Below are 57,671 nucleotides of genomic sequence, written 5' to 3' on the forward strand. Positions count from 1 at the left end.
ACTGCCGCCGCACTGCATGCCCAGGATCAACTCGGAGGCCGGCACGGTTTCGCGGCGACGCTGGTTGAGTTTTTTCAAGCGCACGTCGGCCAGGGCCATGATCTGCTCGATCATTTCGGTAAAGCCATGGCTGGAATCCTGCAAGCGATACAGCCACGGCTCGCTCAGGTCCACGGAGCTGTCGTTGTCGTGCATCACCTGGCCGGCCTGGAGCTTTTCACAGCCCAGGCTGATCACCAAGGCTTCGCCGCCCAGGTTGGGGTTGCGCGCCAGGTTGCGCACGGTGCGGATGGGGATGTAGGCATCCGTCGCCGTAATCGCCACGCCGCAGCCGTAGCTGTGGGTCAGCGCCACCACGTCATCGACATGCGGGTACTGGGGCAGCAACTCGTCCTTGATGCGCTTGACCGCATGGTCCAGCACGCCGGTAACGCATTGCACGGTGGTGGTAATGCCGAGGATGTTGCGCGTGCCCACGGTGCCGTCCGCATTGCGATAGCCCTCGAAGGTAAACCCCTCCAGGGGCACCTGGGTTTCAGGCACCTCGGTGGACAGCGGCAAGCTGTCCAGCGGCGGTGCGGTGGGCATGCGCAACTGGTCCTCCTGCACCCAACTGCCACGCGGAATCGGCGCCAGGGCATAACCGATGGTCTGGCCGTAGCGAATAATCTGGCCGCCCTCGGGGATGTCTTCCAGCGTCACCTTGTGGCTCTGCGGGATGAAATCCACGGTGACCAGGCCGTCGGGAAACTCGGTACCGGCGGGTACCCCTTGATCGTTCACCACGATCACCACATTGTCGCGCTCGTGCAAACGGATCGAGCGCGGCGAGTCGGCATGTTCAATCAACTGCATCACACGAACCTCAGGAATGCGCTTGAGAAAGGTTGGTCAACTCTGGGCCCTGGGTAGGCGGCTCCTTGAGCACCACGCGCTTGATCGGGCCGACAATCACCAAGTAACTGAACACCGCCACCAGCGCGTTGGCGCCCACGAACACCAGCGCCCATTTGAACGAGCCGGTGGTGCTGATGATGTAGCCAATCACAATCGGCGTGGTGATCGAGGCCAGGTTACCGAAGGTGTTGAACAAGCCGCCACTGAGGCCGGCGATTTGTTTAGGCGAAGTGTCGGATACCACCGCCCAACCCAATGCGCCCACGCCTTTGCCGAAGAAGGCCAAGGCCATGAAGCCCACCACCATCCATTCGATGTCTACGTAATTGCACGCCACGATGCTGCTGGAAATCAGCAGTCCACCGATGATCGGCGCCTTGCGTGCGAAGGTCAGCGAATGGCCTTTGCGCAGCAGGTAGTCGGAAATCACCCCGCCGAGCACTCCGCCGATAAAGCCGCAGATCGCCGGTAACGAGGCAATGAAGCCGGCCTTGAGGATGGTCATGCCACGCTCCTGCACCAGGTACACCGGAAACCAGGTCAGGAAGAAGTAGGTGATGCCGTTGATGCAGTACTGGCCCAGGTAGACGCCGAGCATCATGCGGTTGGTCAGGAGCTGGCGGATGTAATCCCACTTCGGCCCGTCGGTTTTTTTACCCTTGTCCTTGTCCTGATCCATATCGACCATCGCGCCATTGGCAGCGATGTGATTGAACTCGGCCTCGTTGATCATCGGGTGCTGGCGCGGGCTGTGGATAACTTTCAGCCAGATCAGCGAGAAAACAATGCCGATCACGCCCATCACGATAAACACGTGCTGCCAGCCGAAGCGATAGACGATCCAGCCCATCAACGGCGCGAACAGCACCGTGGCGAAGTACTGGGCCGAGTTGAAGATCGCCGACGCAGTGCCGCGTTCAGCCGTAGGAAACCACGCCGCAACAATACGGGCATTTCCAGGAAACGACGGCGCCTCGGCCAAGCCCACCATGAAGCGCAGCATAAACAGCGCGACCACCGCAGTGGAGACGCCAAACTCACCGACATAGCCTTGCAGCACGGTGAACAGCGACCAGGTGAAAATGCTCAGGGCATAGACTTTTTTCGAGCCGAAACGGTCGAGCAGCCAGCCACCGGGAATTTGCCCGGCCACGTAGGCCCAACCGAATGCAGAGAAGATATAACCGAGGGTGACCGCGTCGATACCGAGGTCTTTTTGCAGGCTGGAGCCGGCGATAGCGATGGTGGCCCGGTCGGCGTAGTTGATCGTGGTCACCAGGAACAGCATGAGCAGGATCAAATAGCGGACGTGGGTCGGCTTGGTCGCTTGCATGTAGAAGTACTCCCACTAATTATTTTTTTTGCGGGTAATGATTTTGTATTGCCTGGTTGCGCCTCCCTGTAGGAGCGAGCTTGCTCGCGAAGAACTTCAACGATTACGCGGGCATTCAGGATGCACGCGGTGAATTTGAGTTTTTCGCGAGCAAGCTCGCTCCTACAGAGAGGGTGCTGCGTGTTACGAACCGATGTAGCTGGTTTTCACCACGGTGTAGAACTCTTGCGCATAGCGACCCTGCTCACGCGAACCGTAGGATGAACCCTTACGGCCACCAAATGGAACGTGGTAATCCACCCCCGCCGTCGGCAGGTTGACCATCACCATCCCAGCCTGGGAGTAGCGCTTGAAGTGGTTGGCATATTTGAGCGAGGTGGTGGCAATACCGGCCGACAAGCCGAACTCGGTGTCATTGGCCATGGCCAGCGCCGCCTCGTAGTCCGCCACGCGCACCACGTTGGCCACCGGGCCGAAGATCTCTTCACGGCTGATGCGCATCGCCGCTTCACTGTCGGCAAACAGTGTGGGCGCCAGGTAATAGCCTTCGGTGTCGCAGGTCACCAGGCCGCCCCCACTCACCAGCCGGGCACCTTCGCTCTGGCCGATGTCGATGTATTTCAGGTCCTGATCCAACTGGGCCTGGGATACCACCGGGCCAATGTCGGTGCCGCTATTCAAAGCGTGGCCCACCTTGATCGACTTGATGCGCTCGGCCATGGCGGCGACAAACTGGTCGTGGATCCCCGCGGTGACAATCAAGCGGCTCGACGCGGTGCAACGCTGGCCGGTGGAGTAGAACGCACTCTGTACCGACAGCTCGACGGCCTGCTTGAGGTCGGCATCGTCGAGAATGATTTGCGGGTTCTTGCCACCCATCTCCAACTGCACCTTGGCCTGGCGCGATACACAACTGACCGCGATCTGACGCCCAACGCCCACCGACCCGGTGAAACTGATGCCATCGACTTTCGGGCTGTTGACCAACACGTCGCCGACCACACGGCCACTGCCCATCACCAGGTTGAACACACCGGCGGGGAAACCGGCGCGGGAGATGATTTCGGCCAAGGCCCAGGCGCAGCCCGGCACCAGCTCGGCAGGCTTGATCACCACGCAGTTGCCGTAGGCCAGGGCCGGGGCGATTTTCCACGCGGGGATGGCGATCGGGAAATTCCACGGGGTGATCAGGCCCACCACACCGAGGGCTTCGCGGGTCACTTCAACGTTGACGCCCGGGCGCACCGACGGCAAGTAATCGCCCGAGAGGCGCAAGCACTCACCGGCGAAGAATTTGAAGATATTGCCGGCGCGGGTCACCTCGCCAATGGCTTCGGGCAGGGTCTTGCCCTCTTCGCGGGCCAGCAGGGTGCCGAGTTCTTCACGACGAGCGAGGATCTCGCTGCCGACTTTATCCAGCGCATCGTGACGCGCCTGGATACCGGAGGTGGACCACGCCGGGAACGCGGCGCGGGCAGCGTCGATGGCCGCGTTGACTTGGGCCACGTCGGCTTTGGCGTATTCGCCAATGGCGTCGGACACATCCGACGGGTTGATGTTGGTGCAGTAGTCGGCGCCGGTTACCCATTCGCCATTGATGTAGTTCTCAAAACGCTTTGCCTGGGACACGAATCTTCTCCTGACGCAAAAGGCCGCTGATTGCTCAGCGGCCTTGTGGATAATTTATTGCGCGCCTTGCTTGTCGATCAGCGCGGCGAGGGCTTCGTACTCTTCCGGCAGCAGGTCGGTCAGTGGCGTGCGCACCGGGCCTGCGTCATAACCGACGATTTTCGCACCGGCCTTGACGATGCTCACCGCGTAACCGGCCTTGCGGTTACGGATATCCAGGTATGGCAGGAAGAAGTCGTCAATGATCTTGCCAACGGTGGCGTGATCTTCGCGGGCAATGGCGTGGTAGAAATCCATCGCAGTCTTGGGGATGAAGTTGAACACCGCCGAGGAGTACACCGGCACGCCTAGGGCCTTGTAGGCCGCGGCGTAAACCTCTGCGGTCGGCAAGCCACCGAGGTAGCTGAAACGGTCGCCCAGGCGACGGCGGATCGACACCATCAGCTCGATATCACCCAGGCCATCCTTGTAGCCGATCAGGTTCGGGCAGCGCTCGGCCAGGCGCTCCAGCAGCGGTGCGGTCAGGCGGCAGACATTGCGGTTGTACACCACCACGCCGATCTTGACCGACTTGCACACGGCTTCAACGTGGGCGGCAACCCCGTCCTGGCTGGCTTCGGTGAGGTAGTGCGGCAGCAGCAACAGACCTTTGGCGCCGAGGCGTTCGGCCTCTTGGGCATACTCGATGGCCTGGCGGGTGGCACCGCCTACACCGGCCAGGATCGGCACGCTGGACGCACAGGTATCCACGGCGGTTTTCACTACTTGGGAATATTCGCTGGCCGCCAGGGAGAAAAACTCACCTGTGCCACCTGCGGCGAACAAGGCGCTGGCGCCATAAGGGGCCAGCCATTCCAGGCGCTTGATGTAACCCGCCTGGTGGAAATCACCCTGGGCGTTGAAATCGGTCACCGGGAAAGACAGCAGACCGTGGGAGAGGATGGACTTCAGTTCTTGTGGATTCATTATTCGAACACCCTGGGCGAAGACTTTCTAACGAAAGGTTGTTGTTGGTTTTGATGATGTCGTACGTCATCGTACAACTATAAATAGATTCGTCAACTGCAATTCATCCGGCGTAATCCCGCGAAGGCTTAAGACGCGGCTCTTGACGTAGGAAATTTCTCACCTATGATTCAGAAAGCTGTATGCATATACAGTTATCACGGAAGATTCCTACGACATAGCAAGGAGCTAACATGTCAGGTCTTGAACTCGCAGCACCCGAAAAAACACCACCTACCCTGCGCTTCGAAGGCGGTGAACACACCGCCATCGGCGATGACACCCTGCTTCGCTTCGTCAAGGACGCCCCGGCCATTCCTGCGCGCCAAGTCGAACTGCACCTGCCCAACGGGCTTGCACTGACCTATGGCCAAGTGATCGCCCTGGGCGGCGACTTCTATGGCATCCCCGGCCAACCGATCAGCGATGGCAATTCTCCGGCCGAGCGCGTGCAACGCTTCACCGCGGCCTTCAATTCTCTTGCCGTGTTGCCTGCTTCACGGGAAGAAGCGCAGAAGATCCTGGCGGTGATGCAAAAGGAGATCAACGCCGTCAACCAGGCGATCAAAGACGGCAAACAGCCTCATGAAGCCTATGACGCCTTGGGAGATACGTTGTCGGAGGAGTGGAACCGTATTACCGGTGGGGGCAGTGCTGTTTCGGCCCTCGTGCCGCTGGGCCGCTACCTGAAGCTGGCAGCGGACAACGCCGACCACTTCGGTGAATGGGCCCTGTCCGCCTACTTGGCCGGCCATACGGCAGCCTTGCAACAGGCAGTAGTGGCCCATCAGACCGGCACCGATCAGGCCCTGGAATTGGCCTACGCCATGAACAGCTTTGCCGATCATTTTTTGACCGACCTGTTTTCCGCCGGCCACCTGCGGGTACCGCGCAAACAACTGGCAGCGGTCGTGACGCCTGGAGAACTCGGCTCGCTGATCAGCCGCTTCATGCACGATGAAGACAGCAAATTCGGGCTCAAGGTGCGCAATGCCATGGGCGCTCAGTGGCATGCCTACGGCGACAAGCGCTACTTCGACAGCATCGACGCCGACAATCGCGTGCAGGTCAAACGGGCGGTACAGGCCTCGGCAGATGAAATCTTCGAAACCTTCATCAGCGGTATCGCGCCCTCCCCGGCTGAGTTCAAGGCACCGCTGTATGTGCCCGACCTGAACGCCGCGCAAAACCCGGCGAATAACTTCTCGCCGCTGTTCAAGATGGAGGGGGACAAGGTGCTGCGGCGCAAGGACGTCAACGATTTGAACGACAAGCACTGGACCAATGATTGGTGGGGGTGGAGTACGTACTTGCTGCTTAAAGACTACAAGCCAAACCAACCCGTCAACTAACGGCTGGCATGATCGTTCCCACGCTCTGCGTGGGAATACAGCCTATGACGCTCCGCGTCACCCTGCGAGGGCTTGAGAAATTCACGCGCATCGGGACGCGGAGCGTCCATAGAGGCGTTACCACGCAGAGCGTGGGAACGATCAGACCCGCTGCGCCTCTGCCTCTTCATGGGCATGGCGCAGTCGTTCGCGACTGTTGGTCAAATGCAAGCGCATCGCAGCCCGCGCCGCATCCGAATCCTGGCGGGCTATCGCCTCGTAGATCTCTTCGTGTTCGCGGCTCAAGCGGCTCATGTAGTGCTGTTGATCATCATGGGCCAGGCGCGCCGAATTCAGGCGGGTACGCGGAATGATGCTGGTGCCCAGGTGGGTCATGATGTCGGTGAAGTAGCGGTTGCCGGTAGACAGTGCAATTTCCAGGTGGAAAGCAAAGTCCGACGCCACCGCATCGCCGGCGTGGGCCGCACTTTCATTCAAGGCATCGAGGGCCGCACGCATGGCCGCCAGTTGCTCCTCGCTGCGACGCAGCGCCGCGAGGCCCGCAGACTCCACTTCCAGGCTGATACGCAGCTCCAGAATCGCCAGCACATCGCGCAAGGTCACCACAGTGGCCGGGTCTATGCGAAAACCGCTGGGGCTTGGCGTGTCCAGCACGAAGGTGCCGATACCGTGGCGAGTCTCGACCTGCCCCGCCGCTTGCAGGCGCGAGATGGCTTCACGGACCACCGTCCGGCTGACGCCATGGGCGTCCATGATCGCCGACTCGGTGGGCAACTTGTCGCCGCGTTTGAGCTGGCCATCGCGGATCTGCTCGGACAACACCGTGACCAATTCCTGGGCAAGGCTGCGGCGCTTGCGGGGAAGACGTGGGGCGGCGCTGGCGTTTTCCATGATGAACCATCTTTCTCGACGAACTAAAGACCGCATCATAGCCCATGGTGGTTGTACGATCACCGTTCTGGCGCGACTTTCATCCATATCCTTCACGCAAAAAAAATGCCCCGACAGACGTCGGGGCATTTTTCAGATGGATCTGTAAGCGAAATCCGCCTACTTCACCACTTTCAAGCTTGGCCGACCGCTAGGGCGCGGCGGCTCGGTATCCGGTGGCGGTACATCATCACCGTCTTCGCCTTCGATCGTTTCGTCATCCTCCAAAGGCGACTCCAGATCGAACACCATACCCTGGCCATTTTCCCGGGCGTAGATCCCGAGGATGGCACCGATGGGCACGAACAGCGTATGGGGCACACCGCCGAAACGCCCTTCGAAGCTCACCGCTTCGTTGTCCATGTGCAGGTGGCGCACGGCACTGGGCGATACGTTCAGCACAATCTGTCCGTCACTGGCAAAACCCTGGGGTACCTGAACCGCAGGAAATTCGGAATTGACCAGCATGTGCGGGGTGCAATCGTTGTCCACAATCCACTCATAGAGCGCGCGGACCAGGTAAGGTCGACTGGAGTTCATCAACGGCTCCTTAAGCCTTAGCGCATATCACGTTCGGCACCAGACAGACTTGCCTGGAAAGCCTCACGCGCAAACTGGCGCTCCATGTAATCAAGCAACGGCTTGGCCGGCCGTGGCAGTTCAATGCCCAGAATCGGCAAGCGCCAGAGTATGGGTAATAGGCAGCAATCCACCAAGCTTTGTTCCTCACTGAGGAAAAAAGGTTTATCGGCGAACAACGGCGAAACGCCGGTGAGGCTCTCGCGCAATTCCTTGCGCGCCTGCACACGAGCGGCTTCTTTGGAACGCGAATCCAGGATCACATCCACCAACCCGCACCAGTCACGCTGGATCCGATGGATCAGCAGGCGGCTGTTGGCACGCGCCACCGGGTACACCGGCAGCAAAGGCGGATGAGGGTAACGCTCATCCAAGTATTCCATCACCACGGTCGACTCCCACAACGCCAGGTCACGATCGACTAGGGTGGGCAAGCTGCCGTAAGGGTTCACTTCGATCAGCTTCGGCGGCTGACGGCCCGCCTCCACACTGATGATCTCGGCGCTGACACCCTTCTCTGCGAGCACGATGCGTACTCGGTGGGAATAGTGGTCGGCGGGGTCGGAGTAACAGGCCAACCGGTTGGTCACGCCCATGGCGGTCCTCCTCGCTTGTTGAAATTATCGAAAGCTCAAAAACGAGCGCGCCCAGAAAGCATCCCTGTAACGTCCGGTTCAAACCGACGCTACGTGTTCAGAGATGCCGCTGGGCGCGCAAGATTAACAGCAATTGCTTACGGTTGGATCAATGCACATCCTTCCAGTATTCACGCTTGAGCAAATAAGCGAATACAAAGAAGAAAGCCAGGTACAGCAAGACGTAGGTACCGATGCGCTGATGCTGCAGTTTGACCGGGTTGGCCGAATAGGCCAGGAAGGTCACCAGGTTCTTGACCTTCTCGTCGAACTGCTCTTCGTTCAGCGTACCGGTCTTGGGCACGATGGTCAGTTGATCGCACGCTTCATGGGTCAGCGGCGTGCCGGTCAACGGATCATATTGCTTCTTGCCGTCTTCAACGACCTGAACCTGTTTGCATCCTACCACCTGGCGCCCCTGCAGGCCGACCAGAACGTTCGGCATGCCGACGTTCGGGAAGACTTTGTTGTTCACGCCATAGGGGCGTGCAGGGTCTTCGTAGAAGGATTTGAGGTAACCGTAGAGCCAGTCGGTACCGCGCACACGAGCCACCAGGGTGAGGTCGGGGGGCGCGGCGCCGAACCAGGTCTTGGCGTCGGCCGGCTGCATGCCGATGTTCATGTGGTCGCCGATCTTGGCGCCTGTGAACACCGCATGGCTGAGCATCACCTCATGGGGAATTCCCAGGTCATCGGCAACGCGCTCGTACCGTTGGAACTTGGCGCTGTGGCACCCCATGCAGTAGTTGGTGAATGTACGCAGCCCATCCTGCATGGCGGCTTTGTCAGACACATCGATATCGACTTTTTCCAGCTGCGCACCATGTTCGGCAGCGAAGGATAGTAGCGGCAGCGCCGCAAGCACGAATGCAACGAGTAATTTTTTCATCAGCCAGTCACCCTTTCCGGAACCGGTTTGGTCTTCTCGAGCCGGGTATAGAACGGCATCAGAATAAAGTAGGCGAAGTACAGGAAGGTGCAGACCTGCGACAGCAAGGTCCGTTCAGGGGTGGGCGCCAATACACCCAACACACCCAGGATCACGAACGAAATGCAGAACACCCACAGCCAGATCTTGCTCAGCCAGCCTTTGTAGCGCATTGACTTGACCGGGCTACGGTCGAGCCACGGCAGCACGAACAGCACCGCGATGGCCGCGCCCATGGCGATCACGCCCATGAGTTTGTCGGGGATCGCACGCAAGATCGCGTAGAACGGCGTGAAGTACCAGACCGGGGCAATGTGCTCAGGTGTCTTGAAGGCGTTGGCCTGTTCGAAGTTAGGCTTCTCCAGGAAATAACCACCCATCTCCGGGAAAAAGAACACGATCGAGCAGAACACAAACAGGAACACGACCACGCCGACAATGTCTTTCACGGTGTAGTACGGGTGGAACGGAATGCCATCCAGCGGGATGCCGTTTTCGTCCTTGTGCTTCTTGATGTCCACGCCATCCGGGTTGTTGGAACCCACTTCGTGCAGCGCCAGGATATGCAATACCACCAGGCCCAGGATCACGATCGGCAAGGCCACCACGTGCAGGGCGAAGAAGCGGTTCAGGGTGATGCCGGAGATCAGGTAGTCACCACGAATCCACTGGGTCAGGTCGTTGCCGATCACCGGGATTGCGCCGAACAGCGAGATGATCACCTGGGCGCCCCAGTAAGACATCTGGCCCCAAGGTAGCAGGTAGCCCATGAAGGCTTCGGCCATCAGCGCCAGATAGATCAACATGCCGAAGACCCACACCAGCTCACGGGGCTTCTGGTACGAGCCGTAGAGCAGGCCGCGGAACATGTGCAGGTAGACGACGATAAAGAACGCCGACGCGCCGGTGGAGTGCAGCAGGCGCAGGATCGAGCCGTACTCGACATCACGCATGATGTATTCGACAGAGGCAAACGCCTCTTCCGCCGACGGCGTGTAGCTCATCGTCAACCACACGCCGGTTACGATCTGGTTGACCAGCACCAACAGGGCCAGGGAGCCGAAGAAGTAGAAGAAGTTGAAGTTTTTCGGCGCGTAATATTTGCTGAGATGGTCTTCCCACATTTTAGTGGCGGGGAAGCGCGCATCCACCCAATCCATGAACTTGCTCATCACGCGTTCTCCTTGTCGAGGCCAATGACAATGATGTCGTCAGATTCGTAATTGTGAGGAGGAACCGGCAGGTTCAGGGGGGCGGGCTGGGATTTATAGACGCGGCCCGCGAGGTCATAGTGGGAACCGTGGCACGGGCAGAAATAACCGCCGACCCAGTCTTTGCCCAAATCGACAGGCGCCACTTCCGGGCGGAAGGTAGGTGAGCAACCCAGATGGGTACAAAGACCAACCAGCAGCAGAATCTCTGGTTTGATCGAACGTGCTTCGTTCTTGGCGTAGGCGGGCTGGTCGGACTTTTCGGATGTCGGGTCAGACAGCTGGCCTTCGATCTTCTTCAAATTCCCCAGGATTTCCTCGGTACGACGAACAATGAAAACCGGCTGGCCGCGCCACTCAGCAATCATCTGCTGGCCTGGCTCGATCTTGCTGACATTCACCTTCACCGGTGCACCTGCGGCTTTCGCCTTGGCACTGGGAAACCATGACCCCACGAACGGGACCGCAGCCCCCACCGCTCCTGCAGCACCCACCACGGATGTGGCTGCTACCAAGAAGCGACGCCGGCCTGCATTCACGCCGTCATTGCTCATTCAGTCCTCTCCCATCAGCTTTTTGGCCTGTTAAATCAGGCGTCTACTAAGTGTTGAATCTTTACTTATAAAAATTTTGACGGATGGTAATGAAAAGCCCCACGTATGACAAGGGAATTGCCCGGGGCTCCGTCTCCAGGCCTTGTAGTATAGGGGGTCTACGGATGTGGCAAGTTGTCACGGCGAAAAATGTGCATAAATCACAGGCAATAAAAAACGCCCAGCTCCGTGAGGAGGCTGGGCGTTTTTGTGGAACGTAAAGCGAATTAACGCTTCGAGTACTGCGGACGCTTACGCGCTTTACGCAGACCGACTTTCTTACGTTCAACTTCACGAGCATCGCGAGTCACGAAGCCAGCTTTGCGCAGAGCGCCACGCAAGGTTTCGTCGTACTGCATCAGAGCGCGAGTGATACCGTGGCGGATTGCGCCAGCTTGACCACTTACACCGCCACCGATAACGGTGACGTAGATGTCGAACTTTTCAACGGTCTCGGTCAATTCCAGCGGCTGACGAACTACCATGCGGGCAGTTTCGCGACCGAAGAAGTTGTCCAGGGAGCGGTTGTTGATCGAGATGTTACCAGTGCCCGGACGCAGGAAAACGCGTGCGGTTGCGGTTTTGCGACGGCCAGTGCCGTAATTTTGAGTCGCCGACATAATGAACTATTCCGTTAAAACTTCAGTTCTTGGGGCTGCTGAGCAGCATGAGGGTGTACAGCGCCCGCATAGACTTTCAGCTTGCGAAACATATCGCGACCCAGTGGGCCCTTAGGCAGCATGCCTTTGACCGCGATTTCGATCGGGGCTTCAGGCTTCTTGGCAATCAGGCCTTCGAAGTTGGAAGACTTGATACCGCCTGGGAAACCGGAGTGACGGTAGTACATTTTGTCGCTTGCTTTGTTGCCGGTTACACGAACCTGCTCAGCATTGATGATGACGATGTAGTCGCCGGTATCAACGTGCGGGGTGTATTCAGGCTTGTGCTTGCCACGCAGACGGCTGGCGACTTCAGTGGCCAGACGACCCAGGGTCTGACCAGCGGCGTCGACGACAAACCAGTCGCGCTGAACTGTTTCCGGTTTTGCAGTAAAAGTTGTCATTCTTTAATAGCCTCAGGGGCCGCCTGTAAATTTAGACGGCGGATCTTACTGAATAGTGCGTACTTTGACAAGGTCAAAGGCAGCCGGATACAGACGCTATCGGGGGCTCGGGTCGGCGCGTCCGTTCAACGGCAAGATTCTTCGGCAGGCGGCGCATCACTTCCACTGCAGAAAGAGGTGGGCAATTATGCAGATTGCGAAAAAAAATTCAACCTGCTTTTATGATTGTTTTCCCCCGAAGGAGTACCCGATGGATTACCGACAGCTGGGCCGCACCGATCTGAATGTCAGCGCGATCGCGTTGGGCACCATGACCTGGGGCGAGCAGAACAGCGAGGCAGAGGCCTTCGCGCAGATCGAAAGGGCCAAGGCCGCGGGGATCAACTTCCTCGACACCGCAGAAATGTACCCGGTGCCGCCCAAGGCCGACACCTACGCCACCACCGAGCGCTACATCGGCAACTACTTCAAAAGCCGTGGCGACCGCGCCGACTGGATTCTCGCCAGCAAGATCGCCGGCCCCGGCAACACCATCGACTATATCCGCGATGGCCACCTGCGCCACAACCGCAAGCACATCGCCGCAGCCCTGGACGCCAGCCTCAAGCGCCTGCAGACCGAGTGGATCGACCTCTACCAACTGCATTGGCCGGAGCGCAGCACCAACTTCTTCGGCCAGTTGAGCTACAAGCACAAGGACGAAGACGACCTCACCCCACTGGAGGAAACGCTCGAAGCCCTGGATGAACAGGTAAAGGCCGGCAAGATCCGCCACATTGGCCTGTCCAACGAAACGCCGTGGGGCGCCATGAAATTCCTCGCCCTGGCCGAAGCCCGCGGTTGGCCGCGCGCCGTGTCGATCCAGAACCCCTACAACCTGCTCAACCGCAGCTTTGAAGTGGGCCTGGCGGAGGTTGCCATTCGTGAACAGTGCGGCTTGTTGGCTTATTCGCCTTTGGCGTTCGGCATGCTCAGTGGCAAGTACGAAAATGGCGCTCGCCCGGCCAAGGCGCGCCTGACCGAGTACAGCCGCTTCAGCCGCTACTTCAACCCGCAATCGGAAGCGGCGTGCAGCCGGTATGTGGCTCTTGCGCGGGAACATGGCCTGGACCCGGCGCAGATGGCGCTGGCGTTTGTGACACAGCAGCCGTTTGTGACCAGCAATATCATTGGGGCCACATCACTGGAACAACTGGACAGCAACATCGCCAGTGCCGAACTGAAATTGTCGAAAGAGGTGCTGGAAGGGATTGAGGCGATTCAGAAGGATCATCCGAATCCAGCACCTTGATTGATCCGCACTGATCGTTCCCACGCTCCGCGTGGGAATGCCGCCTCGGACGCTCTGCGTCCGCTTTCAGAGTCGTGACGCGGAGCGTCACATGAGGCGTTCCCACGCGGAGCGTGGGAACGATCAATCAAGAGCACCTAACAATCAAAGCGCCCGCGCAATGATCTCTTTCATGATCTCATTGGTCCCCGCATAAATGCGCTGCACCCGCGCATCCGCCCAGGCCCGGGCAATCGGGTATTCCCACATGAAGCCGTAGCCGCCATGCAACTGCACGCACTCATCGAGCACCTTGCATTGCAGGTCCGTGGCCCAGTACTTGGCCATCGCCGCTGTGGGCACGTCCAGCTTGCCTTCCAGATGCAAGGCCATGCACTGATCGACAAACACGCGGCCAATCTGAATCTCGGTGGCCATCTCCGCCAGCTTGAACCGGGTGTTCTGGAAATCGGCAATCGCCTTGCCGAACGCCTTGCGCTCTCGCGTGTACTCGAGGGTCCATTGCAACGCCGCTTCGGCTGAAGACAGCGCGCCAATCGCCACGGTCAGGCGTTCTTGTGGCAGTTCCTGCATCAGGTAGGCAAAGCCCATGCCCGCCTGGCCCAGCAGATTTTCCTTGGGCACGCGCACATCCTGGAAGAACAGCTCCGAGGTGTCCTGCGCCTTCATGCCGACTTTCTCCAGGCGCTTGCCCTTGTCGAAGCCCGGCGTGTCGGCTTCCACCAGGAACAGACTGGTGCCCTTGGCGCCAGCCTTGGGGTCGGTCTTGGCGACGACAATTACCAGATCGGCCAGGTAGCCGTTGGTGATAAAGGTCTTGGAGCCGTTGATCACGTACTCATCACCCTCCAAAACCGCTGTGGTCTTGACGCCCTGCAGGTCGGAACCAGCGCCCGGCTCGGTCATGGCAATGGCCGTGACCATCTCCCCGGAGATCAACTTGGGCAGGTACTTGTGCTTCAGTGCATCACTGCCGTAATGCAGGATGTAAGGCGCGACGATATCCGAGTGCAGGGAAAAGCCGATGCCGGTCAAACCCAGGCGGCTGACTTCTTCGATCACCACCGCGCTGTAGAGAAAATCCGCGCCCAGCCCGCCATATTCCTCTGGCAGGTGGGAACACAACATGCCCGCCTCCCCCGCCTGGTTCCACAGGTTACGTTCGATATAGCCCTGCTTTTCCCATTGCCCATGGAAGGGCACGGCGTGCTTTTCGAGAAAGGTGCGCACGCTCTCACGGAAGAGTTCGTGCTCCGAGCTGAACAAGGTTCTGGGGATCATGGGTCACCTGCGTGGATTGTCGGACAAGGACGAGCCCACAGAGCCTATGCCCCGAAGGCGTCACGGGACACTGGACACATGCGACAAAAAATAAGACGATCCAGCCGTCTGGTGACCACTTTCCCCTATAAGAATAAATGAAATTATGTCTAACCAAATCTCCACGCCGTTGCGGCGCGTCAGCATTTTGGCCATTGATCGGGTATTCGCTTCAACCCTCATGCAAGCCAAGGATTTCTTCCATCTCGCCAGCCTGCGCCATGGCAAACAGCAAGGCCTGGGCCTGACCCCAGGGTTCGAAACACGCCTGGTCAGCCCCGACGGCCAGTCCGTGCGCAGCTTCAGCGATGTGATCATGCCGGTGGACGGCGGCCTCGAAGACGCCGACATCATTGTGCTGCCAGCTTTCTGGGACGACTTCGATGCCCTGTGCTCGCGCTACCCGCAAGTGCTGCCGTGGCTGCGCGAACAGCACGCCCGCGGCGCCGTACTCTGCGGCGAGGCCACCGGGGTGTTCTGGCTGGCCGAAGCCGGGCTGCTCGATGGCAAGGAGGCGACCACCTACTGGCGCTTCTTCAATGCCTTCAGCGAGCGTTTCCCCAAGGTGCAGCTCAATCAGGACAAGCACCTCACGGATGCCGATAACCTGTATTGCGCCGGTGGCACCACGTCGGCCTGCGACCTTTATATCTACCTGATCGAACGCTTCTGCGGCGCCAACATCGCCCAGGCGGTGGCCCGCGACATTCTCTATGAGGTGCAGCGCAACTATTCACCGGGGCGGATCGGGTTTGGCGGGCAGAAGCTGCATCAGGACGTGATCATCCTGCAGATCCAGCATTGGCTTGAAGAGCACTTTGCCGACAAATTCCGCTTTGAAGACGTCGCCCGGGAACACGGCATGAGCATCCGCAACTTCATGCGCCGCTTCCAGACCGCGACCGGTGACAAGCCGCTGCATTACCTGCAACGCCTGCGCATCGAGACCGCCAAGGGCCTGCTCTCGGGCAGCCGCAAGAGCATCAAGACCATCAGCTACGAGGTGGGTTACGACGATGCGAGTTTCTTTGCGCGGTTGTTCAGGCAGCACACGGAGTTGTCGCCCAACCAGTATCGCCAGCAATTTCAGCAGGCCGCCTGACTCCAGGCCAACACAAACCATTGTGGGAGCTGGCTTGCCTGCGATGACGGTGTATCAGCCAGCCTATAGTTGACTGATACACCCCCATCGCGGGCAAGCCCGGCTCCCACATTAGATCTCCATTGAGCCGGAGATTGATTAAGGCTTGTGGCCGCGCGACAGGAACTCGTGGGACTGCATTTCCAGCAGGCGACTCAAGGTGCGCTGGAATTCGAAGTTCAAGCGACCACCGGTATAGAGATCCTTGAGTTCGACTTCCGCCGAGATGATCAGCTTGACGTTACGGTCGTAGAACTCATCGACCATGTTGATGAACCGTCGGGCGATATCGTCGGTGGTCACGCCCATCTGTTCCACACCACTCAAGATCACGGCGTGGAAGATCTTGCCCAGCTCGATGTAATCGTTCTGGCTGCGTGGCCCATCGCACAGTTGGCGGAACTCGAACCAAGCCACGTCATCGCAGGTGCGCAGCGCGATGATTTCGCGGTTCTCGATCATCAGCTTGTCGTTTTCCACCGCTTGCGTGCATTCCGGCGTCAGCGCACGGAAGCTTTTCTTCAGGCTTTCGTGCGCCGCTTCGTTGAGCGGGAAGTGGAACAGCTCGGCTTGCTCCAGGTGACGCAAGCGGTAGTCGACGCCGCTGTCGACGTTGACGATATCGGTGTTCTGCTTGATCAGCGCAATGGCCGGCAGGAAGCGCGCACGTTGCAGGCCATCCTTGTACAGGCCATCGGGCACGATGTTCGACGTGGCCACCAGGGTCACACCGTTCTTGAACAGTTCTTCCATCAGCGTGCCAAGGATCATGGCGTCGGTGATGTCGGAGACGAAGAATTCATCGAAGCAGATCACCCGGGCCTCTTGGGAGAAACGCTTGGCGATGATGGTCAGCGGGTTTTTCTCGCCCGGCAGGGTCTTCATCTCTTCGTGCACGCGCTTCATGAAGCGGTGGAAGTGCGTACGCACCTTTTCCTTGAACGGCAGCGCTTCAAAGAAGGTGTCTACCAGGTAAGTCTTGCCACGGCCCACGCCGCCCCAGAAATACAGGCCCTTGACCGGCGTGTGGTCTTTCTTGCCAAACAGCTTGCTGAACATCCCGGGCTTGCTTTGCGACGCGGCCACGAGGTCCTCGTACAGGCGCTGCAAATGACGCACGGCATTTTCCTGGGCCGCGTCGTGGAAGAACTCGGGGCGTTTCAGATCAGCTTGATATCGTTCTAGGGGCGTCATAATTTCGTTAGCAAGGCAACAAAAACGGGCCGACACTGTAACGACGGCCCTGGATAATGGCAATCAACCCTTGGTCGGGTTAATCCTCGATTGGGGTTAACGCAGCGCGCAAAGCGGCGATGGCGGCATCGCGAGATGAAATCTCTTCGAAGAAAGGCCCATCTGCGATGCAGTAGCCTTCCAGCCAGACACTGAAGGTGGTTCCTTCTTCGCGAATATCCAGTGCCTTACCCGACTGAAGATCTTTAGTTGCAGCGCCTGCCAACTTACCATCAGAAAATTTGCGCGAAACTAGAAGCTGTTCACCGTTAGGCGCCAACAGGCGGAAGCGGAAGCTGCCATCGTCTTCACGGAAGCTCACAAACCGTGCAGCCTTCGCTGCTTTTTTCTTGGTGGCGACCGGCGCCGCCGCCTGGTTGACGAACGAACGCAGGCCCACCGCTTCACGCAGCTCGGCCAGGAACGGTGCCGCCACAGCGCGGGCCTTCTTGGCGCCGACCTGCAGCAGGTCTTCCATGTCCGATGGGCGCGCCATCAGTTGATGGTAACGCTCGCGCGCTTCGCCGAGCTGGCCGTCGAGCAGTTGGAACAGACGGTTCTTCGCCTCGCCCCAGCTTAGGCCTTCTAGCAGCTCGCCACGGAATTGGGCTTCCTGGGCCTTGGTCGCAAACGCCTGGTACAAGGTGAACAGGTGCGAATTGTCCGGGTCCTTGGCTTCGCCTGGCGCACGGGAGTCGGTGACGATCCGCGAGATCGCGTCCTTCATGTCCTTGGCGCTGGTGAACAACGGGATGGTGTTGTCGTAGCTCTTGGACATCTTGCGACCATCCAGGCCTGGCAAGGTGGCCACGCTTTCTTCGATCAACGCCTCGGGCATGGTGAAGAATTCCTTACCGTTGCCGAACAGGTGGTTGAAGCGCTGGCCGATGTCGCGGGCCATTTCCACGTGCTGGATCTGGTCGCGGCCCACCGGCACCTTGTGCGCGTTGAACATCAGGATGTCCGCTGCCATCAGCACCGGGTAGCTGTACAGGCCCATGCTGATGCCCGCATCCGGGTCTTCACCGTTTTCCACGTTCTTGTCCACCGAGGCCTTGTAGGCATGGGCGCGGTTGAGCAGGCCCTTGGCGGCAACGCAGGTCAGCAGCCAGGTCAGCTCGGGGATTTCCGGGATGTCCGACTGGCGGTAGAACGTCACCCGGTTCACATCCAGACCACCGGCCAGCCAGGTCGCGGCGATTTCCATACGCGAGCGCTGGATGCGCTGCGGGTCATCGCATTTGATCAGGGCATGGTAGTCGGCCAGGAAGTAGAAGGAATCGGCATTCGCGTCTTCGCTGGCGAGGATCGCCGGGCGAATCGCACCGGCGTAGTTGCCCAGGTGCGGCGTGCCGGTGGTGGTGATGCCGGTGAGGATACGGGTACGGGTCGTCATGGGTGATCGCTTGTCATCAATTCGAAAGGCGTGGCAGCACCAGATCCTTGAGATCGGTCAGCTTGCCGTGAAAAAAGTGTCCGCATTCTGCCACTTTCAGCAACTCATGGGGGCGTTTGAGGGCGGCGGACCAGTCGTAGACCAGCTGCGGGTCAACCACTTCGTCGCTTTCCGGTTGGATCAGGGTCAACGGGCAGCCCAGCGGTAACGCGTCGGTATCGCGCAGGCGCATCACCGCAGCGGCAATCATGAACAGGTGTGCGAGCTTTTCACCTTTGGCTTCCAGGCGGCCGCCGAGGCTGGCGGCCACATACCCACCGAAAGAAAAACCGAGCAAGGTGATTGGCAGGTCCGGGTGCTTTTCCCGCAGCCAGGTGGCGGCCGCTTCAGCATCGTCGACCTCACCGGTGGACATATCGTGAGTACCGGCACTGGCACCTACGCCACGGTAATTGAAGCGCAAAGTAATCAAACCCGCATCGCGGGCAGTGCGTTGCAGGGTCGAGACGACTTTATTGAGCATGGTCCCCCCCTGCACCGGGTTAGGGTGGCAAACCAGCGCCAGGCCACGTGGTTCGGGGTGATCCAGGTACAAGGCTTCCAATTGGCCCACCGGGCCATCGATCAAAACGGGGGTTTCACGCATGAGCAAGGATGAACTCCGTGACCTCTCAAGGGGTCGACTCGTCTAGCTAAAAGTCTGTGCATGGCATCATTGCGAGCTTAATCGCGGTATACAGCGCAGGTTTGAGCCGTTAACGTAAAGCAAAGCCGTTTATAGAGGAAGGACTCGTGGAACACTCGCTCTTAGTTTGGTTGTTGCCGACTCTTGCCCTGGTTGCCGGTGTCGCCATTGGTTTCCTGGTTGCCCGCCTGCTGCCGAATGCCGCGCCTAACCGCACGCAGCGTCAGCTGGATGACATTCAGGAACGTTTTGACAGTTATCAGAACGAGGTTGTTACCCACTTCAACAGCACCGCGACCCTGGTCAAGAAGCTCACCCAGAGCTACCAGGAAGTACAGGATCACCTCGCCGATGGCGCTAACCGCCTGGCCCTCGACGACATCACCCGCCAGCGCCTGCTGGCCGCGCTGCATTCCGATGCACCGCAAACCCCACGGGAACGCCTGACCCCGCCTCGGGAAAACCAGGAGCCACCACGGGACTACGCGCCAAAGACGCCGAACGCTCCAGGCATGTTGGATGAGCATTACGGCTTGAAGAAGTAAGTCATCTTCGAGCAACAAAAAGCCCGGCTGATCGATGATCTGCCGGGCTTTTTGTTGGGTGCCTGAACCATCAGACAACACCATGCCCCTGTGGGAGCTGGCTTGCCTGCGATAGCGGTGTGCCCGTTGACACACCTGCCTCAGGCACTCCGCCATCGCGGGCAAGCCCGGCTCCCACATTGAGCGAGCAGGCACTCAAGTGAGTTGTTGTTCCTGCAACCGCCCACCGTCGATGCGCACATGCCGCCCATGGAAACGCTTGAGGCTGCTGCGGTGGCCGACGCTGACGATGCTCAACCCCGGCAATTGATCGATCAACGCCTGGTACAAGGTTGCCTCGTCTTCTTCATCCATGGCCGAGGTCGCTTCGTCCATGTACAGCCATCGCGGTGCAAACAACAACGCGCGGGCAAAGGCCAGGCGCTGTTGCTCGCCGGGCGAGAGCATGCGTTGCCAGTGGTTGGCTTCATCCAGGCGGCTGACCAGATGGGGCAGGCGACAGGTTTCCAGCACCTGTGCATAACGCTCTGGTGAATAGACGCTGTCGTCCTGTGGATAACTCAACACGGCCTTGAGCGTACCAATCGGCAAGTAAGGCTTCTGTGGCAGGAACAGGTAGCGTGTCGCCGGCAGGCGAATGCTGCCATGACCGGCGGGCCACAGATGCCCCATCGCCCGCAGCAAAGTGCTCTTGCCGCTGCCGGAACGCCCGCTGAGCATAACGCGCTGGCCAGGCTCCACGGTCATGTCGGCGTCGGTGAGCAAATGGCGGCCGTCGGCCAGGTCCATGCCCAGGTCCTTGATCACCAGGCGCTCGCCTTCAGGGCGCACGTCGATCGCCGGCGTGCGTTGCTCGTTGTCGCTCATGGCCTGCTGGAAACTCAGCAGACGGTCGCTGGTGGCGCGCCATGTCGCCAGTTCCGAATAGGCGTTGATAAACCAACTGAAGTTCTCTTGCACGTTGCCGAACGCCGAGTTGATTTGCATCAGCTCCCCCAGCTCGATCTTGCCAGTGAAGTAGCGCGGCGCGGCGACGATAAAGGGGAAGATGATCGCGATCTGGCTGTAGCCAGCGGTGAAAAAGGTCAGGCGCTTGGACACTTTCATGATGTCCCAGAAGTTCTGCCAGACCTTGCCGAAGCGCGAACTCAGGCGTTGCCTTTCATTCGGCTCGCCGTCGTACAGGGCAATACTTTCGGCATTCTCACGCACCCGCACCATGGAAAAACGCAGGTCCGCTTCGAAGCGTTGCTGTTGGTTGCTCAGGCCGATCAAGCGCCGGCCGATCAAGTGCGTCAGCCAACTGCCCACAGCGGCGTACAGCAGTGCACACCAGAACATGTAACCGGGGATGGTGACGCCGAACACTTCGATGCTACCCGAGACGCCCCACAGGATGATCGAGAATGACACCAGGCTGACCACGTTACGCAGCAACCCAAGGCCCAGGCTCAAGGTACCGGAGGTGAAGTTGTTAAGGTCTTCGGAAATCCGCTGGTCCGGGTTATCGGTGTAGCCGCCCTGCTCCAGCTGGTAATAATTCTTGTGGGCCAGCCAACGGCTGAAGTGTTTTTCGGTGAGCCAGGCGCGCCAGCGGATTGTCAGCATCTGGGTCAGGTAAAGGCGGTACACCGCGCCGAGTATCGCCACCGCCGCGATCCCGCCGAAATAGCCGATCAGTTGCCAGAAGGCCGCGGTGTCTTTCTTCTCCAGGGCGTTGTAGAAGTCTTTGTACCAGTGGTTGATCCACACGGAGATCGCCACGCTGAACAGCGACAGGCCAATCACTGCGGCCAGCAGCAGCCAGGCCCTGCCCTTCTCTTCACTGCGCCAATAGGGTGTGATCATCGCCCAGGTTCGGCGGAAGAATTGCCCACGCACCGCGTCGTTGACCGCGCGATATTCAGCATTCTGATTCATCGTTCAGGCTCGGTAGGAAAAAGTCACAGGCGTTTGAACCGATCATAGGTGATCGGTTCGTGCGTCCGTGCAGCCTGAAGCGAGTTGTTCAGTCGCCGTTCAGCGTCGTACCGGGCGCTTCTGCAACTTGCGTTGCAGCGTGCGGCGGTGCATGCCCAGGGCGCGGGCGGTGGCGGAGATGTTGCCTTCGTGTTCGGTCAACACGCGCTGGATGTGTTCCCACTGCAGGCGGTCCACCGACATCGGATTTTCCGGCACCAGGGTGTCGAGGTCGGCATGCTCGGACAGCAAGGCGGCCAGCACGTCGTCGGCATCCGCGGGTTTGCACAGGTAATTGCAGGCGCCGCGCTTGATCGCCTCGACGGCGGTGGCGATGCTGGAGTAACCGGTGAGGATCACCACGCGCATTTCCGGGTCGAGTTCCAGCAGCTTTGGCAGCAGCACCAGGCCCGAGTCGCCGTCCATTTTAAGGTCGAGGGCGGCGTAGTCCGGCAGGTCGGCCTGGGCGATGGTCAGGCCCTCTTCAGCAGAACCTGCGGTGCTGACGCGAAAACCGCGCCGGCTCATGGCGCGCGCCATCACGCGGGTAAAGGTCGCGTCGTCATCTACCAGCAACAGGTGCGGCAGTTCTTCGCCTTCGACTTGGATCTCGTCACTCATCGATATCTCCTCGTGCGACACGGGGCAGGCGCAGCTCGGTGAGCGTGCCACCTTCCTCATGACTATAGAGCTTCACTGAGCCGCCCGCGCGGGTCACGCTGGCCTTGCTCAAAAACAGGCCCAGGCCGAAGCCTTTGCCCTTGGTGGTAAAGAAGGGTTTGCCGATTTGCTCGGCAATGGCCAGTGGCACGCCCGCGCCGTGGTCACGAATGCTGATGGTGACGTTTTCCGCGTCCCAGTCCAACTGCACCCCGAGGCCTTCAGGGCAGGCGTCGGCTGCATTGTTCAGCAAGTTGAGCAGCGCCTGGGTCAAGTCCGGCGGTGGCGCCATGCGCGGTACGCTGCCTTGGCCCAACAAGTTGAAACGGTAACTGGCTTCGGGGCGCATCAGGTGCCAGCGGTTGAGCGCCTCATCGAGCCACTGGGTGACATCTTGCATTTCGACCGCCAGACGGCGGTTGGCTTCGGCGGCACGCACCAGTTGCTGGAGTGTCAACTTGCACTGTTTGACCTGCTCCTGCAGTACGCTCAAATCATCCTGCAGGGCCGGATCGTGATGGTCCTGGGTCATTTCCTTGAGCAGCACGCTCATGGTCGCCAGCGGCGTGCCCAACTCATGGGCGGCGCCAGCGGCCTGGGTGGCAACGGCCAGCAGTTGCTGGTCACGCAGGCCCTCTTCACGGCGAATGGCGCGCAGTTCTTCCTGGCGGCGCAATTCTTCGGCCATGCGCGCGGCAAAGAAGGTAATGACTGCCGCAGACAAGGCAAAGCTCAACCACATCCCGTAGATCTGCAGGTTTTCCCGGGCGATTGGGAATGTCTGCAAGGGGTAGAACTGCGCCAACAGCAGGGTGTACAGCGTCAGCGCAATGCCCGACAGCACCACCGAATAGCGCCACGGCAGGGTGACGGCAGCGATGGTCAAAGGCACCAGGTAGTAGGAGACGAAGGGGTTGGTAGAACCACCGGAGAAGTACAGCAACACGCTGTGGATAAACAGGTCGCAGGCCAGTTGCAAGGCGTATTCCAGCTCGGTCACAGGCCAAGTGGTGCGCAGTCGAATGGCGGTGAACACACACAATACGGTGGAGAACCCCAGGGTCACGGCCAATTGCAGCCAGGGCAGCGGCAGCAGGTCGAACCAATAGGCAAGCCCGACGGAACCGGCCTGTGCGGCCAATACCAGGGTGCGAATGAACGTCAGGCGCCAAAGGTTCTGGCGGGTGGCGGAAGTCAGTTTTACGGCGGCGAGCATGAGCTCTCCTGATGAGCGCTGCAGGTATATCGCACCGAGTATAACCAAGACACGAGGACGGCAGGGCTTATGCGGCAAACCGCCACAGCGCGGCCTTCTCCTGCCCACATAATTTGGCGCATTACTTACAGGAACCAAGGTGAGCATCGGACCACCCAGAGGCCTACCGCCCACCGATGGGCATCATCATGCCTCGCCACGCAGGAACGCTTTCATGCAGATGAATAACGCACTCCCCACTCAAAGGCCCTACACCGCTGAACCGCCATCAGGTGCCACTCTTAGCCGCCAGCGACGTGCGATAGACCAGAGCCCAAACAACGAGCAATACCTCGTGGAAAGCGTGCGCAGGGATTTATCCAATAACGGTGGTGACGGTTACGAACTCGTCAGCGTGAACCACGATCCCGGCAAGACGGTGGGAGCCCATGACAAAACAATTGTACCCGTGGATGTGGGGATCAATATCGACAGCGCCAGCAATGCCGAGAACCTGGCCTTGGCCTTCAAGTCGGTAACGCAAGATGCCGCGCAGACGGTCAAGCAACTGTTCAAGGACAAGTGGAACCTGGACATCGACCCGGACAGAACGTATCTGACGACGTTCAACTACAACACTACTGGCAAGCCGCCCTACCCGGCCAAGCTGGTCGAACAGATTACACTGACGGACGCCCTGGTAAAAAACAGCCAGACTACGCCCGAAGGAAGGGGGGCGCTGGTTCCTCATTATGCCGGCGGCCCAGCAGTGAGGCTGGTCGATCACCTGCCCCATATTGCACCAGGCGTATTCGACGTCGCCGACCGATTCAACCCCAATCGCGAGTCGGCCCACATTACCCACACCTACCAAGGCATTTATACCGCCTCCACGCCCGGCACCCCGCGGGTCTATGCGCCTTCAACCCAGCTGTCAGTGTCGCCAAAGGACTTCAAGGAGCAAGTCTGGGCCACCGACTTCCAGCGCCCCTACATCGAGTTCCTTAACGACTTCTGGGACAAGCACGACCGTCAATACCCTATTGTGGCCAAGGCGGCACTCGTCAAAGCTGCACACTCGCAACATCAGGAGGGCAGCCTGACGCAGGAAGACAAACAACTGGTCCTGCGCGCAGCGGGGCTGCCTGGCAACACCCTGGCCTGGGCCGATACGCTGTTCAACGACCTCACACGCCCGACGCGGCCCGATCCTGGACTAGACGTAGGCCTGTTGAGCGTAGGGCAATACAAATCCACCGACCTGATGGTGATCACCGACAAAAACACCCGCCAGGGTGCCGATGGCAAACCGATCAACCGCACACTGCTGGTCATCCCGGGCAACTCTTCGCCAATCCACGCTTTTGACAGCGTAGAGCAAATGAAGCAGTGGTTGGCGAGCCAGGCCGCAGACCCGGAAAAACTCAAGGCACTGGAAGGACACTTCACCTTCAAGGACTTGAACAGCGGCCCGTTCAAAAGCGGCGTGCGTGAAATGCTCAAAGGGATGGCCGTGTGGCCCAAATATGCGCACCACCGTACCTGGCCTCCTGCAACGACCTTGAGCCTCCAGCGCTTCAACGCCACCGGGCGTTCAAACACCGGCCCTGATATCGACGCCACCGCCGATGTCTTTCAACAGATCGGCCAACGCCAATACGATCGGTCGTTCGACGACGCCAAGTCGCAGATCACCTCCGATGCCGACGTCACCAAAGCCAATATCCTGTCGGGCCTCAGCAAGGCAGCCATGATCGCGATGCTCTTTGCCCCGGTGGCCATCGCCGTGCCCGAAGTGGCTTTGGCGTTGGATGGGCTGTACATCGCCTCGGGTATCACCGAAGCAGGCATTGGCGCCGACGATTTGGCCAAAGGCAAACCCGGCGGCGTCGGTCATTTGATTTTTGGAGTGCTCAATGCCGCGCTGCCTGTAGCCACACGCCTGGTGTCCCAGGCCGGTACAGTGGTGGAAGAAGGGGCCTCGGCCAGTTCGCAACGCCCTGTTGGGCAGCCAGTGACTGATGCCCATCCGGGCAAGCCCTCGGTCGACCTTAACGTCGACAATAACTTTGCCTCCTTACTCCCCGAATCGGAACCTGTGGCGCCGGTCTCCGAAACACTGTCGACGGACGGTAAGTTGGTCACCCTCACGGGCACCAAGGATAACCTGGTCAAAGTCGAAGACAACCTGCACATTTTCACCGACATGAATAAAAATGGCCTGGAGCATCGCCTCAACATCATTGGCCACGGCGATGGCACCCATATTTATTACAAAGGCGGCAAACACACCCCCCAGGGGTTGTACAACACGCTCAAGCGCAATGGCATCTTCCCGGAGAGCTATGACAATATTCGCATTCTGAGCTGTTACTCCGGGGCGCAGGGCGAGAACTCCTTCGCCGCTCAATTTCAGCGACTCACCGGACGCCCAGTGAAAGGCTATGTAGGTGAACTGACTGCCAGGTACTCGCCCGAAGAGATCCTGGGAGATAACCAGACAATCTACGAAAGTGGCAAACCCCCTGTAACCTTCGATCATCCCAGTCCCGACGATGGCGTTTCGGGTAAAGAATTCAAGCCGGTGAAGACCAACCCGTATTCGATTTTCGATCACCCGTTCAAATGGTGGAATTTCAGCTACAAGCCTGTGACGTTTACTCCAAAAGGGGCCACCCTGTAACAGGGTCCTCGCGTGGCGTGAGGGTAGCGCACGCCACGCTGAAATTTATTTGTATTGGGTAAACCCGACGAACCCCAAGGCTACGTCTACAGTCTTACCGAACACGAATATCCCCAGGAGCTTCCATGTCTCGTTTCACTCGCAGTGCAGTTGTTCTCACCCTCAGCGCCAGCGCCCTGGCCAGCCTGCCGGCTATGGCCGCCGGTGCACTGAATTACAACCAGATCTCCCTGCGCGCCGAAGTCAGCCAGGAAGTGGCCCGCGACAAGATGATCGTCACCCTTTACACCGAATCGCAAAACGCCGACCCGGCCAAGCTCGCGGCCGAAATCACCACCACCCTGAACCAGGCGCTGGGCCAGGCTCGCGAAGTCAAAGGCGTGACCTTGCGCCAGGGCAGCCGCAACAGCTACCCGATCTACGACAGCAAGAACCAGAAGATCACTGGCTGGCGTGAACGTGCAGAACTGCGTATGGAAAGCGCGGACTTCCCGGCACTGTCCAAACTTACCGGCGAGCTGCTCAACACTCTGAAGATGGACAGCATGGACTTCGCCATCGCCGATGCCACGCGCAAGGCCAGCGAAGATGCGCTGCTCAAAGATGCCGTGGCTGCATTCAAGGCGCGTGCGCAACTGGCTACCGATGCACTCGGTGGCAAGGGCTACAAGATCGTCAACCTGAACTTCAACACTAATGGCTACCCGATGCCCTACGCCCGCAATGGCGGCATGATGATGAAAGCCGCCATGGCCGATTCAGCACCGACGCCTGAAGTGGAAGCCGGCACCAGCCAGGTCAACATGAGCGCCGACGGCGTGATCGAAGTTTTACAGTAACTTTTTTAGACAGGACAACGGCGCAACCCCACGGGGCTTGCGCCTTTTTTTTGCGCGTTAGCGCCACGTCATATCCAGCAGTACATCTCGCAGGAATCAAGTGCCCGGCTTCCACGACTCATTACTGCCATAGCTACCAGGGATGTGCTGGCATTTATTCATACAATGAGAGCCGAATTTATGTCCCTGTCACTCAATCCAATCCACAGGTTATCGCTGCCACTCGTAGTCGCCAAACCGACGTCGGCCATTCAAGCGCAGGCGACACCGCCCGCTGCAAAAACCGCCCACCCCGACGAAACAGCACTGCTCAAGGCCTATCTCGAGGCCGCACAACGTAAGGTGTTATACGGCAATGCCGGGCTTATAACCGTGCCGCCCCAGAGCACTCTGGGCCAGTGGCTTGGGCTGTATCGCATGCATTTGGAAAACGCCGTGGTACAAGGCTGGCTGCAGGAACAACACTTCGCCCCGGACACCTTGCTTTCAATCAACCCGTCTACAGGTACCTTGTCCGCCAAGGTCGAGGGCAAAACTAAAACCTTCCATCTCTCGGATTCATCAGGCTGGGGACAAATTTCAGGACCATTGCTGGACGCCGCAAAAGTTATCGCCCCTGGAAATAACGGTGATTTACGTGTGAGGCTGCGCAAGGACTCCATCAAGGTCAGCGCAAAAGTGGTGGCCAACTTTGAAGGTGTGCCCCTTCCCCAAAAGCTGTCACAGGCTCGAACACAAATAAGGCACCTGGAACACAAAGACACCTTCGATCCTATCCCCGCCGATGACCGCCTGCGCCCTGCCAGCAGCCGCTCGCCACAGGCGCTGCAGGTGCAAAAACACAACGCCGCCAACTACTACAGCACCGCACCACAAGCCTTGGCTTACAAGCGCATGGCAGTTGACGTCGCCGACAACCTGCCCAATACGCGGGCAGAGGCCAAAAAGTGGGCGGATGACCTGCTGCTCAAACTCACGGGCAAACCTATCGACTCCGACACCGTGTACTTGAACCGTTTCAAAGGTGGCGAAAGCGCAGACACGGCGACCGGCTGGGAACACACCTTTCAAGAACCCTGGTCTTCGCTGCGCTTGCCCGACGCCTTGCTGAAGAACTTCTCCGAGCACGACTGGGTGCCCGGCAACCTGGACCTGGAAGCGGGGCTGTATACCCAGCCTGCTGGGCAAAGCGAAAAAGACGGCTACGGCAAACACAATCAAATCGACCTCAAGCCGTCCCAAGTGATGCATGAAAGCTGGAAAACCGACTTTCAGACCCAAATGACCCAGAAGATTGACCACTTCTGGAGCACGCATAACGACGAGTATGAGACGACGATCAAAGGTGAATTCATCTTCCAGGCCCGCAAGCAATTGAAAAGCGCCGAGAGCAGACCTCCTCTTGAACGTTCCTTGCAAGCGCCCGAGCACCAGTTCACCCGTGACGACTACCGTTTGGTGATGGGTGCTGTGTCCAACCTTACGCTCGATGAAAACGCCCCGATCACCGTGGAACAACTCAAGGCCAAAGCACCGGCAAACGGCAACGTTCAAGCGCATGCCCTGAGCCTCCACGGGGTTACGTCCAGCGATATAGTGAGATTCAGCGCTGCGGACGGTGGCCGGCAAGTGCTCTATATACCGGGCGCCGAACCCGCATTCTTGCGCTTTGATTCTATTGAGAAGCTGGATCAGTGGCTGCTCGAGCAAGCCAAGGACCCTGCAAAACGCGAAGCACTGGCGGCTCACTTCCCGATGATCTATCGCCAGGACCAGACCAAGAGCTTTGCTGAACGCGCGGCAAAAGTACTGATGCCCATTCTGTGGTTCACCCATGTGGGCGAAAAGAAGGATGGCCTGGACACCCTCTTGGCGAAAATGGCCAGTGGTGAGTTGAAGGGTTCAGCGATTGACCGCAGCCACGCTTCCATTAAAGACGACGTTTTTTCTACATTGGCGACGGCCGCCAAAGAGCGGATGAACAGTGACGCCGATGTAGTCATCAAGTCCGACAGCGAGGTGATTCGCGATACGTGGCTGAACGACATCACCGTAGCCGCCGGCCTGCTGGTCAAACTCGCGCCCATCGCCGCGCCCGTAGCCGCCGCAGCGGTGGCGGCCGGGTTGACCGAGGTGGCGCTAGGGGCAGAAAAAACCTCGTCTGGCGACACCGTGACAGAGCGGGATGAGGGCGCCTCCAAAGCGTTCGATGGCTTACTCAATACAGTGTTTTCCTACGGTGCCAGTGCTGTGCCGGAAGACCCTTTTGCACTGCCCGCAGAAAAAGAACTGCCGCGCCTTAAGCCCCAGCCTCTCCCCAGGGCAAACGCTCGCGAACCACAACCTGGGACGTCCACAGGCACCCCTGTGGTTAGCGACTCCGTTAACGCCCCACTCCCCAGATCCCGTTCACTCATTCCAATGGCGCAATATGCCGTCCCGGAGGGTGAACAGCTGATAAAGAACGCGCCTCGCGACACGTTGGGTGTTTATCGAGTAACCGACAGCCAGGGAGTGCTGCGCCAGTTAGTGCGCCTTACCGACGAGTCGGGGGCGAGCAAGGTATTTGAGATATCGGGGCGTTACCGGACCGGTGATGCATTTGCCAGAGTCATCAACCCCGATAACGGCGCGGGGCTGATGGTCATCACACCCGGGCGTAACGGAGAGTGGGCGCGGGCACCGGGTGATGGCGGGATAAAATGGCCGTGGCCGTGGCAACGTCCTGAGTCCCCGACACCCAGTAACGATTTAAAAACGCCCGCACATGTATCGGATAATTTTATTGAGTTAGACGGCACCAAAATGAAAGGCGCTGACCTATTCGACAAGTATTTCAACGTTGAAGAGCAAGCGAACTATAAATATGGCGTCACTTTCAGGGAAAATAACGGTATTTTAGAAAATCGTCCTGTCTTTTCCTGGACAGCAGACAGCGCGGATTTCACCGTACTTGCATCGGAAACAGCCTCCCCCTCCTCGTTTGGTAGCAGCAATTACTCCGAATACTTTATCAAAGACATCGACCGAGACCCTTACACAATAAGACGCCCTGGCCTGGAGAACGTTGAGATCAACATACCCCGGCGGCTAGCAGGAATGACCATCCCAGATAACTTAGAAGGGTCAATTCGTGAGGGTCTGGTAAGGGACGGGATCGATACATTTGAGCGCACCGTGCCCAATCCTGACATGCGAGCGGCAATTTCAGAGGTTGCTCATCAAGGTTCTTCCGCTCCTGCGTGGTTTGAATTGCAACCTCCGCGAGTGAAAGACGGCTATAGCAGCAGCGTTGGCGACCGGCAGTACTTCATCGACTACAACCCTCTAAAAAATGAGACCGAGGTCACAATAGTCACCCAATGGCACCTGAAATATGATGTTAGAGGTGAGTCCACCCTCGTCGATGACGTGAACATAACAGCCACTCGGACTTTCACCCTTCGTGAAAGTAATGAAATAGACGGCCCGCCCGTTACAATCGATAAGTCGGCTCCCACCCGTATAGTGGTATCCCCCGCATAAAGGTATCCCCTACCTAAGCCAGCTGAACGGCGGTAACCTCGGTGACCGCCGTTTTTGTTTGGGCTGCTTTAAGATGCCCGCCGCCTCAGGGGTCTCCATGGAAAAAATCGCCGTCAAGCCACTGCTCCTCGCCGCAAGCCTTCTGGCCTTTATACCAATGACCCAGGCAGCCACCACCCTGGTCTACTGCTCCGAAGCCAGCCCCGCCGGCTTCGACCCCAGCCAGTACACCAGCGGCACCGATTTCGATGCGTCCGCCGAAACCGTGTTCAACCGCCTGACCCAGTTCAAGCGCGGCGGTACCGAAGTCGAACCTGGCCTGGCCACCAGTTGGGATGTTTCCAAGGATGGCCTGACCTACACCTTTCACCTGCGTGAAGGCGTCAAGTTCCATACCACCGACTTCTTCACCCCGACTCGTGACTTCAACGCCGATGACGTGCTGTTCACTTTTAATCGCCTGCTCGATGCCGACAGCCCGTTTCGCAAGGCCTACCCCTCAGAGTCGCCCTACTTCACCGACATGGGCTTGAACACCACGATCAAGAACGTCGAAAAACTCGACGAGCGCAGCGTGCGGTTCAACCTGAACACGGTCGATGCTTCGTTCGTGCAAAACCTGGCCATGAGCTTCGCCTCTGTGCAATCGGCCGAATACGCCACCCAATTGTTGAAACAAGGCAAGGCGGAGCAGATCAACCAGCAACCGGTCGGCACCGGGCCGTTTGTGTTCAAGCGCTACCAGAAAGACTCACAGATCCGTTATGTGGCCAATAAACAGTATTGGAAGCCCGAGGATGTGAAGCTCGATAACCTGGTGTTCGCCATCACCCCGGACGCCGCCGCGCGCCTGCAGAAACTCAAGGCGGGCGAATGCCAGGTCAGCGGTTACCCGCGCCCCGCCGATATCGAGGTGATGAAGCAAGACCCCAACCTGCGCGTACTGCAACAAGCGGGCTTCAACCTGGGCTTCCTGGCCTATAACGTGACTCACCCGCCGCTGGATCAACTCAAGGTTCGCCAGGCACTGGACATGGCCATCGACAAGCCCGCAATCATAAAGGCCGTGTACCAGGGCGCCGGGCAATTGGCGCAGAACGCACTACCTCCCGCGCAGTGGTCTTATGACCCGAAAATCCAGGACGCCCCCTACGACCCGACCAAGGCAAGGTTGCTACTAAAAGAAGCAGGGGTTGCACCAGGTACCACCATCAACCTGTGGGCAATGACCGTACAACGCGCCTCAAATCCGAATGCGCGGATGTCGGCACAAATGATTCAACAAGATTGGGCCAAGGTCGGCATCAAGGCCAACATCGTCAGCTATGAGTGGGGCGAATACATCAAGCGCGCCAAAAATGGCGAACACGATGCAATGATTTATGGCTGGACCGGCGACAACGGCGACCCCGATAACTGGCTGGGCGTGCTCTACAGTTGTGCTGCGGTCAAGGGCAGCAACTACGCCAAATGGTGTAACCCGGCGTATGACAAGCTGGTGCAGCAAGCCAAGGTCAGCAGCGACCGCGAGCAGCGCATCAAGTGGTATCAACAGGCACAGAAAATCCTTAAGGAACAAGTACCTATAACGCCTATTGCGAACTCGACGGTTTTCCAGCCTATGCGCAAGCAAGTGCGTGACTTCAAGATCAGCCCGTTTGGGCTAACGCCGTTCTACGGTGTGGGTCTAGATAAGTAACAGCCGCGCCCCAACCGAGTGCGCTAGACGCCTCGGCTGGGCTTTTTTGGTGCGCCATTTGCACCGAAAAAACCCTCCAAACAGGCACTTTTGTGTCGAAACTTTCATAATTGCGACATTCCTGTACGTTCGTACCACAGTTTTCCCTTTGCAACCGCTCTGCATCTTGCATTGGGTATGGCGCCTGCATAAGTATCCGCAGGCCGACTCACGAGGTCGCCCTCACCACCAAAAATGACAACAAATCATGAGGCCAACATGCTTAAACACGCAGTCCTTCCGTTATTAGTGAGCGCTGGCCTTATGGCCGCAGCCCCCGTAGCCCTTGCGGCAACTAACCTGGTGTTCTGCTCCGAAGGGAGCCCGGCCGGTTTTGATCCAGGCCAGTACACCACCGGAACAGACTTCGATGCCTCGGCCGAAACCATGTTCAACCGCCTGAGCCAGTTCGAACGTGGCGGCACCGCCGTCGTTCCTGGCCTGGCCACTAGCTGGGACGTGTCCCCGGATGGCCTGACGTACACCTTCCACCTTCGCGAAGGCGTCAAGTTCCATACCACCCCGTATTTCAAGCCAACTCGTGAATTTTCGGCTGACGACGTACTGTTTACCTTCAACCGGATGATCAATAAAGACGATCCATTCCGTAAGGCCTACCCCACCGAGTTCCCGTACTTCACGGACATGGGGATGGACACCAACATCAAGAACATCGAAAAAATCGATGACCACACCGTCAAGTTCACCCTTGGCACCGTGGACGCCGCGTTCATCCAGAACCTGGCCATGAGCTTCGCCTCGATCCAGTCCGCCGAATACGCTGCGCAGTTGTTGAAGGAAGGCAAGCCTGCCGACATCAACCAGAAGCCGGTCGGCACTGGCCCGTTCGTGTTCAAGAGCTACCAGAAAGACTCGAACATTCGCTACACCGGCAACAAGGACTACTGGAAACCTGAAGACGTGAAGATCGATAACCTGATCTTCGCTATCACCACCGACCCGTCGGTGCGTATCCAGAAACTCAAGAAAAACGAATGCCAGATCACCCTGTTCCCACGTCCGGCCGACCTCAAGGCGCTGGGTGAGGACAAGGACCTGAAACTGCCGCACCAGGCCGGTTTCAACCTGGGCTACATCGCCTATAACGTCATGCCTGTACTCAAGGGCCAGACCGCCGCGAACCCGCTGGCTGACCTGCGCGTCCGTGAAGCCCTGGACATGTCGGTGAACAAGCAGCAGATCATCGACTCCGTGTACCAGGGTGCCGGCCAACTGGCGGTCAACGCCATGCCGCCGACCCAGTGGTCCTATGACACCACCATCAAGGATGCCAAGTACGATCCTGCCAAGGCCAAGGAATTGCTCAAGGCCGCTGGCGTCAAGGAAGGCACCGAGATCACCCTGTGGGCCATGCCGGTCCAGCGCCCCTACAACCCCAACGCCAAATTGATGGCCGAGATGCTGCAGAACGACTGGAAACAGATCGGCCTGAAGGTCAACATCGTCAGCTACGAGTGGGGCGAGTACATCAAGCGCTCCAAAGGCGGCGAGAACCAGGCCATGATCATTGGCTGGAGCGGCGACAATGGTGACCCGGACAACTGGCTGAACGTGCTGTTCGGCTGCGACTCGCTGTCGGGCAACAACTTCTCCAAATGGTGCGACAAGAAATTCGACGGCATCGTTAAAGAAGCCAAGGCCACATCGGATGTCGCCAAACGCACCGAGCTGTATAAGCAGGCGCAACATATCCTCAAAGATGCAGTCCCGATGACACCTATCGCGCACTCGACGGTGTATCAACCCATGCGTAATACCGTGCAGGATTTCAAGATCAGCCCGTTTGGCTTGAACTCCTTCTACGGCGTTAGCGTCAGCGGCAAGTAAGGATCAATAACGGCGACGTTTCATAACGTCGCCGTTATTCCATCCGCCTGGACCTTCGGAAACAGACTACGTTTGCAAGCGTTGCCGTCTTACAGCAATGAACTGCGACCCGTGCCTCCGTTGCCTACAAGGTCAGTCAGAATTGACGCATTTACTGCAAGGTCAGCGCCCCATAAGGTCGTAGGACAGCAGAGGCATCACTCTGGGAAGGGCACTTGCTGTGTGTGGGATCAGTGAGGTCTGCCTGGCTGCACGCCAGCAGGTAGGCTCGCTGTTGATAACTACAAACAAGGACCGGGATCGTCATGCGCCATACCACCGTTGTATCCGCTCTGTTTGCCACCAGCCTGCTGGCCATGGCCACCATGGGCCAAGCCGCCGAGAAAAAGAGCCTGGTGTTCTGCTCCGAAGGCAGCCCGGCAGGGTTTGACACTGCGCAATACACCACCGCTACCGATAACGATGCGGCGGAGCCTTTGTATAACCGTTTGGTGGAGTTCGAAAAAGGCGCGACCGACGTCGTCCCTGGGCTGGCAACCAAGTGGGATATTTCCCCGGATGGCCTGACCTACACCTTCCACCTACGTGAAGGGGTGAAGTTCCACAGCAACAAGGAATTCAAGCCGACACGGGACTTCAACGCCGACGACGTGCTGTTCACCTTCAACCGCATGCTTGACCCCGAGCACCCGTTCCGCAAGGCCTACCCCACCGAGTTTCCGTACTTCAACGGGATGAGCCTGAACAAGAACATCGCCAAGGTCGAGAAAACCGACCCGTACACCGTGGTGATGACGCTGAACACGGTCGACGCCGCGTTCGTGCAGAACATCGCCATGAGCTTTGCCGCGATCCTTTCGGCGGAATACGCCGAGCAGTTGCTCAAGCAAGGCCGGCCCAGCGACATCAACCAGAAGCCGATCGGCACTGGCCCGTTCGTGTTCCAGCGCTATCAGAAAGACTCGCAGATCCGCTACGTGGGCAACAAGCAGTACTGGGACCCGAGCCGCGTCAAGCTGGACCAACTGATCTTCGCCATCAACACCGACGCCTCGGTACGCGTACAGAAGCTCAAGGCCGGCGAATGCCAGGTGACCTTGCATCCACGCCCTGCCGATGTCGAGGCCCTCAAGGCCGACCCGAACCTGCAACTGCTGACCAAGCCGGGCTTTAACCTGGGCTATATCTCCTACAACGTGCGCCACAAGCCATTCGATCAGCTTGAAGTACGCCAGGCGCTGGACATGGCGGTGAACAAGCAGAGCATCCTCAATGCTGTGTACCAGGGCGCCGGGCAACTGGCGGTCAACGCCATGCCGCCGACGCAGTGGTCCTACGACGACAGCATCAAGGACGCCGCCTACGACCCGGAAAAAGCCAAGCAGTTGCTCAAGGCCGCCGGGGTCAAGGAAGGCACCGAGATCACCTTGTGGGCCATGCCAGTGCAACGCCCGTACAACCCCAACGCCAAGCTGATGGCGGAAATGCTGCAGAACGACTGGGCCAAGATCGGCCTCAAGGTCAAGATCGTCAGCTATGAATGGGGTGAGTACATCAAGCGCACCAAGAACGGTGAGCACGATGTCAGCCTGATCGGTTGGACCGGCGACAACGGTGACCCGGACAACTGGCTCGGCACCCTCTACAGCTGCGACGCCATCGGCGGGAACAACTACTCCATGTGGTGCGACCCGGCGTACGACAAGCTGATCAAGCAAGCCAAGGTCGTGACCGACCGCGAACAAAGGACTGTTCTGTACAAACAGGCGCAGCAATTGCTCAAGCAGCAGGTGCCGATCACGCCCATCGCCCACTCGACGGTCAATCAGCCGTTAAGCGCCAAAGTCGAAGGCTTCAAGGTAAGCCCCTTCGGCCGCAACGTGTTCTCGGGCGTCAGCATCAACCCATAAGAAAATAACCGGATGGCGGGGAGCGAAATACGCTCCCCGGCAAACGTGCAGGCTTTTGTTGGGAAATTTCCTACGCCAAACGTTTGCAATAGCTTGAACGAGTTCCACACCCAATAGCCGGATCACCCAAAAAGACCGGCATTAAAAAAGAGAACCAAAGGAGCTTCACCCATGAAACTGAGCAGCAAAGCGCTTCTGGCCTTGGCCATCAGCAGCATCACGGCCACCGCCTACGCTGAAACGCAAAGCCAGGACTTCGTTCCTACCACCCTGGCCGGCACCAGCGCCCAAAGCGAGGCCAAAGGCTTTATCGAAGATTTCAGCCTGGGCGGCACCACTCGTAACTGGTACTCCCATGAAAGCAAATACCGTGGGGGCACCTTCTCGTACCAGAAGCACGGCCAGACCCTGACCGATCGCAACCGTACCAACTGGGTGCAGGGCACCATCCTCAACGCCAGCTCGGGTTTCACCCAGGGCACCGTAGGGGTCAAGACTGAAGTGGCGGTGTACAACGCCCTGGTGCTGGATCGCAGCAAGCGTGATATCAAAGGCGGCTCCAACCGTACCCTGGCCGACTCCAACGGTGACGCCGTAGACCAGTGGAGCAAACTGGGCCTGGCCAACGTGCAATTCCGCGTGTCCAACACCACACTGACCGCCGGTCGCCAGAACTTCAGCAGCGGCATCGTCGACACCATCGGCAACCGTGCTCTGCCTTCGAGCTTCCAGGGTGTGAGCTTCAACAGCGAAGAATTCAGCAACCTGTCGTTCCAGGGCGGCGTGTTCGACCGCGTTTCGCCACGTAGCGAGCAGAGCCTGTCGAAATTCCGTAGCGAATACGGCAATGGCGCAGAAACCGACAAAGTGTCGACCCTGGGTGTGAACTACCAGCCGCTGAAAAGCCTGAAAACCAGCTTCTTCGCCGCCAACGTGAAGGACTTCTGGAACCAGTACTACTTCGGCGCCACCCACGAGCTGGGCGACGCGCAGCAGTTGGGCCTGACCACCGGCTTCAACTACTACAAGACTGTCGATGAAGGCAAAAAAGAGATGGGGGAAATCGACAACGATACCTTCTCCCTCTCCCTGGGCCTGACTCACCAGGCACACAGCCTGACCTTCGGCTACCAGCAAGTGAACGGTAACGAGTACTTCGACTACCTGCACGAAACCAACGGTATCTACCTGGCCAACTCCCTGACGTCTGACTTCAACGGCCCGAACGAGAAATCCTTCCAGATCGCCTATGCCATCAACATGGCTGAATACGGCGTACCCGGCCTGAAGTTCAACGCTTACTCGGCACGCGGCTGGGACATCGACGGTACCCACTACACCGGCAACAATGGCCGGGCCAAGTTTGCTTATGACGGCATCCAGTCCCAGGACGGCGAGAAGCACCAGGAATACGGTGTAGGCGCCTCTTACGCGCTGCAGAGCGGCCCGCTCAAAGCCACCACCGTGCGCGCGACCTATGTTGAGCACCGTGGCAGCGAGTTCCAGTCCGACGGCAGCATCAAAGAGTTCCGTCTGGTCACCACCATCCCGTTCAACATCCTTTAATTAGCGCCAGGCAGGCGGCGAGCTCAGGACGAGCCCGCCGCCTACGCTTTTCTGGCTCCATCGATTGCAGAGGGCTCTGAATGAAAATGCTCCCACTACAAGCCGCCATGGCCGCTGCGCTGTTGAGCGTGGCGATCGGCGTTTCGGCCAAACCGCTGGTGGTCTGCACCGAAGCCAGCCCGGAAGGTTTCGACCCGGTCCTGTACACCACTGCTGTGACTGCTGACGCCGCCGCTGAAACCATGTTCAACCGCCTGGTGGACTTCAAGCCCGGCACCACTGAAGTGGTCCCTGCCCTGGCCAAAGACCTGCCGGAAATCAGCGCCGATGGCCTGACCTACACCTTCCATCTGCGTGACGACATCAAGTTCCACACCACCGACTATTTCAAACCCACGCGCAACCTGAATGCCGATGATGTGCTTTGGAGCTTCCAGCGCCAGCTGGACCCGAATCACCCGTGGCATAACAAGTCCCTCGTGGGCTACCCGTACTTCGAAAGCATGGGGTTCAAGGAACTGCTCAAGAGCGTAGAAAAGACCGACGATCACACCGTCGTCTTTACCTTGACCCGTCCGGAAGCTCCGTTTCTGGCCGACCTGGGTATGGCATTCTCTTCAATCCACTCGAAGGAATACGCCGACCAGTTGCTCAAGTCCGGTAAAACTGAAGACCTCAACGCCAAGCCTATCGGCACTGGCCCATTCGTCTTCAATCGTTATCAGAAAGATGCCCAGGCGCGCTTCAAGGCCAACCCGGACTACTTCCGCGGCAAGCCGGCGGTCGACCCGCTGATTCTGGCGATCACCACCGATAACAACGTGCGCCTGCAAAAGCTCAAGGCCAACGAATGTCAGATCGCGTTGTTCCCCAAGCCGGATGACATTCCAAGCATCAAGAAAGACCCGAACCTGAAGGTCGATGAACTGGCGGCGATGACCACCAGCTACACCGCATTGAACACCACTCGCAAATACATGAGCGATGCCCGAGTACGTCACGCGATCAACATCGCGTTCGACAAGGCCGGTTATACCGAAGCGCTGTTCGGCAAGGGCAATGCAGTCGTGGGCACCGGCCCGTATCCGCCGACCTTGCTGGGTTTCAGTGAAAAGCTGAAAAACCCACCGCGCGACCTGGATAAGGCGCGCGCCCTGCTCAAGGAAGCCGGCGTGCCGGAAGGCACCGAGTTCACGCTGTTCACCCGTAACGGCGGCGGCCCGACAAACCCTAACCCGATGCTCGGCGCCCAGCGTATGCAGGCGGATCTGGCGCAGGTTGGCCTGAAGGTCAATATCAAAGTCATGGAATGGGGCGAAATGCTCAAACGCGCTAAAAACGGCGAGCACGACATGGTGTCGGCAGGCTGGGTCGGTGATAACGGCGACCCGGATAACTTCCTCACCCCGAACCTGAGTTGCGATGCGGCGAAAAACGGCGAAAACTACGCGCGCTGGTGTAACAAAGAGTTTCAGGACTTGATCGACAAGGCTCGTGCGGAAAAGGAACCGGCCTTACGGGCTGCGCTCTATGAACAAGCACAAGATGTCTTCGAGAAGGACCAGCCATGGCTTCCAATGGCTTACCCGAAACTGTTCACCGCCATGCGCAAGAACGTAGAAGGCTTCATCCAAAGCCCTCTGGGTACAAATAACTTCGCCACCACCCAGGTGAAGTAAATAAGAAAAACGCTCGGCACCGTCGACACTGACGGTGCCGGACCTGCCTAACCGGCTGATTGAGGTACACACCAAGATGTTTAGTTTTATTGCCCGCCGACTGGGGTTATTGATCCCCACGTTCTTCGGCATCACGTTGCTGACCTTTGCGTTGATTCGCATGATTCCAGGCGACCCCGTAGAAGTCATGATGGGCGAGCGACGGGTTGACCCCGAAATGCACGCACAGGCAATGGAGCGCCTTGGCCTTAACAAGCCGCTGTATGCGCAATACCTGGACTATGTCGGCAAGCTCGCCCAGGGCGACCTTGGCGAATCGCTGCGCACACGCACCAGCGTGTGGACCGAATTCACCGCTCTCTTCCCCGCGACCCTGGAGCTGTCCATGGCCGCGCTGTTGTTCGCCGGTATCCTGGGCCTGTTGGCCGGGGTGATCGCGGCACTCAAGCGAGGATCCCTGTTCGACCATGGGGTGATGGGCATCTCCCTGGCGGGGTATTCGATGCCGATCTTCTGGTGGGGCCTGATCCTGATCATGTTCTTCTCGGTAAGCCTGGGCTGGACCCCGGTATCCGGGCGTATCGACCTGCTCTATGACATCGAGCCGCGCACCGGCTTCATGCTGATAGACACCCTGCTGGCCGACGAGCCGGACGCGTTCTGGGATGCATTGCACCACCTGATCCTGCCGGCCATCGTGCTCGGCACCATCCCGCTGGCGGTGATCGCGCGCATGACCCGTTCGTCGATGCTCGAAGTGCTGCGTGAGGACTACATCCGTACCGCCAAGGCCAAGGGCCTGTCGCCAGCCCGCGTGGTGTTCGTGCACGGCCTGCGTAACGCACTGATCCCGGTGCTCACCGTGGTCGGCCTGCAAGTCGGCACGCTGCTGGCCGGTGCGGTACTGACCGAAACCATCTTCTCGTGGCCCGGCATCGGCAAATGGCTGATCGAAGCCATTGGCGCGCGGGACTACCCGGTGGTGCAGAACGGCATTCTGCTGATCGCCTGCCTGGTGATCCTGGTGAACTTCGTGGTGGATATCCTCTACGGCTTCGCCAACCCACGCATCCGTCACCAGCGCTGAGATCATGACCATGACCACACCTACTCAAGTGTCAGCAGTCGATCAGAGCCTGCTGTACCCGTCCCCGTACAAAGAATTCTGGCAAGCCTTCTCCAAGAACAAAGGCGCGGTCGCCGGCCTGCTGTTCATGTTGCTGATCGTGTTCTGCGCGATCTTCGCCCCGTGGGTTGCACCGCATAACCCCAGCGAGCAATACCGTGACTTCCTGCTCACACCACCGGCGTGGTTGGAGGGCGGGCAAATGCAATTTCTGCTGGGCACCGACGAACTGGGCCGTGACTTGCTCTCGCGCCTGATCCAGGGCTCGCGTCTATCGTTGCTGATCGGTTTGTCGTCGGTGGTGATGTCGCTGATCCCGGGTATCCTGCTGGGCCTGTTCGCCGGGTTCTTCCCGCGCTTGCTCGGCCCAACCATCATGCGTCTGATGGACATCATGCTGGCCCTGCCATCGCTGCTGCTGGCCGTGGCGATTGTCGCCATCCTCGGCCCTGGCCTGATCAACACTGTGATCGCCATCGCCATCGTGTCGTTGCCATCCTATGTGCGCCTGACCCGCGCCGCCGTGATGGGCGAACTGAACCGCGACTACGTGACTGCCGCCCGCCTCGCTGGCGCCGGCCTGCCACGCCTGATGTTCATCACCGTGCTGCCTAACTGCATGGCGCCGCTGATCGTACAAGCGACCTTGAGCTTTTCCTCGGCGATTCTCGATGCCGCGGCCCTGGGCTTCCTCGGCCTTGGCGTACAACCGCCAACCCCTGAGTGGGGCACCATGCTGGCTTCGGCCCGAGACTACATCGAACGCGCCTGGTGGGTCGTGAGCCTGCCTGGCTTGACCATTTTGCTCAGCGTGCTGGCAATCAACTTGATGGGTGACGGCCTGCGCGATGCGCTGGACCCGAAACTCAAGAACGCCGCCTGAGGAGATTCCCATGTCACTGTTAGAAATCAAGAATCTCAACGTGCGCTTCGGCGACAAGACCGCCGTGCCGGTGGTCGATGGCCTCGACATTTCCGTCGACAAAGGCGAAGTCCTGGCGATCGTTGGCGAGTCGGGTTCGGGTAAATCCGTGACCATGATGGCGCTGATGGGCCTGATCGAGCATCCCGGCATCGTTACCGCCGATGCGCTGAACTTCGACGGCAAGGACATGCTCAAGTTGAGCAACCGCCAGCGCCGCCAGATTGTCGGCAAAGACCTGGCGATGGTGTTCCAGGACCCGATGACCGCGTTGAACCCCAGCTACACCGTGGGTTTTCAGATCGAAGAAGTGCTGCGCCTGCATTTGAAAATGTCCGGCAAACAAGCACGCAAACGCGCCATCGAGCTGCTGGAAAAGGTCGAGATCCCAGGCGCTGCCAGCCGTATGGATGCCTACCCGCACCAATTGTCCGGCGGTATGAGCCAACGCGTGGCAATCGCCATGGCGATTGCCGGCGAGCCCAAGTTGCTGATCGCCGATGAGCCGACCACTGCGTTGGACGTGACCATCCAGGCGCAGATCATGGAACTGCTGCTGGCCCTGCAAAAAGAGCAGAACATGGGTCTGGTGCTGATCACTCACGACCTCGCGGTGGTTGCCGAAACCGCCCAGCGCGTGTGCGTGATGTACGCAGGCCAGGCGGTGGAAGTCGGCCAGGTGCCGCAGCTGTTCGACATTCCGGCACACCCGTACAGCGAAGCGTTGCTCAAGGCCATTCCCGAGCACAGCCTCGGCGCAACGCGCCTGGCCACGTTGCCGGGCATCGTGCCCGGCCGCTACGACCGTCCGCAGGGTTGCCTGCTGTCGCCGCGCTGCCCGTACGTGCAGGACTCCTGCCGCGCCCAGCGGCCGGGCCTTGATCCGAAAAGCCACAGCCTTGCCCGCTGCTTCTACCCGCTGAACCAGGAGGTGGCGTAATGGCCGTCGTACTTACCGCCCGCGACCTCACCCGTCACTACGAAGTGTCCCGCGGCCTGTTCAAGGGTCATGCCACCGTGCGTGCCCTCAATGGTGTGTCTTTTGAGCTGGAAGCCGGCAAAACCCTCGCCGTGGTAGGCGAGTCGGGCTGTGGCAAATCCACCCTGGCCCGCGCCCTCACGCTGATTGAAGAGCCCTCGTCGGGCTCGTTGAAAATCGCCGGGCAAGAAGTGGCCGGCGCCGACAAGGCCCAGCGCAAGCAATTGCGCAAAGACGTGCAGATGGTGTTCCAGAGCCCCTATGCCTCGCTGAACCCACGCCAGAAAGTCGGTGATCAACTGGCCGAACCGCTGCTGATCAACACCAACCTGTCCGCCGCCGAACGCCGCGAGAAAGTGCAGGCGATGATGAAGCAAGTGGGCCTGCGCCCTGAGCATTATCAGCGCTACCCGCACATGTTCTCCGGCGGCCAGCGCCAGCGCATCGCGTTGGCCCGCGCCATGATGCTGCAACCCAAAGTGCTGGTGGCGGACGAACCGACCTCGGCGCTGGACGTGTCGATCCAGGCGCAGGTGCTCAACCTGTTCATGGATTTGCAGCAGGAATTCAACACCGCCTACGTGTTCATCTCCCACAACCTGGCGGTGGTGCAGCACGTGGCTGACGATGTGATGGTGATGTACCTCGGCCGCCCAGTGGAAGTGGGCCCCAAGGAAGACATCTACGCACGCCCGCTGCACCCTTACACCCAGGCGCTGCTGTCGGCCACGCCGACCATTCACCCAGACCCGAGCAAGCCGAAGATCAAGATCGTCGGCGAACTGCCCAACCCACTGAACCCGCCGCCTGGCTGCGCGTTCCACAAGCGTTGCCCGTATGCGACGGCGCGTTGCAGCAGTGAAGAGCCGCTGTTGCGTCCTTTGGATAACCGGCAGGTGGCTTGCCACTACGCGGAGCAATTCGTGGTCTGAAGCAACACAACCTCGCTCCTAAAGGGGCCGCGGTTTCAATGAGTTCCATCGCCCTTCCCGCCAGATTGCGCATCAGTCTGGCCGGAGGGGCTTTTTTTGCGCGTTTGTAACAAAGAACATACCGATTAAACCTCGCCCTTCACAGCCGCCAGCCTTGAAAACATTGAGCCAGAGCCTTAAGGAAAGTGTATAGATTGTAAATGCAATTTACTTCTGTTTGAGAATCAATACCATTACGGCGCATGGAGAGCGCTGGATGCACGAAAAAATTCAGACGACTCTCGTTCAATCGCCCCTCCTAAAGGACTTTGTGGACATGTCGTCTCAATTCAGGCTCAGCCATCTATCGTTGGCGTTTATCGCCACCCTTTCGTCCCCCGCGCTGCTGGCGCAGAGTGTGGAAAAAGAACGCGACAAGGTGCCGATCGAAGCGACAGACCTGCCTGTGGACGGCACGCCCCAAGCCCTGGTGCTGGGCGAGACGCACGTGCTGGGCACCGCCGCCGAAGAACTCAAGCAAGCGCCCGGCGTGTCGATCATCACTGCCGAAGACATCAAGAAGCGCCCGCCCGCCAACGACCTGTCGGAGATCATCCGTCGCGAGCCGGGCGTGAACCTGACCGGCAACAGTTCCAGCGGCAGCCGTGGCAATAACCGTCAGATCGACCTGCGGGGCATGGGCCCGGAAAACACCCTGATTCTGATCGATGGCAAACCGTCGACCTCGCGCAATGCCGTGCGTTATGGCTGGAGTGGCGACCGTGATACCCGTGGCGAAACCAACTGGGTACCGGCCGAAGAAGTCGAACGCATTGAAATCCTGCGCGGCCCGGCTGCTGCCCGTTATGGCTCCGGCGCCATGGGCGGGGTGATCAACATCATCACCAAACGCCCCACCGACCAACTGCACGGCTCGCTGACCGCCTACACCGCCTTCCCCGAAAACGATGCCGAAGGGGCGAGCAAGCGCACCAACTTCAACCTCAGCGGCCCGTTGACCGACACCCTGGCGTTCCGCGTCTATGGCGGCCTGAACAAGACCGATGCCGATGACGCCGACATCAACCGCGCAGCGCAAGCGACGCCGGACTCGTTGGTAGCCGGCCGCGAAGGTGTGCGCAACAAAGACGTGAATGGCTTGCTGAGCTGGCAGTTCACCCCCGAGCAAACCCTCGACCTGGAGGCCAGCTACAGCCGCCAGGGCAATATTTTCGCCGGTGACACCATGCTCAATGGCGGTGGCGCATTCGTGGAAAGCCTGGTGGGCAAGGAAACCAGTGTGATTCAGCGCAGCAGCTTTTCAGCCACGCACCGCGGCGAATTCGATTGGGGTTCGACCCTGGCCTCGTTGACCCACGACCTGACTCGCAACGAACGTCTAAACGAAGGCCTGGCCGGTTCCGGCGAAGGCGCGCCCTCCGCCAGCGCTGGTCGTTTCGAATCGCGCTTGCGTAATACCCGGGCCACTGCGCAGGTCAACCTGCCCCTGAGCGTCGGTGCCGAACAGGTGCTGACCCTGGGCAGCGAATACCTCTACGAGTCGATGAACGACTTAGGCTCGTTGCGCCCGCAAAGTTATGACCCGGGCACCGGCGGCGTACCCGCCATCCCGGGCGTCAGCCGCAACAGCACCAAGACCACCGCCTCGAGCTACGCCTTGTTTGCCGAGAACAACATCGAGTTGGGCAGCAAAACCGTCATCACGCCTGGCTTGCGCTTCGACGATCATGAGGAATACGGCGGCAACTGGAGCCCCAGCTTCAATGCCTCGCACCAGTTGACCGACGAACTGAGCATCAAGGGCGGCATTGCCCGCGCCTACAAAACCCCCAACCTGTACCAGTCCAACCCGAACTATTTGCTCTACAGCCGTGGTAATGGCTGCAACGCCAGCGAAGCCAACATGGGCGGTTGCTACCTGGTGGGCAACCGGGACCTGAAGCCGGAAATCAGTGTCAACAAGGAAATCGGCCTGGCTTTCGACAAGGGCACCTGGCGCACCAGTGCGACGTATTTCCGTAATGACTACAAGAACAAGATCAACGCCAGTAACGAGGCGGCGTTCCGTCTGGGCAACGGCCGACGTGTATTGGAGTGGGAAAACAGCGGCCCAGCCTTGGTACAGGGCGTTGAAGGCAACCTGTTCGTCAGCCTGCGCGATGATTTGGACTTGAACACCAACCTGACCTATATGATCGACTCCAAGGACAAAGACACCGGCGAGCCCTTGAGCATCATCCCCAAGTACACCATCAACACCACGCTGGACTGGCAAGCCACTGACAAGCTGTCATTCCAGGTCAGCGGCACCTATTACGGCAAACAAGAAGCACCGACGCTCAACTCACGCAGCGCCAGCCGTTACGATCGCAGCGCCCAGCAGGACGTCGACCCGTACGGGTTGATGGGCCTGAGCAGCGGCTATGAGTTCAGCAAAAACCTGAGCGTGCGGGTGGGCATCAACAACCTGCTGGACAAGCGCCTGTCGCGCAAAGGCAACGCCGAGGATGCGGGCGCGCAGACTTATAACGAGCCGGGCCGTGCTTACTTTGCGTCGGTGACCACTTCGTTCTGAAGAAAAGGGCGGCCAATAAAAATGCCTTGGGGGTCCCTTCCAAGGCATTGATTGTTTGAAACGCTCCCCCTTGGTGAGCCTACGTCTGGCTATCGCCTTCGTCTGCGTCGTCGCTGTCAGGCTCGTCGGTGGTCGAGTCGTCATCGTCTTCGCTGCCACCCTGGCCTTTATCGCCTGGCTCCGCTTCGGACTTGGCCAACTGCAAGTCCGAAATCTGGCTACTCGCCACCATCTCTGGGCCATGCACCGGGGCGTGCGCCCAGGCCGTCGACATCCCCAACCACAACAGCACCAGCACCTTCATCAATAGCACTACGCGTTGAACAATACCCATGGTCGATTCCGTCCAGTCAATAGATGAATTCTGCCGGCAATAACTTGCCGCCACCCGCGTTGACGCTAGTCGCGATTCTGGATTTACGCCAGGCTTCAGGTCTCGCCGTCGTCATAGGTATCGCTGGCTTCCCCTTCGTTATAGGGGTTCTCCTGATCCTCCTTGGGCGCCGGTTGGACCTGGGGCTGCCAACTGCCGGAGTTGACCTCGTTGGCCTTTTTTTTGCTGACCGGACCGGTGTCTTTCCATTGGGGCGTGCCGGTATCGGCAAAAGTCGGAAAGGTCGTCGCTCCCAGGCTTGCCAGCAACACCAAATGGATGGCGAATCGAACATTTCGCACGGTGCTCTCCTTCACAGTCACTGTGTGAAAGCTAGACCCAATGCAGGGTTATCGCCAATTTCCAACCTTATAGAGACCAGACCCAGGGTAGTTGAAGCCAATAAAAAGGGGCGAAGCCATCACAGCTTCGCCCCTCTTTCACCCGCCCAGGCCTTAGTGGTGTTCGCGGGTCGCGCGGAATTTCACATCCGGCCAACGCTCTTCCATCAGCGCCAGGTTGACCCGGGTCGGGGCCAGGTAGGTCAGGTGACCACCGCCGTCGATCGCCAGGTTTTCCACGGCCTTGTTGGAGAACTCTTCCAACTTCTTCTTATCGCTGCAATCAATCCAGCGCGCCGAATACACGGTGATCGGCTCGTAGGAGCACTCCACCTTGTATTCCTCTTTCAAGCGGCTGGCGACCACGTCGAACTGCAGCACACCCACCGCGCCGAGGATGATGTCGTTGCTGCGCTCGGGGAAGAACACCTGGGTGGCGCCCTCTTCGGCCAATTGCTGCAAGCCCTGGCGCAGTTGCTTGGATTTGAGCGGATCACGCAGGCGCACGCGGCGGAACAGTTCCGGGGCGAAGTGCGGGATACCGGTGAAGCCCAGCGCTTCGCCTTCGGTGAAGGTGTCGCCGATCTGGATGGTGCCGTGGTTATGCAAACCGATGATGTCGCCGGCGTAGGCTTCTTCGAGCTGTTCACGCTCGGAGGAGAAGAACGTCAGGGCATCGCCAATGCGTACGTCCTTGCCGGTGCGCACATGGCGCATCTTCATGCCTTTTTCGTAGCGGCCGGAGCAGATACGCATGAAGGCGATACGGTCGCGGTGCTTGGGGTCCATGTTCGCCTGGATCTTGAACACGAAGCCGGTGAACTTCTCTTCCACCGGCTCCACGGTGCGCTCGTTGGCGACGCGGGCCAGCGGGCGCGGCGCCCAGTCCACGACGGCGTCCAGTACGTGGTCGACGCCGAAGTTGCCCAGGGCGGTACCGAAGAACACCGGGGTCAACTGACCGTCGAGGAACTCTTGCTGGTTGAACTCGTGGCAGGCGCCCTGCACCAGTTCCAGCTGGTCGACGAAACGGTCGTACTCGTCACCCAAGTGGGCGCGGGCTTCGTCGGAGTCGAGCTTTTCAATGATCTTGGTTTCGGTGCGTTCATGACCGTGGCCAGCGGTGTAGACAATGATGTAGTCGTCGGCCAGGTGGTACACGCCCTTGAAGTCGCGGTAGCAACCAATCGGCCAAGTGATCGGCGCGGCCTTGATCTTCAGGACGGCTTCGATTTCATCCAGCAGCTCGATGGGGTCGCGGATATCGCGGTCGAGTTTGTTGATGAAACTGACAATCGGCGTGTCACGCAGACGGCACACGTCCATCAGCGCGATGGTACGTGGCTCGACGCCTTTACCGCCGTCGAGGACCATCAGCGCCGAGTCCACCGCGGTGAGGGTGCGGTAGGTGTCTTCGGAGAAGTCTTCGTGCCCTGGGGTGTCGAGCAGGTTGATCATGTGCTCGCGATAGGGGAACTGCATGACCGACGTGGTAATGGAAATACCGCGTTGCTTTTCCATTTCCATCCAGTCGGAGGTGGCATGGCGGTCGGATTTGCGCGATTTCACCGTGCCGGCTACCGCGATCGCCTTGCCCATCAGCAACAGCTTTTCGGTGATGGTGGTTTTACCGGCATCGGGGTGGGAAATAATGGCGAAAGTGCGGCGTTTCGCGACTTCGGCGGCCTGGTGGGTCATGGGAAATCGCCTGGCAGGTGAGTCAAAAAAGGGCGGCGAGTATAGCGCAAACGCGAGGGTACGGACCACCGTTGAGCCCATTGGGGGTGGCTAAATGCGCCCAAGTGTGGAACCTTTTAAAAGGTCGAGACGTCCACTCCCCTGCTACCGCACTCGGAACAGGGGCTGAAAAATCAGCAAGTTAGCCTGACGAGGCTGCGCTTATGGCTCGATCGCATACTGCATTGCCAGTATCGGCGAGCTGCTTTTCGCGAACTCATCAGAGGCAGCCAGGAATGGCATTGCCGCTCGGAAATGTGTTCGCCGACAAAAGAAAAAAAGGAGTCCGCCTGTGGCTATTCGCTATGGCAAAGGGCTGATAGGAGCAGTGGTTGTCGTCGCTCTCCTGGCCCTGCTGGTCCACTGGATCGGCATCAACACGATCGAACTGTACCGCGACGATTTGTTGTTTTACCTGCAAGCTCATCTGATTCTGGTTTTAGTCTCCATGCTGGCGGCCCTGATTGTGGGCATCCCCGCCGGTATCCTGCTCAGCCGACCCAACATGGTCGGACGCGCAGAACGTTTCATGCAGATCTTCAACATCGGCAACACCGTCCCTCCCCTGGCCGTACTGGCCATCGCCCTCGGCGTCCTCGGCATCGGCAGCGGCCCGGCCATCTTCGCGCTGTTCCTCGCCTCGCTCCTGCCCATCGTGCGTAACACCTACGAAGGCCTGAAAAACGTTCAGGGCTCCCTCAAGGAAGCCGCCACCGGCATCGGCATGACCCCGCGCCAGGTGCTGTTTCGCGTGGAGCTGCCCAACGCCGTGCCGATCATCATCGGCGGTGTGCGCGTGGCCCTGGCGATCAACGTCGGTACCGCACCGCTGGCGTTCCTGATTGGCGCCAACAGCCTGGGCAGCCTGATTTTCCCTGGCATCGCCCTGAACAACCAGCCGCAACTGTTGCTCGGCGCCGCGTGTACCGCGCTGCTGGCATTGCTGCTTGATGGCCTGGTGACCATGGCCAGCCGCCTCTGGCTGGAACGCGGGTTGCGCCCGTCTTAAGGCCAGGTAAAGGAATTCACATGAAAAAACTGAGCTTGATATTAGGCTGCGTCCTGCTGTTTGCAGGTATTGCGCAAGCCGCTGAAAAACCTGTGATCCGCATTGGCGCCAGGGTGTTCACCGAGCAGACCCTGCTCGCCGAAATCACCTCCCAGTACCTGCGCACCAAGGGCTACGACGCCCGTGTGACCGGCGGACTGGGCAGCAACCTGGCGCGTAGCGCCCAGGAAAGCGGGCAACTGGACCTGATCTGGGAATACACCGGCGTGTCGCTGGTGGCCTACAACCATATCGACGAGAAACTCGACAGCGAACAGTCCTACGCTCGGGTCAAAGAACTCGATGCGAAAAAAGGCTTGGTCTGGCTGTCGCCGTCGCGTTTCAGCAACACCTACGCACTGGCGCTGCCGGAGAAAGTTGCCGAGGAACATCCCGAGATCAACAGCATCAGCGATCTCACCAAAGCCATGGCCGAAGACACCAAAGAGCACCGCCTGGTCGCACTGGACACCGAGTTCGCCAACCGCTCCGACGGCCTGGCGGGCATGGTCAAGCTGTACGACATGAACCTGACGCGCAACAACACCCGGCAGATGGACGCAGGCCTGGTCTACACCGCGCTGCGTAACGGCCAGGTGTTCGCTGGTCTGGTCTACACCACCGACGGGCGCCTCAACGCCTTTAAGTTGAAGCTGCTCGAAGACGACAAGCACTACTTCCCTGACTACACCGCAGCCCCGGTGATCCGCCAGGAATACCTCGACAAACACCCGCAGCTGGCCGCCGAACTCAAGCCTTTGGCCAACCTGTTCGACGATGAAACCATGCGTCAGCTCAATGCACGGGTCGACGTCGACCATGAAAGCCCGTCCGCCGTTGCCGCCGATTTCCTGCGCCAACATCCAATCAACTAAAAAGGAGAAGACATGGAATTTTTGAACGCCTTTTCCCATCTTGATTGGGCCCAGGTCCTGCACCTGACCTGGCAGCACATTACCCTGGTCGGCATCGCCGTGATCCTCGCGATCTTCATCGGCGTGCCCTTGGGCATTCTGATGACGCGCTTCCCGACCCTGGCCGGCCCGTTGCAAGCCAGCGCCACAGTGTTGCTGACCGTGCCATCCATCGCGCTGTTCGGCCTGCTGCTGCCGTTCTACTCCAAGTTCGGCCAGGGCCTGGGGCCAATGCCGGCGATCACCGCCGTGTTCCTTTACTCCCTGCTGCCAATCATGCGTAACACCTACCTGGCCCTCACCGGCGTTGAGCCAGGCATTCGCGAAGCCGCACGCGGCATCGGCATGACCTTCGGCCAGCGCCTGCGCATGGTCGAACTGCCGATTGCGGTGCCGGTGATTCTCGCTGGCGTGCGTACCGCCGTGGTGATGAATATCGGTGTGATGACCATCGCCGCCACCATCGGTGCCGGTGGCCTGGGTGTACTTATTCTGGCTTCCATCAGCCGCAGCGATATGTCGATGCTGATCGTCGGCGCCGTGCTGGTCAGTCTCCTGGCCATCTTCGCCGACCTGCTTCTGCAATGGCTGCAACGCTCGCTGACTCCAAAAGGATTGCTCAAATGATCGAACTTCAAAACCTGTCCAAGACTTTTCAAAGCAACGGCAAGACGGTCACCGCCGTCAACGATGTGAGCCTGACCGTCAACGAAGGCGAGATTTGCGTGTTCCTGGGGCCCTCGGGCTGCGGTAAGAGCACTACGCTGAAAATGATCAACCGACTGATCAAGCCCTCCTCGGGCAAGATTTTGATCAACGGCGAAGACACCACCGACCTCGACGAGGTGACCCTGCGTCGCAACATCGGCTACGTGATCCAGCAGATCGGCCTGTTCCCCAACATGACCATCGAAGAGAACATCGTGGTGGTGCCCAAGCTGCTCGGGTGGGACAAGCAGAAATGCCACGACCGCGCCCGCGAGTTGATGAGCATGATCAAGCTGGAGCCCAAGCAGTACCTGCATCGCTATCCGCGTGAACTGTCCGGTGGCCAGCAACAGCGCATCGGTGTGATCCGCGCCCTGGCGGCGGATGCGCCGCTGCTACTGATGGACGAGCCGTTCGGCGCGGTCGACCCGATCAACCGCGAGATGATCCAGAACGAATTCTTCGAGATGCAGCGCGCGCTGAACAAGACCGTGATCATGGTCAGCCACGACATCGACGAAGCCATCAAGCTGGGTGACAAGATCGCCATCTTCCGCGCCGGCAAGCTGCTGCAGATCGACCACCCGGACACGCTGCTGGCGCACCCGGCCGACGAGTTCGTCAGCAATTTCGTGGGCCAGGACAGCACCCTCAAGCGCCTGCTGCTGGTAAAAGCCGAAGACGCGGCGGACAACGCCCCGTCGGTGAGCCCGGAAACACCCGTGGCCGATGCGCTGGAATTGATGGACGAGCACGACCGCCGCTATGTGGTGGTCACCTGTTCGGAGAACAAGGCGCTGGGCTACGTACGCCGTCGCGACCTGCACCGCCAGGCCGGCACCTGCGGCCAGTACCTGCGCGAGTTCAACGCCACGGCAGCGTATGACGAGCATTTGCGCATCCTGCTGTCGCGCATGTACGAGTTCAACCGTTCGTGGTTGCCGGTGATGGATGCGGAGAGGGTGTTCCTCGGGGAAGTGACCCAGGAGTCGATTGCCGAGTACCTGAGCTCTGGCAAATCGCGTGGGGGCAAGACCAGTATCGTGTCTCCAGCCGAGACCGCGCTGGTCTGATCCGCCGCTATCGCAGGCAAGCCAGCTCCCACATTTGAACTGCATTCTTATGTTGGAATGCATTCCCCTGTGGGAGCTGGCTTGCCTGCGATGAATACACCGCAAATCCATCTGATTGGCCCCATCCGGGGAACATCAATCCGTCACACCGGTCGGTTACATAAGTAGCTGCACGCGGCCGCGCGACGAACGCGTGCAAAAACGCGACATTTTTAGTTGATCCCACGCCCGCCAAGCCCTAAAGTTCGCGCCGAACGTCCATGCTGGAAACGATCCATCCGGCTCAAGTACTGACGACGAGACAGCAAGGCCAAGGGAAGCGGTTGATCCCATGGCCTTTTTGCTTTCGGCGACATGCCTTGGGAAGTAGGCGAACCAAAGTGGGGATACGGAGGACGTTCATTTGCACCCATTGATTACTACTGTTTGCCCCTAGGAGTCCCCAGCATGTCGATCAACGTCGAAGATTATTTCGCGCGCGCCACTTTTGACAAAATGAAGGCGTTCGCCGACAAGCAAGAAACCCCGTTCGTGGTGATCGACACCGCGATGATCAGCCAGGCCTACGATGACCTGCGCGCCGGTTTCGAATTCGCCAAGGTGTATTACGCGGTCAAGGCCAACCCGGCCGTCGAGATCATCGACCTGTTGAAAGACAAGGGTTCGAGCTTCGACATCGCTTCGATCTACGAGCTGGACAAGGTCATGGACCGTGGCGTCAGCGCCGACCGTATCAGCTACGGCAACACCATCAAGAAATCCAAGGACATCCGCTACTTCTATGAGAAGGGCGTGCGCCTGTTCTCTACCGACTCCGAAGCCGACCTGCGCAACATCGCCAAGGCCGCGCCGGGTTCGAAAGTGTATGTGCGTATCCTCACCGAAGGCTCGACCACTGCTGACTGGCCGTTGTCGCGCAAATTCGGCTGCCAGACCGACATGGCCATGGACCTGCTCATCCTCGCCCGCGACCTGGGCCTGGTGCCTTACGGCATCTCGTTCCACGTCGGCTCGCAACAGCGCGACATCAGCGTGTGGGACGCGGCCATCGCCAAGGTCAAGGTGATCTTCGAACGCCTCAAAGAAGAAGACGGCATCCACCTGAAGCTGATCAACATGGGCGGCGGCTTCCCGGCCAACTACATCACCCGCACCAACAGCCTGGAAACCTACGCTGAAGAAATCATCCGCTTCCTCAAGGAAGACTTCGGGGACGACCTGCCGGAAATCATCCTGGAACCAGGCCGTTCGTTGATCGCCAACGCCGGTATCCTGGTCAGCGAAGTGGTGCTGGTGGCGCGCAAGTCCCGTACCGCCGTCGAGCGCTGGGTGTACACGGATGTGGGCAAGTTCTCCGGCCTGATCGAAACCATGGACGAAGCCATCAAGTTCCCGATCTGGACCGAGAAGAAAGGCGAGATGGAAGAAGTGGTCATCGCCGGCCCGACCTGCGACAGCGCCGACATCATGTACGAAAACTACAAGTACGGCCTGCCATTGAACCTGGCCATTGGTGATCGTCTGTACTGGTTGTCGACCGGTGCCTACACCACCAGCTACAGCGCGGTTGAGTTCAATGGGTTTCCGCCGCTGAAATCCTTCTACGTTTAACCCCTCCCCCGCTCGTTCCCACGCTCCGCGGGGGAACGCCTCCTGTGACGCTCTGCGTTACGCGCTCAAGTGCGGACGCGGAGCGTCCAGGGCGGCATTCCCACGCGGAGCGTGGGGGTACGATCAGCTCGTAGCTCGTTGCCGGTACAACTTGGCCATGGCGCGAATTCGCGGGTCATCCGCCCGTGCCAGCGCCTTGTGTGCCGTTTGCAGAAACTTGAGATTCCCGCCTGCCAGCGCCTTGCGCAACCATTCCAGCGCCGCGTCGATCTGGCCGCTGTCGGCCAGCACCGCCGCATGGCTGAACTGCCCACGAAAATCACCTGCCTCGGCTGAGCGGCGGTACCACTCAACGGCCGCCTCAACATCCTTGGGGCAATGCTGCCCGTCTTCCAGGTAACGCCCGAGCAGGTTCATCGACTTGGCATGGCCCTGTTCGGCAGCCTGGCGATACAGCGCCAGTGCTTGCGCCTGGTCTTCAACAACGCCACGGCCGGTAGCCAAGAGGTTGGCGTAGTTGTACTGCCCCCAATCCAACCCGGCGTGTGCCGCCAGGCGATATTCCCGTGCTGCGGCGGCTTCATCGACAGCGCAGCCCCAGCCATGCTCCCGGCAACGCCCGATCATATTGCGCGCCATCAGGTGCCCGCCCTGCGCGGCAATCTGGAACCAGCGCAGCGCCAGGGCCTCATCGCGGGCAATGCCGCGCCCTTCCAGCAGGATTTGACCGAGCAGGGCCTGGGCCTCGACCACACCTGCCTTGGCGGCGATCAGGATGGCCTGGGCGGCGCGCACCGGGGAGTCATCGAGCATGCTCTGCAATTGTTCGACATTGAGCACTTCTTCGCGGCGCAATAAAAAACCCATGCTCAGACCTCGACCCAGCGGCGCAACAGGTTGTGGTAGGTGCCGGTGAGCTGGATCAGCGCAGGGTGGTCGGGGACGTCGCGGGTCAGTTGCTGGATCGCGCCGTCCATCTCGAACAGCAGGGTGCGCTGGCTGTCTTCGCGCACCAGGCTTTGGGTCCAGAAGAACGAGGCATAACGCGCGCCACGGGTCACCGCGTTGACTTTGTGCAGGCTGGAGCCGGGGTACAGCACCATGTCGCCGGCGGGTAGCTTGACCCGCTGCAGGCCGAACGTATCCTGAATCTCCAGTTCCCCACCGTCATAGTCGTCGGGGTCGCTGAAGAACAGCGTGGACGACAGGTCGGTGCGCACGCGCTCGTGGCTGCCTTTGGGCTGGCGCACCGCATTGTCGATATGAAAGTCAAAACTGCCGCCAGCGGTGTAGCAGTTGAGCAGTGGCGGGAAGACTTTATGCGGCAGCGCGGCCGACATGAACAGCGGGTTGCTCCACAACCGCTCCAGCATGGCTGCGCCAATTTCCTTGGCCAACGGGTGACCTTCAGGCAATTGCAGGTTGTGCTTGGCCTTGGCCGACTGGTGACCGGCGGTGATTTTGCCGTCAGCCCATTCGGTCTCTTCCAGGGCCTGGCGAATGCGCAGCACCTCCTCGCGAGAGAACAGGCCGGGAACGTGCAGCAACATGGGGCAATACCTGCGATCAGAGAGGTGTCAATGGTATTGATTCTTATCCTCTCTGTAAAATACAGGGACGAACGAGAGCGCAAAATCCGTAACAAAAAAGTGTAAAGAATGTAAATTTGATGCGAATAGCAATATCTCGCAATTGATACAAAGTCTTGTTGGCCCTATATTCCGCGGCCTCACATCCTTGGGGAAGGGACACGTCATGTCGCGCACTATTCTAAAAATACCGGCCAGTTCGCCACGCATGCTGGCCTCCGCCATTGGCGTTGCCCTGAGTGCCGGCTCCGCCGCCCACCTGGCACAGGCCGCTGAAAATACCGAGCCAACAGGCGAGCGCAACCCTATCTCCCTCGGCGCCACCAACATCACCGGCCAGGAGCAGGACAACACCTCCTACCAGGTGGAGAAAGCCTCGTCGCAGAAGTACACCGCGCCGCTGGTGGACACGCCGCGCTCGGTCACTGTGGTGCCGCAACAAGTACTCAAGGACACCGCCGCCACCTCGCTGCAGGACGCCTTGCGCACCGTACCGGGTATCACCTTCGGCGCCGGTGAAGGTGGCAACCCTCAGGGCGACCGCCCGTTCATCCGTGGTTTCGACGCCCAGGGCGATACCTACCTCGATGGCGTACGCGATACCGGTGGCCAGAGCCGCGAGATCTTCGACATCGAGTCCATCGAAGTCAGCAAAGGCCCGAACTCTTCGTTCGGCGGCCGTGGCTCAGCCGGTGGCAGCCTCAACCTGGTGAGCAAGACCCCGCAAGCGCGGGACTTCACCAACGGCGGCTTTACCTACGGCTCCGACCAGACCCGCCGCTACGTGCTCGACGTGAACCGCCAGTTCCTGGACGACAGCGCGGCATTCCGCCTGAACCTGATGAGCCATGAACAAAACGTGGCCGGCCGCGACGCGGTGAATTACGACCGTTGGGGCGTTGCGCCGTCGCTGACTTTTGGCTTGGGCACACCGACCCGTGTCAACCTCAGCTACTACCATATGGAAAGTGATGACCTGCCGGATTCGGGGATTCCCTACGGCTACGGTTCGTCGACCGCCACAGCCCACGTGCATGACAAACCCAACGACGGCGGCGACAGCAACAACTTCTACGGTTTGAAAAGCCGTGACTTCCGCAAGACCCGTGCGGACATCAGCACGTTCTCCATCGAACACGACTTGAACGACAACATGACGCTCAAGAACACCCTGCGCCACGGCAGCACCGGCCAGGACTATGTGCTCACTCAGCCGGATGACAGCAAGTTCAACGTCAACCGCTACGGCACTGTCTGGCGTCGCGCCAACAGCCGTGTCTCCACCACGACCACAACCACCAACCAGACCGATCTGTTTGGCAGCTTTCAGGCCTTGGGCTTCAAGCACACTTACTCCACCGGCCTGGAATTTACCGGCGAAGAAACCCGTGTCAGCGGCTACACCGTCAGCCCTAACGCAAACCCGGTGTGCACAACGGCCAAGGGCAGCCTGGGCGGCCAGTGCACCTCACTGAGCAACCCGAACCCCGACGACGCCTGGAACGGCAGCATCGCGCGCAACTACAACGGTACCAACACCAAGGCCACCAGCCGCGCCGCGTACGTGTTCGACACCATCGAGCTCGATCCTAAATGGCTGCTGAACGTGGGGTTGCGCTACGACACCTTTGACACCGAAGCCAACACCAACGCCGTCGCCGGGCGCACCAAGATCAAGGACGACAGCCAGTTCTTCAACTGGCAGGCCGGCCTGGTGTGGAAGCCGGTGGAAAACGGCAGCATCTATGCCTCGTACGCCACATCGGCCACGCCAGCCGGTGGCCTGGTAGGCGAAGGATCCGACGGCAACCCGCTGTCTGCCGGTGCCGCCACCAGCGACTTGCAGCCAGAAGAAACCGTCAACTACGAACTGGGCACCAAGTGGGACCTGTTCCACGACCGCCTGTCCCTGACCGCTGCAATCTTCCGCACCGAGAAGAAAAACACCCGCATCCTGGTGGATGCGCTCACCTACCAGAACGCCGGTGAATCTCAGGTCGACGGCATCGAGTTGTCCGCCAGCGGCAAAATCACCGATCAATGGCAGGTGTTTGCAGGATACAGCTATCTGGACAGCGAACTGGTCAAATCCGGCCTCAACGGGCGTAACGGCGTAGTCAGTGCCGGCTCCAACAAAGGCAACCAAATGCCCAACACGCCGAAGAACTCCTTCAGCCTGTGGACCACCTACGACATCACGCCCAAGCTGACCGTCGGCGGCGGCGCCTTCTACGTCGATGAGGTTTACGGTGATGTCGGCAACACGGTGTATGTACCCTCCTACACCCGCTATGACGCCATGGCCAGCTACAAGCTGACCAAGAACGTCGACCTGCAACTGAACGTGCAGAACCTGACCGACAAGACCTACTACG

At 59.2% G+C, this 57,671-nt stretch carries 47 protein-coding genes (2 of these 47 running past the window's edge); 23 read left to right on the forward strand and 24 right to left on the reverse strand.

All coding sequences use genetic code 11. The features are described from left to right. From garD to kdgD, 4 genes are all read right to left on the reverse strand, one after another. A protein-coding gene (garD, locus tag ACTJLA_RS02710) for a galactarate dehydratase (RefSeq protein WP_127880805.1) crosses the window boundary here: on the reverse strand, positions 1-855 show its 5' portion. Its footprint begins 699 nt before the window's first position; 855 of the gene's 1,554 nt are visible here — the first part of the coding sequence; its start codon is at positions 853-855; its stop codon lies beyond the left edge, outside the window. A 10-nt stretch (positions 856-865) separates the two neighbouring features. Further along, positions 866-2,230 (reverse strand): MFS transporter, encoded by a 1,365-nt coding sequence (locus tag ACTJLA_RS02715; RefSeq protein WP_034126294.1) that lies wholly within the window; start codon positions 2,228-2,230, stop codon positions 866-868. A gap of 183 nt (positions 2,231-2,413) precedes the next feature. Next, a complete protein-coding gene (locus tag ACTJLA_RS02720) occupies positions 2,414-3,859 on the reverse strand; it encodes an aldehyde dehydrogenase family protein (protein WP_314547674.1) in 1,446 nt (481 codons plus the stop codon). 54 nt (positions 3,860-3,913) lie between these two features. Further along, positions 3,914-4,825, reverse strand: coding sequence for a 5-dehydro-4-deoxyglucarate dehydratase (gene kdgD, locus ACTJLA_RS02725; RefSeq protein WP_003188537.1), 912 nt, complete (start codon positions 4,823-4,825; stop codon positions 3,914-3,916). A gap of 233 nt (positions 4,826-5,058) precedes the next feature. Here kdgD and ACTJLA_RS02730 point away from each other — a divergent pair, with 233 nt between their 5' ends. Further along, positions 5,059-6,216: a phospholipase gene (locus ACTJLA_RS02730; protein WP_252950749.1), complete on the forward strand. Its 1,158-nt coding sequence runs from the start codon at positions 5,059-5,061 to the stop codon at positions 6,214-6,216. Positions 6,217-6,357: 141 nt separating this feature from the next. Here the strand turns inward: ACTJLA_RS02730 and ACTJLA_RS02735 are convergent, their stop codons facing one another. The 8 genes from ACTJLA_RS02735 to rplM all read right to left on the reverse strand — a co-directional run bounded on the left by ACTJLA_RS02735 (position 6,358) and on the right by rplM (position 12,155). Beyond that, the gene (locus ACTJLA_RS02735) at positions 6,358-7,107 is read right to left on the reverse strand and encodes a FadR/GntR family transcriptional regulator (RefSeq protein ID WP_186527579.1); all 750 of its coding nucleotides are present in this window, start codon (positions 7,105-7,107) and stop codon (positions 6,358-6,360) included. A 159-nt stretch (positions 7,108-7,266) separates the two neighbouring features. Then, a complete protein-coding gene (locus ACTJLA_RS02740) occupies positions 7,267-7,686 on the reverse strand; it encodes a ClpXP protease specificity-enhancing factor (RefSeq protein WP_014716912.1) in 420 nt (139 codons plus the stop codon). A gap of 17 nt (positions 7,687-7,703) precedes the next feature. Then, entirely contained in the window at positions 7,704-8,321 is a 618-nt protein-coding gene (locus ACTJLA_RS02745; RefSeq protein ID WP_003188529.1) for a glutathione S-transferase N-terminal domain-containing protein, read from the reverse strand. 148 nt (positions 8,322-8,469) lie between these two features. Continuing rightward, a complete protein-coding gene (locus ACTJLA_RS02750; protein ID WP_014716911.1) occupies positions 8,470-9,249 on the reverse strand; it encodes a cytochrome c1 in 780 nt (259 codons plus the stop codon). Next, complete coding sequence (locus tag ACTJLA_RS02755; protein WP_003188526.1) at positions 9,249-10,460, reverse strand: cytochrome b; 1,212 nt, start codon at positions 10,458-10,460, stop codon at positions 9,249-9,251. Before ACTJLA_RS02755 ends, ACTJLA_RS02750 begins: the two co-directional genes overlap by 1 nt. Beyond that, entirely contained in the window at positions 10,460-11,053 is a 594-nt protein-coding gene (petA, locus tag ACTJLA_RS02760; protein ID WP_003188524.1) for a ubiquinol-cytochrome c reductase iron-sulfur subunit, read from the reverse strand. The genes ACTJLA_RS02755 and petA overlap by 1 nt, the downstream gene beginning before the upstream one ends. A gap of 266 nt (positions 11,054-11,319) precedes the next feature. Beyond that, entirely contained in the window at positions 11,320-11,712 is a 393-nt protein-coding gene (gene rpsI / locus ACTJLA_RS02765) for a 30S ribosomal protein S9 (RefSeq protein WP_002555064.1), read from the reverse strand. A 14-nt stretch (positions 11,713-11,726) separates the two neighbouring features. Beyond that, positions 11,727-12,155: a 50S ribosomal protein L13 gene (gene rplM / locus ACTJLA_RS02770; RefSeq protein ID WP_003188508.1), complete on the reverse strand. Its 429-nt coding sequence runs from the start codon at positions 12,153-12,155 to the stop codon at positions 11,727-11,729. Between the two features lie 250 nt (positions 12,156-12,405). Between rplM and ACTJLA_RS02775 the strand changes: the two genes are divergently transcribed. Then, on the forward strand, positions 12,406-13,446 hold the full coding sequence (locus ACTJLA_RS02775) for an NADP(H)-dependent aldo-keto reductase (protein ID WP_054919333.1): 1,041 nt from the start codon (positions 12,406-12,408) through the stop codon (positions 13,444-13,446). A gap of 144 nt (positions 13,447-13,590) precedes the next feature. Here ACTJLA_RS02775 and ACTJLA_RS02780 read toward each other — a convergent pair whose 3' ends face one another. Then, positions 13,591-14,727 (reverse strand): acyl-CoA dehydrogenase family protein, encoded by a 1,137-nt coding sequence (locus ACTJLA_RS02780; protein ID WP_314547664.1) that lies wholly within the window; start codon positions 14,725-14,727, stop codon positions 13,591-13,593. A 220-nt stretch (positions 14,728-14,947) separates the two neighbouring features. On the opposite strand from ACTJLA_RS02780, the gene ACTJLA_RS02785 reads away from it, so the two are divergent. Next, a complete protein-coding gene (locus ACTJLA_RS02785; protein ID WP_169918830.1) occupies positions 14,948-15,868 on the forward strand; it encodes a GlxA family transcriptional regulator in 921 nt (306 codons plus the stop codon). Between the two features lie 138 nt (positions 15,869-16,006). Here ACTJLA_RS02785 and zapE read toward each other — a convergent pair whose 3' ends face one another. From zapE to ACTJLA_RS02800, 3 genes are all read right to left on the reverse strand, one after another. After that, the gene (zapE, locus tag ACTJLA_RS02790) at positions 16,007-17,101 is read right to left on the reverse strand and encodes a cell division protein ZapE (protein WP_003188500.1); all 1,095 of its coding nucleotides are present in this window, start codon (positions 17,099-17,101) and stop codon (positions 16,007-16,009) included. Positions 17,102-17,180: 79 nt separating this feature from the next. Beyond that, positions 17,181-18,536 carry a tryptophan--tRNA ligase gene (locus tag ACTJLA_RS02795; RefSeq protein WP_314547661.1) on the reverse strand — a complete coding sequence of 452 codons (1,356 nt, stop codon included), beginning with the start codon at positions 18,534-18,536 and terminating at the stop codon, positions 17,181-17,183. Positions 18,537-18,552: 16 nt separating this feature from the next. Continuing rightward, positions 18,553-19,182: an alpha/beta hydrolase gene (locus ACTJLA_RS02800; protein WP_054919343.1), complete on the reverse strand. Its 630-nt coding sequence runs from the start codon at positions 19,180-19,182 to the stop codon at positions 18,553-18,555. A gap of 146 nt (positions 19,183-19,328) precedes the next feature. Between ACTJLA_RS02800 and ACTJLA_RS02805 the strand changes: the two genes are divergently transcribed. Then, a complete protein-coding gene (locus ACTJLA_RS02805) occupies positions 19,329-19,766 on the forward strand; it encodes a YhcB family protein (protein ID WP_003171734.1) in 438 nt (145 codons plus the stop codon). 195 nt (positions 19,767-19,961) lie between these two features. Here ACTJLA_RS02805 and ACTJLA_RS02810 read toward each other — a convergent pair whose 3' ends face one another. The 3 genes from ACTJLA_RS02810 to ACTJLA_RS02820 form a co-directional block, all read right to left on the reverse strand. Continuing rightward, positions 19,962-21,686, reverse strand: coding sequence for an ABC transporter ATP-binding protein/permease (locus tag ACTJLA_RS02810; RefSeq protein WP_198791028.1), 1,725 nt, complete (start codon positions 21,684-21,686; stop codon positions 19,962-19,964). A gap of 99 nt (positions 21,687-21,785) precedes the next feature. After that, positions 21,786-22,346, reverse strand: coding sequence for a response regulator transcription factor (locus tag ACTJLA_RS02815; RefSeq protein ID WP_003171731.1), 561 nt, complete (start codon positions 22,344-22,346; stop codon positions 21,786-21,788). Then, the gene (locus tag ACTJLA_RS02820) at positions 22,339-23,601 is read right to left on the reverse strand and encodes an ATP-binding protein (RefSeq protein WP_003188495.1); all 1,263 of its coding nucleotides are present in this window, start codon (positions 23,599-23,601) and stop codon (positions 22,339-22,341) included. Before ACTJLA_RS02820 ends, ACTJLA_RS02815 begins: the two co-directional genes overlap by 8 nt. A gap of 214 nt (positions 23,602-23,815) precedes the next feature. Between ACTJLA_RS02820 and ACTJLA_RS02825 the strand changes: the two genes are divergently transcribed. The 13 genes from ACTJLA_RS02825 to ACTJLA_RS02885 all read left to right on the forward strand — a co-directional run bounded on the left by ACTJLA_RS02825 (position 23,816) and on the right by ACTJLA_RS02885 (position 45,902). Then, complete coding sequence (locus ACTJLA_RS02825) at positions 23,816-26,263, forward strand: dermonecrotic toxin domain-containing protein (RefSeq protein ID WP_440840638.1); 2,448 nt, start codon at positions 23,816-23,818, stop codon at positions 26,261-26,263. 125 nt (positions 26,264-26,388) lie between these two features. Beyond that, positions 26,389-27,102: an SIMPL domain-containing protein gene (locus tag ACTJLA_RS02830; RefSeq protein WP_314547654.1), complete on the forward strand. Its 714-nt coding sequence runs from the start codon at positions 26,389-26,391 to the stop codon at positions 27,100-27,102. 180 nt (positions 27,103-27,282) lie between these two features. Continuing rightward, complete coding sequence (locus ACTJLA_RS02835; RefSeq protein ID WP_440840639.1) at positions 27,283-30,627, forward strand: dermonecrotic toxin domain-containing protein; 3,345 nt, start codon at positions 27,283-27,285, stop codon at positions 30,625-30,627. Between the two features lie 97 nt (positions 30,628-30,724). Continuing rightward, positions 30,725-32,326: an ABC transporter substrate-binding protein gene (locus ACTJLA_RS02840; protein ID WP_054896908.1), complete on the forward strand. Its 1,602-nt coding sequence runs from the start codon at positions 30,725-30,727 to the stop codon at positions 32,324-32,326. A gap of 258 nt (positions 32,327-32,584) precedes the next feature. Next, positions 32,585-34,213 carry an ABC transporter substrate-binding protein gene (locus tag ACTJLA_RS02845; protein WP_034126282.1) on the forward strand — a complete coding sequence of 543 codons (1,629 nt, stop codon included), beginning with the start codon at positions 32,585-32,587 and terminating at the stop codon, positions 34,211-34,213. 356 nt (positions 34,214-34,569) lie between these two features. Further along, a complete protein-coding gene (locus ACTJLA_RS02850) occupies positions 34,570-36,123 on the forward strand; it encodes an ABC transporter substrate-binding protein (protein WP_371920470.1) in 1,554 nt (517 codons plus the stop codon). Between the two features lie 171 nt (positions 36,124-36,294). Next, positions 36,295-37,689 (forward strand): OprD family outer membrane porin, encoded by a 1,395-nt coding sequence (locus ACTJLA_RS02855; RefSeq protein WP_089041380.1) that lies wholly within the window; start codon positions 36,295-36,297, stop codon positions 37,687-37,689. A gap of 80 nt (positions 37,690-37,769) precedes the next feature. After that, the gene (locus ACTJLA_RS02860; RefSeq protein ID WP_034126280.1) at positions 37,770-39,368 is read left to right on the forward strand and encodes an ABC transporter substrate-binding protein; all 1,599 of its coding nucleotides are present in this window, start codon (positions 37,770-37,772) and stop codon (positions 39,366-39,368) included. A 76-nt stretch (positions 39,369-39,444) separates the two neighbouring features. Beyond that, positions 39,445-40,455, forward strand: coding sequence for an ABC transporter permease subunit (locus ACTJLA_RS02865; RefSeq protein ID WP_003171721.1), 1,011 nt, complete (start codon positions 39,445-39,447; stop codon positions 40,453-40,455). Between the two features lie 10 nt (positions 40,456-40,465). Next, positions 40,466-41,377, forward strand: a complete 912-nt coding sequence (locus ACTJLA_RS02870) for an ABC transporter permease subunit (RefSeq protein ID WP_003188486.1) — start codon at positions 40,466-40,468, stop codon at positions 41,375-41,377. Positions 41,378-41,387: 10 nt separating this feature from the next. Next, positions 41,388-42,356: an ABC transporter ATP-binding protein gene (locus ACTJLA_RS02875; RefSeq protein WP_034126279.1), complete on the forward strand. Its 969-nt coding sequence runs from the start codon at positions 41,388-41,390 to the stop codon at positions 42,354-42,356. Beyond that, a complete protein-coding gene (locus ACTJLA_RS02880) occupies positions 42,356-43,327 on the forward strand; it encodes a peptide ABC transporter ATP-binding protein (RefSeq protein ID WP_314547646.1) in 972 nt (323 codons plus the stop codon). Before ACTJLA_RS02875 ends, ACTJLA_RS02880 begins: the two co-directional genes overlap by 1 nt. Before the next feature lie 316 nt (positions 43,328-43,643). Continuing rightward, on the forward strand, positions 43,644-45,902 hold the full coding sequence (locus ACTJLA_RS02885) for a TonB-dependent siderophore receptor (RefSeq protein ID WP_314547644.1): 2,259 nt from the start codon (positions 43,644-43,646) through the stop codon (positions 45,900-45,902). A 79-nt stretch (positions 45,903-45,981) separates the two neighbouring features. On the opposite strand, the gene ACTJLA_RS02890 is transcribed toward ACTJLA_RS02885, so the two are convergent. The 3 genes from ACTJLA_RS02890 to ACTJLA_RS02900 form a co-directional block, all read right to left on the reverse strand. Further along, the gene (locus ACTJLA_RS02890) at positions 45,982-46,236 is read right to left on the reverse strand and encodes a hypothetical protein (RefSeq protein WP_034126277.1); all 255 of its coding nucleotides are present in this window, start codon (positions 46,234-46,236) and stop codon (positions 45,982-45,984) included. A 95-nt stretch (positions 46,237-46,331) separates the two neighbouring features. Further along, positions 46,332-46,577 carry a hypothetical protein gene (locus ACTJLA_RS02895; protein ID WP_034126276.1) on the reverse strand — a complete coding sequence of 82 codons (246 nt, stop codon included), beginning with the start codon at positions 46,575-46,577 and terminating at the stop codon, positions 46,332-46,334. Positions 46,578-46,730: 153 nt separating this feature from the next. Continuing rightward, a complete protein-coding gene (locus ACTJLA_RS02900) occupies positions 46,731-48,314 on the reverse strand; it encodes a peptide chain release factor 3 (RefSeq protein WP_034126275.1) in 1,584 nt (527 codons plus the stop codon). A gap of 331 nt (positions 48,315-48,645) precedes the next feature. On the opposite strand from ACTJLA_RS02900, the gene ACTJLA_RS02905 reads away from it, so the two are divergent. The 5 genes from ACTJLA_RS02905 to ACTJLA_RS02925 all read left to right on the forward strand — a co-directional run bounded on the left by ACTJLA_RS02905 (position 48,646) and on the right by ACTJLA_RS02925 (position 53,707). Then, on the forward strand, positions 48,646-49,362 hold the full coding sequence (locus ACTJLA_RS02905) for an ABC transporter permease (protein ID WP_003188475.1): 717 nt from the start codon (positions 48,646-48,648) through the stop codon (positions 49,360-49,362). A 20-nt stretch (positions 49,363-49,382) separates the two neighbouring features. After that, entirely contained in the window at positions 49,383-50,276 is an 894-nt protein-coding gene (locus ACTJLA_RS02910) for a glycine betaine ABC transporter substrate-binding protein (protein ID WP_054896906.1), read from the forward strand. 12 nt (positions 50,277-50,288) lie between these two features. After that, positions 50,289-50,942: an ABC transporter permease gene (locus ACTJLA_RS02915; RefSeq protein WP_003188473.1), complete on the forward strand. Its 654-nt coding sequence runs from the start codon at positions 50,289-50,291 to the stop codon at positions 50,940-50,942. Beyond that, positions 50,939-52,096, forward strand: a complete 1,158-nt coding sequence (locus ACTJLA_RS02920; protein ID WP_034126272.1) for an osmoprotectant ABC transporter ATP-binding protein OsmV — start codon at positions 50,939-50,941, stop codon at positions 52,094-52,096. Before ACTJLA_RS02915 ends, ACTJLA_RS02920 begins: the two co-directional genes overlap by 4 nt. Positions 52,097-52,543: 447 nt before the next feature. Continuing rightward, positions 52,544-53,707 carry a type III PLP-dependent enzyme gene (locus ACTJLA_RS02925; RefSeq protein ID WP_014716890.1) on the forward strand — a complete coding sequence of 388 codons (1,164 nt, stop codon included), beginning with the start codon at positions 52,544-52,546 and terminating at the stop codon, positions 53,705-53,707. 123 nt (positions 53,708-53,830) lie between these two features. Here the strand turns inward: ACTJLA_RS02925 and ACTJLA_RS02930 are convergent, their stop codons facing one another. Together ACTJLA_RS02930 and ACTJLA_RS02935 are read right to left on the reverse strand one after the other, a co-directional pair. After that, positions 53,831-54,574, reverse strand: coding sequence for a tetratricopeptide repeat protein (locus ACTJLA_RS02930; protein ID WP_314547641.1), 744 nt, complete (start codon positions 54,572-54,574; stop codon positions 53,831-53,833). 2 nt (positions 54,575-54,576) lie between these two features. Beyond that, a complete protein-coding gene (locus ACTJLA_RS02935) occupies positions 54,577-55,257 on the reverse strand; it encodes a Fe2+-dependent dioxygenase (protein WP_236452323.1) in 681 nt (226 codons plus the stop codon). Between the two features lie 205 nt (positions 55,258-55,462). Between ACTJLA_RS02935 and ACTJLA_RS02940 the strand changes: the two genes are divergently transcribed. Then, positions 55,463-57,671: the 5' portion of a TonB-dependent siderophore receptor gene (locus ACTJLA_RS02940; protein WP_314547639.1), read on the forward strand. The gene runs 77 nt beyond the window's last position; 2,209 of the gene's 2,286 nt are visible here — the first part of the coding sequence; it begins with the start codon at positions 55,463-55,465; its stop codon lies off the right edge, out of view.

Origin of the sequence: Pseudomonas sp. 22072 (assembly GCF_052046095.1) — a bacterium.
Lineage (GTDB): Bacteria > Pseudomonadota > Gammaproteobacteria > Pseudomonadales > Pseudomonadaceae > Aquipseudomonas > Aquipseudomonas paracarnis.

What these genes read in the sequence shown, in the direction of transcription:
- ACTJLA_RS02715 (WP_034126294.1), bottom strand. Translation starts at nt 2,230, where the DNA reads ATGCAAGCGACCAAGCCGACCCACGTCCGCTATTTGATCCTGCTCATG.
- kdgD (WP_003188537.1), bottom strand. Translation starts at nt 4,825, where the DNA reads ATGAATCCACAAGAACTGAAGTCCATCCTCTCCCACGGTCTGCTGTCT.
- ACTJLA_RS02730 (WP_252950749.1), top strand. Translation starts at nt 5,059, where the DNA reads ATGTCAGGTCTTGAACTCGCAGCACCCGAAAAAACACCACCTACCCTG.
- ACTJLA_RS02735 (WP_186527579.1), bottom strand. Translation starts at nt 7,107, where the DNA reads ATGGAAAACGCCAGCGCCGCCCCACGTCTTCCCCGCAAGCGCCGCAGC.
- ACTJLA_RS02740 (WP_014716912.1), bottom strand. Translation starts at nt 7,686, where the DNA reads ATGAACTCCAGTCGACCTTACCTGGTCCGCGCGCTCTATGAGTGGATT.
- ACTJLA_RS02745 (WP_003188529.1), bottom strand. Translation starts at nt 8,321, where the DNA reads ATGGGCGTGACCAACCGGTTGGCCTGTTACTCCGACCCCGCCGACCAC.
- ACTJLA_RS02750 (WP_014716911.1), bottom strand. Translation starts at nt 9,249, where the DNA reads ATGAAAAAATTACTCGTTGCATTCGTGCTTGCGGCGCTGCCGCTACTA.
- ACTJLA_RS02755 (WP_003188526.1), bottom strand. Translation starts at nt 10,460, where the DNA reads ATGAGCAAGTTCATGGATTGGGTGGATGCGCGCTTCCCCGCCACTAAA.
- petA (WP_003188524.1), bottom strand. Translation starts at nt 11,053, where the DNA reads ATGAGCAATGACGGCGTGAATGCAGGCCGGCGTCGCTTCTTGGTAGCA.
- rpsI (WP_002555064.1), bottom strand. Translation starts at nt 11,712, where the DNA reads ATGTCGGCGACTCAAAATTACGGCACTGGCCGTCGCAAAACCGCAACC.
- rplM (WP_003188508.1), bottom strand. Translation starts at nt 12,155, where the DNA reads ATGACAACTTTTACTGCAAAACCGGAAACAGTTCAGCGCGACTGGTTT.
- ACTJLA_RS02775 (WP_054919333.1), top strand. Translation starts at nt 12,406, where the DNA reads ATGGATTACCGACAGCTGGGCCGCACCGATCTGAATGTCAGCGCGATC.
- ACTJLA_RS02780 (WP_314547664.1), bottom strand. Translation starts at nt 14,727, where the DNA reads ATGATCCCCAGAACCTTGTTCAGCTCGGAGCACGAACTCTTCCGTGAG.
- ACTJLA_RS02785 (WP_169918830.1), top strand. Translation starts at nt 14,948, where the DNA reads ATGCAAGCCAAGGATTTCTTCCATCTCGCCAGCCTGCGCCATGGCAAA.
- zapE (WP_003188500.1), bottom strand. Translation starts at nt 17,101, where the DNA reads ATGACGCCCCTAGAACGATATCAAGCTGATCTGAAACGCCCCGAGTTC.
- ACTJLA_RS02795 (WP_314547661.1), bottom strand. Translation starts at nt 18,536, where the DNA reads ATGACGACCCGTACCCGTATCCTCACCGGCATCACCACCACCGGCACG.
- ACTJLA_RS02800 (WP_054919343.1), bottom strand. Translation starts at nt 19,182, where the DNA reads ATGCGTGAAACCCCCGTTTTGATCGATGGCCCGGTGGGCCAATTGGAA.
- ACTJLA_RS02810 (WP_198791028.1), bottom strand. Translation starts at nt 21,686, where the DNA reads ATGAATCAGAATGCTGAATATCGCGCGGTCAACGACGCGGTGCGTGGG.
- ACTJLA_RS02815 (WP_003171731.1), bottom strand. Translation starts at nt 22,346, where the DNA reads ATGAGTGACGAGATCCAAGTCGAAGGCGAAGAACTGCCGCACCTGTTG.
- ACTJLA_RS02820 (WP_003188495.1), bottom strand. Translation starts at nt 23,601, where the DNA reads ATGCTCGCCGCCGTAAAACTGACTTCCGCCACCCGCCAGAACCTTTGG.
- ACTJLA_RS02825 (WP_440840638.1), top strand. Translation starts at nt 23,816, where the DNA reads ATGCAGATGAATAACGCACTCCCCACTCAAAGGCCCTACACCGCTGAA.
- ACTJLA_RS02830 (WP_314547654.1), top strand. Translation starts at nt 26,389, where the DNA reads ATGTCTCGTTTCACTCGCAGTGCAGTTGTTCTCACCCTCAGCGCCAGC.
- ACTJLA_RS02835 (WP_440840639.1), top strand. Translation starts at nt 27,283, where the DNA reads ATGTCCCTGTCACTCAATCCAATCCACAGGTTATCGCTGCCACTCGTA.
- ACTJLA_RS02840 (WP_054896908.1), top strand. Translation starts at nt 30,725, where the DNA reads ATGGAAAAAATCGCCGTCAAGCCACTGCTCCTCGCCGCAAGCCTTCTG.
- ACTJLA_RS02845 (WP_034126282.1), top strand. Translation starts at nt 32,585, where the DNA reads ATGCTTAAACACGCAGTCCTTCCGTTATTAGTGAGCGCTGGCCTTATG.
- ACTJLA_RS02850 (WP_371920470.1), top strand. Translation starts at nt 34,570, where the DNA reads ATGGCCACCATGGGCCAAGCCGCCGAGAAAAAGAGCCTGGTGTTCTGC.
- ACTJLA_RS02855 (WP_089041380.1), top strand. Translation starts at nt 36,295, where the DNA reads ATGAAACTGAGCAGCAAAGCGCTTCTGGCCTTGGCCATCAGCAGCATC.
- ACTJLA_RS02860 (WP_034126280.1), top strand. Translation starts at nt 37,770, where the DNA reads ATGAAAATGCTCCCACTACAAGCCGCCATGGCCGCTGCGCTGTTGAGC.
- ACTJLA_RS02865 (WP_003171721.1), top strand. Translation starts at nt 39,445, where the DNA reads ATGTTTAGTTTTATTGCCCGCCGACTGGGGTTATTGATCCCCACGTTC.
- ACTJLA_RS02870 (WP_003188486.1), top strand. Translation starts at nt 40,466, where the DNA reads ATGACCACACCTACTCAAGTGTCAGCAGTCGATCAGAGCCTGCTGTAC.
- ACTJLA_RS02875 (WP_034126279.1), top strand. Translation starts at nt 41,388, where the DNA reads ATGTCACTGTTAGAAATCAAGAATCTCAACGTGCGCTTCGGCGACAAG.
- ACTJLA_RS02880 (WP_314547646.1), top strand. Translation starts at nt 42,356, where the DNA reads ATGGCCGTCGTACTTACCGCCCGCGACCTCACCCGTCACTACGAAGTG.
- ACTJLA_RS02885 (WP_314547644.1), top strand. Translation starts at nt 43,644, where the DNA reads ATGTCGTCTCAATTCAGGCTCAGCCATCTATCGTTGGCGTTTATCGCC.
- ACTJLA_RS02890 (WP_034126277.1), bottom strand. Translation starts at nt 46,236, where the DNA reads ATGGGTATTGTTCAACGCGTAGTGCTATTGATGAAGGTGCTGGTGCTG.
- ACTJLA_RS02900 (WP_034126275.1), bottom strand. Translation starts at nt 48,314, where the DNA reads ATGACCCACCAGGCCGCCGAAGTCGCGAAACGCCGCACTTTCGCCATT.
- ACTJLA_RS02910 (WP_054896906.1), top strand. Translation starts at nt 49,383, where the DNA reads ATGAAAAAACTGAGCTTGATATTAGGCTGCGTCCTGCTGTTTGCAGGT.
- ACTJLA_RS02915 (WP_003188473.1), top strand. Translation starts at nt 50,289, where the DNA reads ATGGAATTTTTGAACGCCTTTTCCCATCTTGATTGGGCCCAGGTCCTG.
- ACTJLA_RS02920 (WP_034126272.1), top strand. Translation starts at nt 50,939, where the DNA reads ATGATCGAACTTCAAAACCTGTCCAAGACTTTTCAAAGCAACGGCAAG.
- ACTJLA_RS02925 (WP_014716890.1), top strand. Translation starts at nt 52,544, where the DNA reads ATGTCGATCAACGTCGAAGATTATTTCGCGCGCGCCACTTTTGACAAA.
- ACTJLA_RS02930 (WP_314547641.1), bottom strand. Translation starts at nt 54,574, where the DNA reads ATGGGTTTTTTATTGCGCCGCGAAGAAGTGCTCAATGTCGAACAATTG.
- ACTJLA_RS02935 (WP_236452323.1), bottom strand. Translation starts at nt 55,257, where the DNA reads ATGTTGCTGCACGTTCCCGGCCTGTTCTCTCGCGAGGAGGTGCTGCGC.